Origin of the sequence: Micromonospora sp. C41 (assembly GCF_018070485.1) — a bacterium.
GTDB lineage: Bacteria > Actinomycetota > Actinomycetes > Mycobacteriales > Micromonosporaceae > Micromonospora > Micromonospora chalcea.
Genome location: NZ_JAGPXP010000022.1, coordinates 55,597 through 112,092 on the forward strand (window position 1 = coordinate 55,597; position 56,496 = coordinate 112,092).

Genomic DNA, 56,496 nt, shown 5'->3' on the forward strand with positions numbered 1-56,496 from the left:
CGGCCCCGGGCGGTCCCGGTGGTGCGCGCCGTCGCGCTGGCGTTGCTGGCCGGGACCCTCGTCGCGCTCTGGTGGCTGGCGTGGACGACGCTGCGGCGGCTCAACGACAGCCGGCAGCGGGTGGCCCGGCTGACAGTGGCCCGGCCCCGGGTGGCGCTGCTCGGCGCGGGACTGGCGCTCGCCGCCACCGTGCTGCTCGCACCGGTCTTCCACCCCTGGTACGCGATCTGGCCGCTGACGCTGCTCGCGGTCGCGGCGGTGCCGCTGGCCCGGGAGGTCTGGTTCGTGGCCCCCTGCGCGGCGGTCTCGCTGCTCACGCTGCCCGACGGCACCAACCTGGCCCGGTTCACGAAGGCGCCCGGCGCGGTGCTGATGACGGTGCTGGTGGTGGTCGTCGCGGTGGCCGGAGTCCGGGCGGCACTGCGCCGCCGAGCCGCGTGAAACGGCCGGGCCGGCGCCGCCCACGCCGGGCCCGCCCGGCCGGTGCTGACGAGCGTGCTCAGCAGTCGAAGTACATCGCGAACTCGTGCGGGGTCGGGCGCAGGCGCACCGGGTCGACCTCGTTGGCCCGCTTCCACTCGACCCAGGTCGAGATCAGGTCCGGCGTGAACACGCCGCCGTCGAGCAGGTAGTCGTGGTCGGCCTCGAGCGCGGTGAGCACCTCCGGCAGCGAGCCCGGGACCTGCTTGACGTCGCCCCACTCCTCCGGCGGGAGGTCGTAGAGGTCCTTGTCGATCGGCGCCGGCGGCTCGATCTTGTTCTTGATGCCGTCCAGGCCGGCCATCATCATCGCGGAGAACGCCAGGTACGGGTTGCTGGACGGGTCCGGCACGCGGAACTCGACGCGCTTGGCCTTCGGGTTGCTGCCGGTGACCGGGATGCGGGTGCACGCGGAGCGGTTGCGCTGCGAGTAGACCAGGTTCACCGGCGCCTCGAAGCCGGGCACCAGACGACGGTAGGAGTTCACCGTCGGGTTGGTGAAGGCCAGCAGCGAGGGGGCGTGGTGCAGGAGGCCGCCGATGTACCAGCGGGCGGTGTCGGACAGGCCGGCGTAGCCGGTCTCGTCGTAGAACAGCGGCTCGCCGCCGCGCCAGAGGCTCTGGTGGGTGTGCATGCCGGAGCCGTTGTCACCGAAGAGCGGCTTGGGCATGAACGTCGCGGTCTTGCCGGCGGCCCAGGTCTCGTTCTTGACGATGTACTTGAACAGCTGGAGCTGGTCGGCGGCGTGCAGCAGCGTGGAGAACTTGTAGTTGATCTCCGACTGGCCGGCGGTGCCGACCTCGTGGTGCGAACGCTCGACGGTGAAGCCGCCGTCGACGAGGCGCCGCACGATCCGGTCACGCAGGTCGGCGTAGTGGTCGACCGGCGGCACCGGGAAGTAGCCGCCCTTGTAGGCGGTCTTGTAGCCGCGGTTGCCGCCCTCTTCGATCCGGCCGCTGTTCCAGGCGCCCTCGATCGAGTCGATGTAGTAGAACGACTGGTGGGCGGAGGTTTCGTGGCGGATGGAGTCGAAGATGTAGAACTCGGCTTCGGCGCCGAAGTAGGCGGTGTCGGCGATGCCGCTGGCGGCGAGGTAGGCCTCGGCCTTCTTGGCGACGTTGCGGGGGTCGCGGGAGTAGGCCTCGCGGGTGAACGGGTCGTGGATGAAGAAGTTCAGCGCGAGGGTCTTCTGCGTGCGGAACGGGTCGATGAAGGCGGTGGCGACGTCCGGCAGCAGGAGCATGTCGGACTCGTGGATGGCCTGGAACCCGCGGATCGAGGAGCCGTCGAAGGCGAGGCCGTCGGTGAACACGCTGTCGTCGAACGACTCGACCGGCAGGTTGAAGTGCTGCATCACGCCGGGCAGGTCACAGAAACGTACGTCGACGAACTTCACGTCCTCGTTGGCGAGGTATCGCAGGAGTTCCTCGGAATTGGCGAACACACGTCCTCCTGGCAGGTCCACTCCGGTAGCTAACTACTGGCGACGCTATGGCCGGGGGGTTGCCCGGCCGTGTCTCGTCTGTTTCCGCCGTGTTACGTCGCTTGCGGAGCGTCACTCCGGCACGCTCTGGCGGCGAATGTCGGATTTTTCGTCAGGGGTTGCGGCGGCGCTACCCTGGCCGCTGTGACCGATACCGCCGCCACACCGGTGCCGCCCGCCGCCGACCCCGCCTTCACTCCGCCCAGCCTCGGCCGCCGCTTCGGTGCCCTGATCATCGACTGGGTGCTGTGCCTGATGGTCGCCCGGGCCTTCTCCGACCCGGTCCGCGACGGCTGGCCGCCGGTCCTGGTGCTGATCCTGGAGTACGGCTTCTTCATCGGCCTGTTCGCCCAGACCCCCGGCATGTACTTGACCCGGCTGCGCTGCGTCGCCTGGGCCGACGGCGGCCGGATCGGGCTGCTCCGCGGGCTGCTGCGCGGACTCCTGCTGGCCCTCGTCGTGCCGGCCCTGCTCATGGACGAGCACAAGCGCGGCCTGCACGACCGGCTCGCCGGCGCCGTCGTCACCGACGCGCCGCGCCGCTGACCCGCACAAGAAAGGAGCCGGCCCCGCACGGGACCGGCTCCTTCTCGCGTACGCCGAAGGTCAGCGACCCCGGGTCTGCCGGAACGCGCCACGCGGCGGCCGCATGTTCTTCGGGACCGCGCCCTTGGGCATCTGCGGCCGCGCGGTCAGCGCCTTGAGCCGCTTGTCGAGCGCGTTGACGTCCTTCGGGGACAGGGCGCGGGGCAGCCGCATCAGCGTCATCCGCAGCTTGCGGACCGGCAGCTCACCCTCGCCCTGCCCGATCACGTAGTCGTGCAGCGGCGCCGTGCCGATCACCTTCGCCAGCCGGCGCTTCTCCTGGCCGAGCAGGCCACGCACACGCTGCGGGTTCCCCTCGGCCAGCAGGATCACGCCCTGGCGGCCCACCACCAGGTGCACCATGTCCATCTGCGTGGTGGAGCTGACCGCCGGGGTGACCCGCCAGTCGCCGCGCATGCTCTCCATGATCTGCGCCGCCGCGCCCGGCTGCCCCTCGGCGGCGTTCATCATCGCCTTGTTGGAGCGCAGGTTGAGCACGATCAGCACGGCCAGCAGGGCGAGCAGGATGCCGATCGGCAGCCAGATCCAGCCCCAGGCGATCACCGCGACCACGGTGAGCGCGAGCGGGATCAGCACCGCCGCCGCCGTCAGCGGCGCGAACCACTTGTCCTGCTTGGCGGTGAACCGGAACACCATCCCGATCTGCTTCAGCCGCTGGCCGAACGAGACCTTCTCCTGGGGCTTTGCCATGCCGCAGAGTCTAGTGGTCGGCGCACGTCACGTTGATCCGTGGCCGCCTCTTCCGGAGCGGGCTGAGTACCTTACGGCCGCGCGGCCCCTCGTCGGCCCTCAGGTAAGGAGGCGGCGGGGGCAAAGATCAGGCGGCGTACCCATGTGCCGGGGGCACCTTCGCGCGAAAAGTGGATCTCGACAGCGACGACAGACCCACGACAGGGAGATCCGACATGTTCGGCAACGACGCGGAGTTCATCCTGAGCATCCACCGCAGCCACGCCTCCGAACTGCAGGCCGACGCGGCGCAGGACCGGCTGGCCCGGTCGCTGCCCCGACGGCACCCGCGCGGCTGGCTGAGCCGCCGACAGCACCACGCCCGCATCACCGACGCCCGCCGGTGACCGCGCCGGCGGTCGTCGCCGGTCCGGCCGTCACGGGGGCGGCCGGGCCGGCGGCCACCGACCGCCCGATCGGCCAGGCGAGGCCGTCGGGGGGCCGTGGCATGCTCGACGGCGTGACAGTACGCGCCGCCAGCACCGTCCTCGTCGGCCGCCGGCCCGAGCTGACAGTGCTCGGCGACGCGCTGGCCCGGGCACGCTCCGGCGACCCGACGACCGTGCTCGTGGGCGGCGAGGCCGGGGTCGGCAAGACCCGGCTGCTGGAGGAGTTCGGCACGCACGTCCACACCGCCGGGGCGCGGCTGCTGGTCGGCCAGTGCCTGGAACTGGGCGAGGCCGGCCTGCCGTTCGCCCCGTTCGCGGCCGCGCTGCGCGACGTGCTGCGCCACGACGGGCCGGCCGCCTTCGCCGGCTTCGAGGCGGAGTTCGCCCGGCTGCTGCCCGAGCTGGCCCGGATGCCCGCAGGCGTCGCCGCGCCCGCCGGGCCGGCCCTCGCCGACACCCCGCGCGGCTACCTGTTCGACCTGGTCGCCGACCTGTTCCGGCGCATCGCCGAGGAACGCCCGCTGGTGCTGGTGATCGAGGACCTGCACTGGGCCGACCGCTCCACCCGCGACCTGATCGGCTTCCTGGTGCGGGCCGCCCGCGCCACCCGCCTGCTGGTGGTCTGCACGTACCGCACCGACGAGCTGCACCGCGGGCACCCGCTGCGGCCGTTCCTCGCCGAGCTGGACCGGGTCCGCGGCGTGGACCGGATCGAGCTGGGCCGCCTCGACCGCGACGGCACCGCCGCCGTGCTCGCCGACCTGCTCGGTGTCGAGCAGTTCGCCCGGACCGTGGACGACGTGCACGAACGCACCCAGGGCAACCCGTTCTTCATCGAGGAGCTGGCCGCCGCCGGTGGCCCGGTCGGCTGCGCCACCATCCCGGAGACGCTGCGCGACCTGCTGCTGGCCCGCGTCGACCGGCTGCCCGAGCCGGCCCAGCGGGTGCTGCGGATCGCCGCCGCCGGCGGCACCCGCTTCGCCCACCAGCTGCTCGCCGAGGTGGCCGGCCTGCCCGAGGCCGAACTGGAGGACGCGCTGCGCGCCGCCGTCGCCGGGCAGCTCGTGGTGGCCGACCCGGACGGCGACTACGAGTTCCGGCACGCGCTGGTCCGCGAGGCGGTGCACGACGACCTGCTGCCCGGCGAGCACGCCCGGCTGCACGCCCGGTACGCCGCCGCGATCGAGGCCCAACCCCACCTGGTCGCCGCCGGTCGCGCCCCGGCCGAGATCGCCCACCACTGGTATGCGGCGCACGACCACCCGCGCGCGCTCACCGCCGCCCGGGTCGCCGCCGAGGCAGCCGCCGAACGGTACGCGTACGCCGAGCAGAGCCGCCTGCTGGAGCGCGTCCTCGAACTGTGGGAGCAGGTGCCCGACGCCGCGGACCGGCTCGGCATGGACCACCTGCGGGTACTGGAGGACACGCTCATCGCCGCGGTCACCGCCGGTGACCTCAGCCGGGCGCTCACGCTCACCCGGGCCGCGCTGGCCGAGGTCGACTCTGACGCCGAACCGCTGCGCGCCGCCCGCCTGCTCGACCACCGGGGCCGGCTGTTCGCGCTGCTCGGCAAGAGCGACGGCGCGGCTGAGCTGCGCGAGGCGTACCGGCTGGCGGCCGGCGCCCCCGACGGCCCGGAACGGTTCGCCGTGCTGGCCGACATCGCGTCGCACCTGATGAAGGTCGACCCGCGCGAGGCCGCCACGGTGGCCGCCGAAGCCGCGGCCGGCGCGTCCGAGGTCGGCACCGACCTGGTGCTGCTGCCCACCCGGATCGCCCTGCTGCACCGCCTCGACGGCACGCCGGAGCGCGGGCTGGCCGAGCTGCGCCGGGTCGAGGCGCGGGCCCGTGCCGCCGGTGACTCGTGGGCCCTGGTCAGCGCGCTGGTCTTCCTCTCCGACGTGCTCTACGAGCTGGGCCGCTACGACGAGTCCGAGCAGGCGGCCGCGGCCGGGGTGACCGAGGCGCGCCGGGTCGGCATCAGCCGCTCGATCGGGGCGTACCTGCTGTCGAACCGGGCCGAGGCGCTGATCGCGCTGGGCCGCTGGGACGAGGCGGACGCCACCTGCGCCGAGGCGGCCCGCATCGACCCGCCGGGCGTCTCCGGTCTGCACTGGCTGCAACTGCGCGCCGGGCTGCACCTGGCCCGCGCCCACCCCGCCGCCGACGAGGTCGTCGGGCGGGCGCTGGCGTTCCTCAGCCGCCCCTACCTGTGGCCCAACCACCGGCTGCCGCTGCACGAGCTGCGCGTGGAGGCCGCGCTCGCCGTCGACGACAAGCTGGAAGCGGTACGCGCGGCGCGCGCCGCCCTGGCCGACCCGCACTTGGCCGACCTGCCGCGTGAGGGCTGGCCGGTGCTCGGCGCGGTGGCGCGTACCGCCGCGCTGACCGGTGACGCGACGCTCGCCGCCGACGTGTCCACGAGGGCCGCCGCGCTGCCCGCCCGGCATCCGGCCGAACAGGCGTACGCGGCGCACGTCACCGCCGTCCTGGCCGGGCTCGCGCCCACCGGTCCCGCCGGGGCGCTCGCGCAGTGGCGGGCGGCGGTGGCGGCGTGGCGGACGGCCGGGCAGCCGTACCCGCTGGGCCGGGCGCTGCTCGGGCTGGCCGAGGCGGCCGCCGCGGCGGGCGAGCGGGACGACGTGGCCGCCGCGGTACGGGAGACGGTCGAGGTGGCCGCCCGGCTGGGCGCCACCCCGCTGGGCGAGCAGGCGGCGACGCTGGCCCGCCGGGTCGGGCTGCGCGGCACCGGGCGACCCGGGCCGGACCTGCTGACCAGCCGGGAACGGGAGGTGCTGCGGCTGGTGGCCGAGGGGCACAGCAACAGCCGCATCGCCGAGCGGCTGTTCATCTCGCCGAAGACGGCGAGCGTGCACGTGTCCCGGATCATCGCCAAGCTGGACGTGACCAACCGGGTGGAGGCCGCCGCGCTGGCCCACCGCCTCGGTCTGCTCGACCCGCCACCGGGCCTGCGTCAGCGGCGTGGCAGGTAGATCCGCCAGCCGGCGACCGTGGCGACGTCGAGCGCGCCCGGTTCGGGGCCGAGGCGCGCGTCCAGCCGGGCGGCCAGCGGCGAGCCGGCGAGCGCCACCCAGGCGGCCTCCGGGTCGGCGGCCACCTCCCGCCGGTACGCGGGCAGCCGGTCGAATCCGGGGCGCAGGTCGTCCTCGACCACGGCGCAGAGCACGTTCTCGCCGGTGGCGTAGGTGAGCCGGTTGCACGTCCAGTAGCCGCCGCGCACGTGCCGGACGCCGAGCGCGCCGAGCGTGTCCACGAGCGAGCGGTGCCGGTCGGCCTCGGCGTGCACGGCCGGGGCCGCCCGGATCACCTCCACTGTGGTCGCCGCGCCGGTTCCGAGCACGCCCGCGAGCACCGCCAGCGCCCCGACACCCGCCACCCGGGCCCTAGCCCCGGCCGCCCGCCCGCCGGTCGCCTTGATCGACTCCACCTCGGCGAGTGGGCGGACGGCCTGCCACAGTGGCCAGAGCAGGGCGGGCACCGCCACCGCCAGGCACGACAGGTACCGGCTGCTCTCGATCGGCGTCCGCCCGGCCGCGTTGCTGACCGCGTAGGCGGCGAGGACCCCGGCCGCGCCGCCGAGCAGCGCCAGCCGCACCCCGGCCGACACCCGCTCCACCGAGCGTGGACCGCCCCAGGTTCGTCGCAGGGTGTGCCACGCGGTGAACGCGGCGAGCAGCAACAGCAGCGGGAACGCGAGCGCCCACCAGAGCTGCCAGGTGGCGCACCGGCCGGGCGAGCAGAAGCCCATCGCCAGCGGCGGCCCGAGCACCAGCCCGCCGTACAGCCGGTCGGCCCAGTCCGCGGCAGCGCCCGTGCCACCGGCCGCCAGCACCGCGCTCACCGGGTTGCGGCCGTGCCGGAGGCTGTCCACCAGCATCGGGGCCGCGCCCAGCAGCAGCGCCCCGGCCAGCACCACGCCGGCCCGCCCGGCCAGTTCCCGCCACCGCCACGCCACCAGCAGCGCGCCGAGCGTCAGCACGTACGGCAGGATCAGTGGGTCCACCCAGAGCAGCACTCCGGCGATCAGCCCCCAGGCCGCCCAGCGGGGCAGCCGTGCGCCCGCCCCGGTCACGCAGAGCCCGACGGTGAGCAGCGCCAGCGCCGCGCCGGCCGGGTTCAGCTCCGGATAGCCGCCACCGGCGATGAGCTGGTTCTTCACCACCCGGTCCGCGCCGAGCGCCAGCACGGCGACGACCAGCAGGGCGTACCAGCGGTCACCGCCGAGCCGCCGGGTCAGCCGCCAGGACAGCAGCAGGAACAACGCGTACAGCGCCAGCGTGGGCAGCCGCAGCACGAGCACCGACGGTCCGGCCAGCGCGATCAGCGGCGCGGCCAGGTACGCCTCCAACGTGCCCATGTACGCCTGGCCGTAGAACCACACCGGGAAGCCGTCGCCGCGGGCGATGTGCAGGGCGGCCAGCCCCATCGTCGCCTCGTCGCTGTTGGTGGGCGGCACGTCGGCGAACAGCAGCGCCAGCCGGTAGCCCACAGCGGCGAACCCGACGAGCACGGCGAGCAGCGTCGGCAACGGCAGCCGCCGGGGCGTACGGGAGCGCACGGTCTCGCGTGGCTCCTCGCGTACCCCGGCGGTCATGCCTGTGATCATGGCATCCGGCGGGCGGCCGGCGGCGGGTGACGCGGTCGACGGCCGGCCTCAGCCGGCGGCGACGACCTCCCGGCGGGCGTCGAGCGCCTGCTGGTAGAGGCGGCCCGCGCGGTACGACGAACGGACCAGCGGGCCGCTCATCACGCCCGCGAAGCCGATCTCCTCGGCCTCCTCGCGCAGCTCGACGAACTCCTCCGGCTTGACCCAGCGGGTGACCGGGTGGTGCCGGGGGGAGGGGCGCAGGTACTGCGTGATGGTGATCAGCTCGCAGCCCGCCTCGTGCAGGTCGCGCAGCGCCTGGGACACCTCGGCGCGCTCCTCGCCCATGCCCAGGATGAGGTTGCTCTTGGTGACCAGGCCGTCGGCGCGGGCCTGGCGGATCACGTCGAGCGAACGCTCGTAGCGGAACGCCGGGCGGATCCGCTTGAAGATGCGCGGCACTGTCTCCACGTTGTGGGCCAGCACCTCGGGCCGCGAGCCGAACACCTCGGCGAGCTGCTCGGGCACGGCGTTGAAGTCGGGGATCAGCAGCTCGACACCGCAGCCGGACTGCAGCGCGTGGATCTGCCGGACCGTCTCGGCGTAGAGCCAGGCGCCACCGTCGGGCAGGTCGTCGCGGGCGACACCGGTGATGGTCGCGTAACGCAGACCCATCGCGGCGACCGACTCGGCGACGCGCCGCGGCTCGTCGGCGTCGAACTCGGCCGGCTTTCCGGTGTCGATCTGACAGAAGTCGCAGCGCCGGGTGCACTGGTCACCACCGATGAGGAAGGTGGCCTCCCGGTCCTCCCAGCACTCGTAGATGTTGGGGCAGCCGGCCTCCTGGCACACGGTGTGCAGCCCCTCGCGCGAGACGAGCCCGCGCAACTGGGTGTACTCCGGGCCCATCTTGGCCTTGACCTTGATCCACGGCGGCTTGCGCTCGATCGGCGTCTCGGCGTTGCGTGCCTCGATCCGCAGCATGCGCCGCCCCTCCGGGGCGACCGTCGCGGGGCGCGCGGGCTGCTCAGTCGTCGGCGCGGATTGCTCGATCGTCACAAAACCGAGCGTACGCCGGTCGGCGCCGGTCGATGAACGGCGGGCGACCGCCGTCACCCCGGAATCGCTGTGACACCGGACACGAAGGGCCAAAAATCCCGGTCACACCGCGAGGCGCCCGGTGCTAGCGTGCCGGGCAGAGCTGTGACGGAGCCGAGTAACGGACCGATCCGCCAGTCGAGAGAGCCGCCGGTTGCTGCGAGGCGGTCTGGCGCCGGGCCGTGAAGACCCTCCCGAGCTGCGGGAAGAACAGCGCCTGTGCGCCCAGTAGAGCCCGCCCGGCCGGCCCCGGTGAAAAGGCGACGAACGAGGCTCCCGCCCCGGCGGGGGCGAAGGTGTGGTGGCACCGCGAGGTTCCCGCTCGCCCACACCTCCCTGGGGATCGCGTTGCGATTGGTCAAGGAGGTAGTCGTCGTGCAACGCATCCTGTCCTCCCAACTCCCCGCCCATGTGGGCGCCACCGTGCGGCTCGCCGGCTGGGTCCACCGCCGCCGGCTGCTCAAGTCGGTGGCCTTCCTGGTCCTCCGCGACGGCGGCGGGCTCGCCCAGGTGGTGGTCACCGCGCCCGCCGTGCGCGCGCAGGTCGAGGCGCTCACCGAGGAGACGGTCGTCGAGGTGGTCGGCACGGTGGTCGCGAACCCGGCCGCGCCCGCCGGGGTCGAGGTCGTCGAGCCGACGGTACGTCCGCTCGGGCCGCCCGCCGTCCCGCCCCCGTTCGACCTGTACCGGCCGGTGCTGACGGCCGGCCTGTCCACCCAGCTCGACCACGCGCCGGTCGCGCTGCGGCACCCGAGCCGATCCGCCGCGCTGCGGATCTCGGCGGCGGCCGTGTCCGGCTTCCGGGCCACGCTCGACGGGCAGGGCTTCGTCGAGGTGCACACGCCGAAGGTGGTCGCCTCGTCCACCGAGAGCGGGGCGAACGTGTTCGCGCTGGACTGGTTCGGGCGTCCCGCCTACCTGGCCCAGTCGCCGCAGTTCTACAAGCAGCTCATGGTGGGCGTCTTCGAGCGGGTGTACGAGGTCGGGCCGGTGTTCCGCGCCGAGCCGCACGACACCGCACGGCATCTGGCCCAGTACACGTCGCTCGACGTCGAGCTGGGGTTCGTGGCCGACCACCGGGACGTGATGGCGGTGCTGCGGGACACGCTGGCCGGGATGGTGGCGACAGTCGCCGACCGGGCGGACGGCGCGCTGGCCACGCTCGGCGTGACGGCGCAGCAGGTGCCGGCCGAGATCCCGGCGGTGCACTTCACCGAGGCGTTGACGATCGCCGGCGCGCCGCCTTCCGAACCCGATCTGGCCCCGGCGCACGAGCGGGCGTTGGGGGAGTGGGCGCTCCGCGAGCACGGCAGCGACTTTCTCTTCGTCACCGGCTATCCGATGGCGAAACGCCCCTTCTACACCCACCCGGACCCGGCGCGGCCCGCGTACTCGAACGGTTTCGACCTGCTGTTCCGCGGCGTGGAGCTGGTCACCGGCGGGCAGCGGCTGCACCGGCACGCCGACTACCTGGCCGCGCTGGCGGCGCGGGGCGAGCCGGTCGAGCCGTACGCCGGGTACGTGGACGCGTTCCGGCACGGCATGCCGCCGCACGGCGGGTTCGCGATCGGGCTGGAGCGGTTCGTCGCGCGGCTGACGGGCGCGGCGAACGTCCGGGAGGTGACCGCCTTCCCGCGCGACCTGCACCGCCTCGCGCCCTGACGGCTGCGCCCTCGCGCGGCTTGCTCCGTGCCGGTCCGCGGCGGCGGGCTCGCTCCTAGCCGGTCCCGGTTCCGACCCCGATGGCGGGCGCGGGCTCGGCATCGGGCCGGCGGTCTCGCCGCCGACCTCCGGAATCGGTTCGGATCTGCCACTGAGCGTGACGAGAGATCGCTCGGCCTAGTGGTCACTCTCGGTGAGGGTTGTTGCGGGGCGGTCGAGAGGCCCTCGGCGTCGGCGGATTGCGCTGAGCTGGGGTTATGGCGGACTGCCGTCCGGAGGGAGGGAAGGGTGTCTGCGCCCTTTGCTCTGCAGCCACGAGCGCAACGGTCGACCGGGCGTGATCGTTGCGGATCTGGCTGCAGAGCAAAGTCGGCGAGAGGTCACATGCCGCGGACGCGGCGTTGTCACTCACCGTGACCGATGGCGGGGTGGGGGCTGGGCGAGCGGCGGTTCTGGGCGGACGGCGATCCGGACCGGTCGGCCACCGCGCCGCCGAGCGGTCGGGCCGGGCCGATCGGCCGGACCGGGCGGTCAGGCCGGGCCGAGCAGGTCCCAGGGGTTGCCGGCGATGTCGCGGAAGACCGCGACCCGGCCGTACGGCTCGGTGCGGGGCGGCCGGACGAACTCGACCCCCGCGTCGGCCATCCGGCGGTACACCGCCTCGAAGTCGTCGACCTGGAGGAAGAAACCCACCCGGCCGTGGGTCTGGTCGCCCACCGCACCGGCCTGGTGCTCACCGTCGGCGCGGGCCAGCAGCAGGCCGGTCCCACCGCCCGGCGGGCGTACGACCACCCAGCGCTTGGGCCGGCCGTCGTTCGTCAGCGAGGGCTTGTCCTCGGCCAGCTCGAAGCCGAGCACCTCGGTGAAGAAGGCGATCGCGGGGTCGTACTCGGTCACGACGAGCGTGACCAGGTCGAGCCGCACGGGTTCAGACCTGCGTCAGCGTCGGCAGGTGCCGCTCGACCACCGGCAGCACGTCGGCGACGGTGATCGGCCGGCCCAGCTCGGCGGTCAGCGAGGTGACCCCGGCGTCGCGGATGCCGCAGGGCACGATCCGGTCGAAGAAGCCCAGGTCGCAGTCGCAGTTGACGGAGAAGCCGTGCAGCGTGACGCCGCGGGCCACCCGGATGCCGATGGCGGCCACCTTGCGGGCCGGGCCCCTGTCGTCCTCCGGCACCCACACGCCGGAGCGCCCCTCGACCCGGCCGGCGGCCAGCCCGAACTCGGCGCACACGTCGATCAGCAGCTGCTCGGTGCGGCGGACGTACGCGACCACGTCGACCGGGTCGGGCAGCCGGACGATCGGGTAGCCGACGAGCTGCCCCGGACCGTGCCAGGTGATCTTCCCGCCGCGGTCCACGTCCACCACCGGGGTGCCGTCCATCGGGCGGTCCCACGGCTCGGTGCGCTTGCCGGCGGTGTAGACGCTGGGGTGCTCCAGCAGCAGCACCGTGTCGCCCTGCTCGCCGGCCACCACCGCCTCGTGCAGCCGGCGCTGCTCGTCCCAGGCGGCCTGGTAGTCGAGCAGGCCGGCGCGGACGGCGGTCAGCCCGGAAGTCGTCACGCTCACCCGTCCAGCCTAGTCCCGCCCCCCGGGAACCGGACCCGTGAGCCTCGTCGCCATCGGGCCGAGGTGGCGGTCAGTCCGGCACCCGCCACAGCCAGACGTCCTCCACCCGCTCCGGCTCGCCGAGCAGCGCGGTGGCGGTACGCCGCAGCGCGTCCTCGTCGACGTCGTACTTCGCGCCGTGCACCCGGTCGGGAAGCACCACCGCCCGCACGCCCCAGTGGCGCAGGTCCGCCCGGGACTCGCGGATGCTGCCGTCGGTGATGATCGGCACCAGCCCGGTCCGGCCGGCCTGGTCCATCAGTGAGTCGAAGGTGCGCGGCACCGGCCCGATCCGGCCCCGGCCCTCCGGCCCGCCCGGCCCGAGGAAGAACCCGGCCGGGATGCGGAACTCACCCTGCCGGTGGGCCAGCGCGTATGCCTGCCAGCGCTGCCCGTCCGGATACACGTCGACGGTCAGCGGCAGCGGGGTCAGCACCCCGTCGGGCGGGACGTAGCGCTGCCAGGCGCCACTGGTGATGAACGCCGGGATCGGTTCGCGGACGCTGGTCAGCAGTGGCGTCGGCACCAGCGGCAGCAGCGCGGCGACGAACCCGAGCGCCCAGGCCACGCCGACGGCGCGGCGCCGGGGCGGCCGGGCGCGCAGCGCGTCGATCGCGTACGCCAGCAGCAGGCCGATCACCGGCGCGACGACAAGGGCCAGCCGGGACGGCAGCGCCGCGTTGATCACCGGCAGGTTGTCCAGCACCCCGAACGGCAGCGTCTGCTCGAAGCGGCGGCCGTTCCACTTCACCGTCGGCCCCCACGACAGCACCGCGAAGACCACCGCGGTCACCCCGAGCGCCGCGAGGGTGGCCCGGAACGCCCGGTCCGCGCGCCACCACAGCAGCGCGAAGCAGGCCAGGCCGAGCACGAGCAGCGGTACGCCGAAGAACGAGTTCTCCTCCGTCGGGTTGGGCGCCAGCGAGGTGTCCCACCCGGCCCAGCCGGCCAGCGACCGGCGCGGGTACGACCCGTACGCGGCGATGTCCTCGGAGTGGATCAGCGGATCGAAGCCGGTGCCGTGGAACCGCTGCGGCCCGAGGAAGTGCAGCCAGAGCGGGTACGCCAGCAGCGCTCCGGCGACGAGCGCGGTGACTCCGAGCCCGGCCGCCATCCGGGGCAGCGCGGCGCGTACCTCCGGCCACCGGGCCGGGTGCAGCGCCCAGACGGCGAGGAACACGCCGAGCGCCAGCGCGGTGAAGAACAGCCCTTCGGCGGCGATCGAGAACGCGGCCGCCACCAGCAGCCCGAGCACGATCCCGCCGGTGACCGCGCGGCCGGGGCGGCGCAGCCGGAACACGCCCCAGATCAGCAGCGGCACCAGCCAGCCGGCGGTCCAGTTCAGGTGCGCGTTGGCGTGCGACACCATCGCCGGGCAGAAGGCGATGAACAGCGCCCCCACACCGGCGGCCAGCCGGCTGCGCACCAGGTACCGGCTCAGCAGCCAGTACCAGGCCACCGCGGTGGCGGCGAGGTTGAGCGTGAGGATCACCAGGAACGTCGCGGGCGGCCCGATCAGGTACGTCAGCGGCGCGAAGACCGCCGCGTACACGGTGATCGAGGTGTTCACCGCGAGGTTCACCCCGTCCGGGACGTTGATCAGCGTGGTGTAGAGCGGGTTCTCCCCGTGGGTGAGCGCGTGCCCGCCGAACGCCAGCAGCCACTCGAACAGCGCCTGGTCGCTGGAGTTGACCGTGATGGCACGGCTGTTCGGATCACGCCACATGCCGCTGGCGACCCAGAAGGCCAGAGCCAGGGCGGCGAGCGTCACCAGCAGGTCGGCCCGCCGGTCACGGACGCGGGTCATCGACGGCCCGGTGGCCAGGAACGGGGAGGACGGCACGCAGCGGACGTTACCAACCGGACCTGGGCAGACCGCCCGGACACGAAACTCACCCGCACACTTCGGCGGTCGTGAATGTGTGAGCGGCGGCCATTCCGGTGTGACGAAACGCAGCCGTAACGTCGCGGCAACCCGGAGGTGACTCAGTTCACATTCCACGATCGGGAGGTTCCCGTGCCCCGCTCCTCATCCCTCATCGCCCGCGTCGCCGGGGCGGCGGCCGGGGTCGTGCTGGCCGCGGCCACCGCGCTGGTCGCCGCCCTCCCCGCCCAGGCCGCCACGCTCACCCAGGTCACCGGCTTCGGCTCCAACCCCGGAAACCTGACCATGTACGCGTACCGCCCGGACGGCCTGCCGGCCGGCGCGCCCGCCGTGGTGCTGCTGCACGGGTGCGTGCAGAACGCCTCGACCTACGTCGCCAACTCCGGCTGGCAGAAGTACGCCGACCAGTGGAAGTTCACGCTCATCGCGCCGCAGCAGCCCAGCGGCAACAACGCCAACTCCTGCTTCAACTGGTTCGAGGCCGGTGACACCGCCCGCGGTCAGGGCGAGGCGCTGTCGATCAAACAGATGGTCGACTACGCCAGGACCACCTACGGCACCGACGGCGCCCGCGTGTACGTCAGCGGCCTCTCCGCCGGCGGCGCGATGAGCGCGGCCATGCTCGCCGCCTACCCCGACGTCTTCGCCGGCGGCTCGATCATCGCCGGCATCCCGTACCGCTGCGCGACCAGCACCGTCACCGCGTTCAGCTGCATGAACCCGGGTGTGGACAAGACCCCGGCCCAGTGGGGCGACCTGGTCCGCGGCGCGTACGCCGGCCACACCGGCAAGCGGCCCCGGGTGGCGATCTGGCACGGCACCAGCGACACCACTGTGGCGACCGCGAACGCCGCCGAGTCGCGGGACCAGTGGACGAACGTGCTGGGCCTGTCGACCACCCCGACCAGCACGTCCACGCTGCCGTCCGGCACGAGCCTGGAGGTCTACGGCAACGACCAGGTCCGCCTCTACCGGGTCTCCGGCATGGGCCACGGCACCCCCGTCGACCCGGGTACCGGCACGGACCAGTGCGGCACCGCCGGGGCGTACTTCCTGGACACCATCTGTTCGACGTACCGGGACGCGCTCTTCTTCGGCCTCGGTGGTGGCGGCGCCTCGCCGAGCCCGACCCCGACGGCGACCGCGTCGCCCACCCCCACCGCGTCGCCCTCGCCCACGCCCTCGCCGACGGCGGCGCCGGTCTGCGTCACCGCCAGCAACTACGCGCACGTGGTGGCCGGGCGGGCCTACCAGTCCGGCGGGTACGCCTACGCGCTGGGCAGCGGGCAGCGGATGGGCCTCTACAACACGTTCTACACGAGCACGCTCAAGCAGACCGGGCCCGCGTACTGGGTGATCGGCTGCTGAACCGCAACGCCGCGCCGCCCTCGCGGGCTCACTCCGTGAGGGCGGCGTGCAGCGCGCCCGGCAGGTCCGGATGGGTCCAGGGGAAGCCGGACTTGTCGAGCACGCCCGGCAGCACCCGGGTGCTGGTGAGCGCCTCCTGCGAGAAGCCGCCGAGCACCACCTTCAGCGCCACCGCCGGGATCGGCATGATCGCGGGGCGGTGCAGCTGACGGGCGAGTTCCCGGGTGAACTCGGCGTTGGTGACCGGCGCCGGGCCGACCACGTTGACCGGCCCCGCCACGTCGTCGCGGTCGAGCAGGAACTTCGCCGCGTTCAGCCAGTCCCGCATCGAGATCCACGGCAGCCACTGCCGCCCGTTGCCCAGCTTGCCGCCGACGCCGAGCCGGAACGGCAGGAGTTGCGGCTTGAGCAGGCCGCCGTCGCGGTGCAGCGGCAGCCCGGTACGCAGCCGCACCACCCGTACGCCCGCGTCCTCGGCCGGCCGGGTCGCGGCCTCCCACACCCGGCAGACGTCGGCGAGGAACCCCTCACCGGCCGGCGCCTCCTCGGTGACCGCGCGGTCACCGGTGTCGCCGTACCAGCCGACCGCCGAGGAGTTCAGCAGCACCGCGGGCCGGTCCGCGGTGGGCAGACCGGCGATCGTGATGGCGAGCGTGGTGGTGCTGTCCACGCGGCTGGTCCGGATCAGCTTCCGGTACTCGTCGTTCCAGCGCTTGTCGCCCACCCCGGCCCCGGCCAGGTTCACCACCGCGTCCGCCTCGGCGACGCACTGCGGGTCCAGTTGCGCGGCGGACGGGTTCCACTGGCGCTCGGCGGGTGTGCGTGGTGGGCGGCGGACCAGGCGGGTGACCTGGTGGCCGTCCGCGGTGAGGCAGTCGACCAGTCGGGTGCCGAGGAAACCGGACGCGCCGGCCATGAGGATCCGCATGCTCACATCTTCGAGTACGCGGCGCTATTCGGATGCGTGGAGCGAAATCACTCACTCGTCACGCCCACCCGTCACGCGCGCTGAACGCGTTGCGTTTTTTTCGAATAGCGATACCCTTGTGGTCATGAGCAGCGCGCTGCGTGAACGTACCGTCCTTCCTCCGGACGACCCGGCTGAGCTGGCCCGGTTCGTGCACGAACTGCGGAGCGCCAGCGGTCGTGCGCGGGCCAGGCTGGTCGGGCCGGACGGGTCCGAGATCGAGATCCCCGACGAGTTGTACGGAGTGCTGCGGGACGTGGTGACGGCACTGTCCGAAGGGCTTGCGATCTCCATCGCACCGCACAACACGATGCTGACGACCCAGGAGGCGGCAGACCTGCTCAACATCTCCCGGCCCACGCTGGTCCGGTTGCTGTCCGAGGGCGAGATGCCGCACACGATGCGCGGCCGTCACCGGCGAGTCATGCTCCGGGACGTTCTCGACTACCAGGAGCGGACCCGGCAGGCACGCCGCCGGACGCTCGACCGAATGACCGCCGAAGCCGAGGAAGACGGCCTGTACGACGCGACGGCCACACCGCGCAGGACGAGATGAGCGTGACCTGAGTGGCGTTCCCGGCTTTTCTCGACACCTGCGTCCTCTCCCCGGCGCATCTCTGCGACACCCTGCTGCGGCTGGCCGAGGTCGCCGCCTACCGGCCCCTCTGGTCCAGGGACGTCCTTGACGAGCTGCGACGCAACCTGATCGCACGAGGCATCGCGGAGGAGCGGGTCGACCGCCGGATCGGCCAGATGTCCGAGGCGTTCCCGGACGCCATGGTCAGCGGGTACGAGTCGCTCATCGACGGCATGTCCAACGATCCCAAGGACCGGCACGTGCTGGCTGCCGCCGTCCGGGCGAACGCGGAAGTGCTGGTCACGTTCAACGTCGGTGATTTTCCCGAGGCGTCGCTCAAGTCCTTCGACATCGTGGCGATGCACCCGGACGACTTCCTGCTCGACCAGCTGGACCTCTACCCGGGGCAGACACTGGACGTCCTGCACCGCCAGGCGGCCGCCTACCGCAGGGAGCCGACGACCGTACCGGTCTGCTCGTACTGCTGGGACGCACCGGCCTGCCCCGGTTCGCCGCGGAGGTCCGCCGGCACCTCTGAGGCGGCCCCCCCGCGGCGGGACAGAGCGGTCAGGCGTCGGCCGGGGCGGTGCGCAGGTCGGCGAGCAGGCGTTCCACCTCGGCGAAGGCCGCCTCCGGCAGCGGCCCGTACGCCAGCGCTCCCAGGTTCTCCTCGGCCTGCGCGACGGTCCGGCAGCCGGGAATCGGCAGCGTGTGCGGGCTGCGGGCGAGCAGCCAGCCCAGCGCGCCCTGGGCGAGCGTGCGGCCGTCGGCGGTCAGCGCCGCACGGACCCGGGCCACCCGCTGCGCCCACTCGGCGCGCGGTACGCCGCCGGTGAACCAGTCCAGCCACTCCGGTGCCACACCACGCACGTCGTCGCCGCCCCGGGCGGTCGGCGCGTCCTGGTACTTCGCGGTGAGCAGGCCCATCGCCAGCGGCCCTCGATTGAGGCTCGCCAGGTCGAACTCCGCGCACACCGCGAGCATGGCGGCGTTGTCCCGCAGCACCGACTGGTCGTGCTGGATCGCCGCGCAGTGCGGTCCCGCCTCGGCGAAGGCGCGCGCCGAGGCGGGGTCGTCGGTGCTCCAGCCGTACGCGCGAATCTTCCCCTCCGCGACCAGGTCCTCCAGCGTGCCGACGAGGTCCAGCGCCCGTGGCACCGGCAGACCGCCCAGGTGGAGCTGGTAGAGGTCGACGTGGTCGGTGCCGAGCCGACGCAGCGAACCCTCCAGGCTGCGCCGCGCGTACTCGGGACTGGCGTCCTCGCCGAGCGCCTGGCGGGTCTCCTCGTCGGTGGGATAGCCGAACTTGGTCGCGATGACCGCGCGGTCCCGGCGGCCCGCCAGCGCGCGCCCGAGTACCCGCTCGCTGTGCCCGGCGCCGTAGTTGCTGGAGGTGTCGAACAGCGTCGCGCCCAGGTCGAGAGCCCGGTGGACGGTACGCACCGACTCGTCGTCGTCCACCTCGCCCCAGCCCAGCGGCTGCGTGCCGTCCCAGAGCGGGCCGCCGATCGCCCAGCAGCCCATGCCGATCGCGCTGACCTCGATGCCGCTGCGGCCCAGCCGTCGTGTCGTCGTCATGCGCCCAGTGTTCACTTTCGAGTGTGCTCGAAGTCCAGCGCTTTTCCGGCCAGCCGGGGCAGCAGCGCGTCGAGCGCGTCGACGGCTCCTGCCCGCCAGACCGTAAGGAAGGGCCCCTTCTTAACGCCTGGCGAGGTGAAAGGGCCCCTTCTTAACACGTGTCACACGGCGTCGAGGCGGGCCAGGTCGGCGGGGGAGAGGCGCAGCGCGGCGGCGGCGACGTTCTGCTCCAGGTGCGCCGGGTCGCCGGTCCCGGGGATGGCCAGCACGTTCGGGCCGCGGGCCAGCGTCCACGCCAGCCGGACCTGGGCCGCCGTCACGCCGTGCTCCCGGGCCACCGCGAGCACGTCCGGGTGCTCCTCGCCGGTCGCGCCGGCCTCCCGACCGCTGGTGACGAGGGAGAAGAACGGCACGAACGCGGTGCCGTGCGCGGCGCAGTCGCGGATCAGCTCGTCGTGCTGACGGCGGTAGCCCAGGCCGTACGAGTTCTGCACACACACCACCGGTGCGATGGCGCGCGCCTCGGTGACCTGGTGGGGGCGTACGGCGGAGACGCCGAGGTGCCGGATCAGCCCGGCGTCGCGCAGCTCGGCGAGCGCGCCGAAGTGCTCGGACAGCGGCTCCGGGCCGTGCACCCGCAGGTTCACCACGTCCAGGTGGTCGCGGCCGAGCTGGCGCAGGTTCTCCTCCACCTGGCCGCGCAGCTGGTCCGGGCGGGCCGCCGGCAGCCACTGCCCGGACGGGTCCTTGCCCGGCCCGACCTTGGTCACGATGACCAGATCCTCCGGGTACGGCCACAGCGCCCGGTTGATCAGCTCGTTGGCCGAGCGCAGCGGCGAGAAGTAGAACGCGGCCGTGTCGATGTGGTTGACGCCCAGCTCGACGGCGCGGCGCAGCACGGCGACGGCCCGGTCGCGGTCGCTCGGGCTGCCGTCGGCGTTCGCGGTCAGCCGCATCGCGCCCAGGCCCATCCGGTTGACGGTCAGGTCGCCGAGCTGCCAGGCGCCGGCCGCGCCGGCGTGGACGGTGTCGATGGTCATGTGGCCCCCGTATCCCTCAGGTGTGGCCCCGCGGCGGGGCCGACAGGTTTCACGGAGGCGGCGGGCCGGTGGTTCACTCGCCTTCGTCGCGGTCGTCGGGCCGTTCGTGCCAGCGGGCCCGCCAGGCCGCCTCGTGCGCCTCGTGGCTGGCGCGTTCCTCGAAGACCAGCTTCCGCAGGGCCCGCCGGCCCTCGTCGAAGACGATCACTTCGACGGCCACCATACCCACCGTGATGGCGGTGAGCATGCCCAGCGCGGCCAGCCCCGGCACCCGTTCCGCGACCGGGATGCTCAGGCCGAGCAGCAACGCCGTCGCGACCCGCGTCCAGCTCAGCGTGCGCAGGGTACGGAGCTGGAACAGCATGTTGCCGCAGAGATAGCAGATCACGCCGCCGAACAGCAGCGGCACGCTCGGCCCGTGCCCCGGCTCGCTGGGCGGCACGTTCGGGTCGGCGATGCCGTGCACTATCGTCTCGGCGCCGAGCGCGAACAGGATGATGCCCGCGATCATCGGCAGGAACAGGTAGGCGTACGCGTCCCGGGCCATCGCCACCCGGGGGCCGTCCTGCGCGACGTGCAACGCGATCCGGGCGGCCGGCCCGATCATGTCGTAGTGCGCCCACCAGAGCGCGGCGGTGAAGAAGATGCCGAGCACGGCCGCGGTCACGGCCGGCCAGGTGGGCGGCTGGCCGAGCAGGTTGCTGCCGACGCCGACCGAGATCACGGACTCGCCCAGCGCGATGATCAGGATCAGGTCGTACCGCTCGGTCCAGTGTTCGGCCGATGCGACGCCCCAGCCCCAGGTGCCGGCGAGGATGCCGGTGCCGTACTGGAGCAGGACGACCACCGCCCACAGCACGTCGCGGAGCACCGCCGCGGAGAACAGGTCGTCGATCCTCGGCGGCAGCAGCGCGGCGACCAGCAGCAGCGCGGTGCTGCCGATCAACTCCGGGGCGAACCGGAGGAGTTGCCGGCGCTCGTTCGGGCTGTCCCGGACCGCGTGCCGGTACAGCAGCAGGTGGATCAACCGCAGGACGGTGTAGCTGAGCGCCGCGACCATCGGCCCGGCCGCGTTGCCGGTCGGGTCCCGGAACGCCTGTGGCAGCGACAGCGCGAACGTGAACAGCGCGGCCATGCCGACTGTCATGAGCACCGGGACGAAGCCTTCGCCGAGGCGTACCCGGGTGGCGACCACGCTGTGCACCACCCACGACCACCAGAGCACGGCGAGGACCAGCAGCGCGTGCAGCAGCGCCCCGCCGGTCACCTGCAGGGCGGTGGCCCGGGTGATGATGAAGAACGAGAAGACGAAGACCAGGTCGAAGAAGATCTCGAACCGGTCGACGCGGGCGCCCGGGGCCACCGGCACCGCCGGCCCCAGGCGTCCCCGCCACCGGTTCGAGCCCACCGGCCGAGTCTGTCAGCGCAGGTCGGGCCGGGTGGCCGATTCGGTCAGCCCGTCCGGTGGCGCAGGCCGTCCATCAGCAGGTCGAGCAGGCGTCCGGCCTGGGCGCGCTGGTCCGGCTCGCCGGCCACCAGGGACACTCCGCTGAGGCTGGCGAGCACGTCGGCGGCGGCCACGTCGGCGCGTACGGCACCGGCCGCCGCGCCGGCGGCGAGGAGTTCGCCGAGCGCGGCCAGCAGCAGGTCGCGGCTCTGCGCGTACGGGTTGGCGCCTGCGGCGATGACCAGCCGCAGCGCGTCGGCCATGCCCCGCTTGGTGGCGAGGTAGTCGACGAACCGGTCCATCCACGTGCGCAGCGCCACGTCGGCGGGCCGGGTGGCGAGCAGCGCCGGCGCGGCGTCGCAGAGCTTCTCCAGCTCGTTGCGGTACGCCGCCTCGATGAGCGCTTCCCGGCTGGGGAAGTGGCGGTAGAGCGTGCCGATCCCGACCCCGGCCTCCTTGGCGACGCGGTCGAGCGTTACCTCCGCGCCCGCCTGGGAAAACGCCTGCACCGCGGCGTCCAGCAGGCGCTGCCGGTTGCGCAGCGCGTCGGCGCGCAGCGGTCGGTCGGGCACGGTTCCTCCTCGGCTCGACCGGGTCGCGGGCCCGGGTCGGTGGTAACCGGAGTCTCCTCCGGTTATGCTGAGCAAGTAACGGAGGATCCTCCGCTTCTCATCGTAGCGGGCGGACATCGGTCCGCGTCGCCGTCGACAAGGATGGACCATGACAACCCCGACACCAGTCACGACCCCGTTCGACTCCGAGACCACCGCCCTGGAAGTGGTCCGCGACCTGGACCTGACCGGCCGGCGGGCCGTCGTCACCGGCGGCGCCTCCGGGATCGGTGTGGAGACCGCCCGCGCGCTCGCCTCCGCCGGAGCGGACGTCACCCTCGCCGTCCGCAACACCGAGGCCGGTCAGCGCGCCGCCGCCGAGCTCACCGGCGCCACCGGCAACGACCGGATCCTGGTCGCCCCGCTCGACCTGGACGATCTCGCGTCGGTGGCCGCGTTCGTCCGGAACTGGGACGGGCCGCTGCACATGCTCGTCAACAACGCCGGGATCATGGCCTCCCCGGAGATGCGTACCGAGCAGGGCTGGGAGATGCAGTTCGCCACGAACCACCTCGGGCACTTCGCGCTCGCCACCGGACTGCGCCCGGCGCTCGCCGCGGCCGGCGGCGCGCGGATCGTCTCGGTCAGCTCGGCCGCCCACCTGAGGTCGCCGGTGGAGTTCTCCGACATCCACTTCCGGCAGCGGCCGTACGACCCGTGGCTGGCGTACGGGCAGTCCAAGACCGCGAACGTGCTCTTCGCGGTGGAGGCGACCCGGCGCTGGGCCGACGACGGCATCTGGACCAACGCGCTGATGCCCGGCGCGATCCGGACCAACCTGCAGCGCTACATCACCGAGGAGGAGTTGGCCCGGATGCGCGCGCAGAGCGGTGGCGGCGCGGCCTCGTTCAAGACCCCGGAGCAGGGCGCGGCGACCTCGGTGCTGGTCGCCACCTCACCGCTGCTCGACGGCGTCGGCGGCCGGTACTTCGAGGACTGCCAGGAGGCCGGGCCGAACCAGCCGGGCACGCGGACCGGCTGGGCGCCGTACGCCCGGGACCCGGAGGCCGCCGAGCAGCTCTGGACGGTATCCGAGGAGCACCTGAAGGGCTGAGGCCGCTGACGACGAAGGGGGCGCGCGGCATGTCGCCGCGCGCCCCCTCGCCGTCTCGGATCTACAGACCCAGCTCGGCCTCGAAGTTGCCGGCCTCCAGCCGCTCCTTCACCGCGGTGAGGAAACGGGCCGCGTCGGCGCCGTCGATCAGCCGGTGGTCGTACGACATGGCCAGGTAGACCATCGACCGGATCGCCACGACCTCGCCCAGCTCCGGGTCGTTCACCACGACCGGGCGCTTCACCACAGCGCCCGTGCCGAGCATCGCCGACTGCGGCGACGGCACGATCGGGGTGTCGAACAGGGCGCCCCGGCTGCCGGTGTTGGTGAGCGTGAACGTCGCCCCGGCCATCTCGTCCGGGGTGATCTTGTTGGCCCGGGTGCGCTCGGCCAGGTCGGCGATCCGCTTGGCGATGCCGCCCATGTTCAGGTCACCGGCGTTGTGGATGACCGGCACGAGCAGGCCGCGCTCGGTGTCCACGGCGATGCCCAGGTGCTCCGCGGCCGGGTAGGTGATCGTCCCGCCCTCCAGGTCCATGCTGGCCTGGACGATCGGGTACGTCTGGAGCGCCTCGACGGCGGCGAGCGCGAAGAACGGCAGGAACGACAGCTTCACGCCGTGCTTGGCCTGGAACGACTCCTTCGCCCGCGCCCGCAGCTTCGCGACCCGGGTGACGTCCACCTCGACCACGGTGGTCAGCTGGGCCGTCTCGTGCAGCGACTGCTGCATCCGCTTGGCGATGGTGGCCCGGATACGCGGCAGCTTCTCCGTCGTACCCCGCTTGGCGCTCGGCTGCGGCTTGGCGGCCGGCTGGGCCGGCGCCTCCGCCTTCGCGGCCGGAGCGGCGGCGGTCGGCGCGGGCTTGGCGGCCTTCGCCTTCTCCGCCGCCTCCAGCACGTCCTGCTTGCGGATGCGGCCACCCACGCCGGTGCCCTTGACCGAGCCCAGGTCCACGCCGTGCTCGGCGGCGAGCTTGCGCACCAGCGGCGTCACGTACCCGGCGGCGTCCTCGCCGTGCTCGGCCGGAACGCTCCGGCGCTGCGTGGCGGCCGGCGCGGCCGGCTGGGCCGCCGCCTCGGCCTTGGCCGGCTGCGCGGCCTGCTCCGCCTCGGCGGCCGGCTCGTTGTAGGCCGCGCCCGGCGTCGGCTCCTCGACCTTCGGCTCCGGCTTGGGCTCCGGCTTGGGCTCGGGCTTCGCCTCGGCCTTGGGCTCCGGCTTGGGCTCGGGCTTCGGCTCCGCCTTCGCGGGCGCGGCGCCGGCCACCCCGACGATCGCCAGCACGGCGCCGACGTCGGCGGTCTCGTCCTCGGCGACCTTGATCTCCTGCAGCGTGCCGGCGACCGGCGACGGGATCTCGGTGTCGACCTTGTCGGTGGAGACCTCCAGCAGCGGCTCGTCGACCTCGACGGTGTCACCGTCCTGCTTGAGCCAGCGGGTGACGGTGCCCTCGGTGACGCTCTCGCCCAGGGCCGGCATGGTCACCGGCGTACCCTCGCCCGACGACGCCGCCGGCTGGGCCGGCTCCTCGACGGCCGGCTGCTCGGCCTCGGCGCCCGGCTCGGCGGCGGCCTCCTCGGCCTGCTGCTCCGGCTCGGGGCCGGTGCCCTCGGCGGCGGCGGTCGGCTCGGTGGCCGGCTCGGCCTCCTGCTTCGGGGCCGCGCCCGCGTCCTCGCCCTCACCGGCGATGACCGCCAGCTCGCTGCCGACCTCGGCGGTCTCGTCCTCGCCGACCACGATCCGGCTCAGCACGCCCGCCGCGGGGGACGGGATCTCGGTGTCGACCTTGTCGGTCGACACCTCCAGCAGCGGCTCGTCCACCTCGACGGTGTCACCGTCCTGCTTGAGCCAGCGCGTGACGGTGCCCTCGGTGACGCTCTCGCCGAGCCGGGGCATGGTGACCGATACCGGCATGTTCTCCAGACTCCTTCATTCCCTGGTGGGATTCTCGCCCGTCGCCGGACGCCGCGGTTGTCGTGTCAGGCGTGCGCGTGCAGCGGCTTGCCGGCCAGGGCCAGGTGCGCCTCGCCCAGAGCCTCGTTCTGCGTCGGGTGGGCGTGCACGAGCTGCGCCACCTCGGCCGGGTACGCCTCCCAGTTGTAGATGAGCTGCGCCTCGCCGATCAGCTCACCGACCCGGGCGCCGACCATGTGCACGCCGACCACCGGGCCGTCGTCCACCCGGACCAGCTTCACGTGGCCGGCGGTCTTGAGGATCTGGCTCTTGCCGTTGCCGCCCAGGTTGTAGTTGTACGTCTTGATCTTGTCGGCGCCGTACTGCTCCTTGGCCTTCGCCTCGGTCAGGCCGACCGACGCCAGCTCCGGGTCGCAGTACGTCACGCGCGGGATGCCGGCCTCGTCGATCACGGCCGGGCTCTTCCCGGCGATCTCCTCGGCGACGAAGATGCCCTGCTGGAAGCCACGGTGGGCGAGCTGCAGGCCGGGCACGATGTCGCCGACCGCGTAGACGTTCGGCACGCTGGTGCGCAGCCGCTCGTCGGTCAGCACGTAACCGCGGTCCATCTTGACGCCCTGCTCCTCGTAGCCGAGGCCGGCGGTGTTCGGGCCGCGGCCCACGGCGACCAGCAGCAGCTCGGCCTCGACCGTGTCACCGCCCTGAATCGTCAGCTTCACGCCCTTGTCGGTCTTCTCGACCTTCTCGAACGGCTTGCCGACCTTGAAGTTGATCTTCCGCTTGCGGAACGCCCGCTCCAGCGCCTTCGACGACTCCTCGTCCTCGGCGGCGACCAGGCGGGGCAGCGCCTCGACGATGGTCACGTCCACGCCGAAGGACTTCCAGACGCTGGCGAACTCGACGCCGATCACGCCGCCGCCGAGCACGATCGCCGAGGACGGCACGCGGTCCAGGGTCAGGGCGTGGTCGCTGGTGATGATCCGCTCGCCGTCGACGTCCAGGCCGGGCAGGCTCTTCGCGTACGAGCCGGAGGCCAGCACGACGTTACGGCCGGTGTAGCGCTTGCCGTCCACCTCGACGACGTTCTTGCCGACCAGCTTGCCGGCGCCCGCCACGAAGGTGATCTTCTTGCTGCTGCCCACCAGGCCCTGCAGGCCCTTGTACAGGCGCGAGATCACGCCGTCCTTGTACGAGTTGACCGCCTTCATGTCGATGCCCACCAGCTCGGCCTTCACGCCGAACTGCTCGGACTCGCGGGTCTGGTCGGCGATCTCGGCGGCGTGCAGCAGCGCCTTGGTCGGGATGCACCCGTTGTGCAGGCACGTCCCGCCGAGCTTGCTCTTCTCGATGAGGGCGACGGAGAGGTCCAGCTGGGCGGCACGCAGCGCCGCCGCGTAGCCGCCGCTACCACCTCCGAGGATGACGATGTCGAAGGTCGTGTCGTTCGGCTCGCTCACATCCAACTCCCAGGTCGCGTCACTGCATCGGGGGTTACGGCGGAGTAACAGGCACACCCCACCTCGGTCATCTTGTCACCACCACGGACCGGGCGCGTACCGAGGTGCCCAACGACACGTCGGTGACACGTACCCTTGGCACCGTCCTCGATGACGGCTTGGGGGAGGAGTGGATTCGGTGGGGTTGTTCCGACGACGAAAGCGGGCCGCCCCGGCGAGCCGCGACCGTGCCGCCGACCGCGCCGATCTGGACCACTTGGAGAACTTCGTCCGGACCCGTAAGGGCGTCGAGGCGTACATCGAACCCCGTACGACGGTCACCGAGACCACGATCATGCTGATCGCCGACGACGGCGAGTGGACCCGGCGGCGCGTGGGCGGGCCGGACGAGGCCCGCCGCTGGGCGCACCGGATCGCCATCCCGATCTACGACGTGCGGCTGATGGGCTATCCGCAGCGCATGCGCGACTACAACGAACGCCGCAAGCGTCGTCCCGAGTTGTTCTGAGCGGGCGCGGGCGCGGGTGTTAAAAAGGGCCCCTTCTACAACGCGAGGCGTTAAGAAGGGGCCCTTCCTTGCACGTCAGCCGTTGGTGGCGACGTCCTCGACCAGGTGCACGAGCGTACGCACCGGCACGCCGGTGCCGCCCTTGGTCCAGTAGCCGGTCGCCTCGCCCGAGTGGTAACCCGGACCGGCGATGTCGATGTGCGCCCACGCCACGTCGTCGGTGACGAATTCGCGCAGGAACACGCCGCCCTGCAGCATGTGCCCGGCCCGGTCCATCCCGGCGTTGACCTGCGAGATGTCCGCGACGTCCGACTCCATGCCCTTGCGCACGTCGTCCGGCAGCGGCATCGGCCAGGCCGGCTCACCGGTCGCGTCACCGGCCACCCGCACCCGCTCGCACAGCTCCGGGGTGCCCATCACACCGGCGATCCGCTTGCCCAGCGCGATCACCTGCCCGCCGGTCAGCGTGGAGGTCTCGAACAGGTAGTCCGCGCCGTCCGCGCAGGCCCGCGCCATCGCGTCGGCCAGCACCATCCGGCCCTCGGCGTCGGTGTTCAGCACCTCCACCTTCTTGCCGTTGAACATGCTGATCACGTCGCCCGGCCGGTAGCTGGCGCCCGACGGCATGTTCTCCGCCATCGGCAGGTAGCCGGTGACGGTGACCGACGGCTTGAGCGCCGCGATCGCCAGCATGGCCGCGCCGACCGCCGCCGCGCCGGCCATGTCCGACTTCATCTCCCACATGCCCTGCGCCGGCTTGATCGAGATGCCGCCGGTGTCGAACGTGATGCCCTTGCCGACCAGCGCGACCCGCTTGCCGTTGCCGCCGCCCTCCGGCGTCCAGGTGAGCTTCACCAGCCGCGGCGGGGCCTCGGAGCCCTGGCCGACGGCGAGGATGCCGCCGTAGCCACCGGCCTTGAGCGCCGCCTCGTCCAGCACCTCGACCTCCAGCCCCGCCTCGCGGGCGGCGGCGGAGACGGCGTCGGCGAACGCCGGGGGACGCAGCTCGTTCGGCGCGGTGTTCACCCAGTCCCGGCTGGTCCGCACCGCGCCGGCCACCGCCTGCGCCCGCGCGACCTCGGCCTGGGCGGTCGCGTCGGCCGCGTCCGGCACCGCCACCAGCACCTCGGCCACCGGCTCACGGCGGGCCGGCTGCGGCTTGGTCTTGTAGCCGGCGAACCGGTAGCCGCCCAGCAGCGCGCCCTCGGCGACCGCGCGCAGCGCGGCCGGGGCGTCGGCGTCGTCGGGCAGGGGCAGGGCCAGGGCGACGCGCGCCGCGCCGGCCAGCGCCCGTACGGCGGCGCCGGCGGCCCGGCGCAGCGACTCCGGGGCCGGAGCGGCGCCCGAGGGCTCCGGGCCGAGGCCGACGGCCACGACCAGCGGGGCGGTCACGGTGCCCAGCGTGGCCAACTTGATCACCTCGCCCGGGCCACCTGTCGCGCCGAGCAGGGCCAGCGTCTCGGTCAGCTTTCCGTCGAACGCGGCGGCGATGCTCTCCCCGCCGGTGGCCAGCAGCAGGGCGTGGGCGGGTGCGCCGCTGCCCGGCTCGGTGGTCTGGCTGTGCACGCCGATCACGATCGCGTCGACGGCGAGTTCGGCGGGGTCGGTGTCGACCAGGCTGAGGGTGGTGCGGGGCGATGTCACGAAAGCTACTCCGGGCGGGCCGGGCCGGCCGCGTCGTCGCGTACCGGCGGTGAAGGTGTCTCCGGCGGCAACCTACCCGCCGGAAGGCGTGGGTGTCCCGCCGATGCGCGCCGACGGGATCCCGCCGATGCTAACCACAGTCGTCGCGGCCGGTAAGTTGCCACCCATGACCGAGGTGACCTCCGACGCCGCCGAGACCCGGCTGCGCCGCTCCCCGCTGCACGAGCGGCACACCGCGCTCGGCGCGAAGTTCGCCCCCTTCGGGGGCTGGCAGATGCCGCTGGAGTACGCCGGTGGCGGCGTGCTCAAGGAGCACACCGCCGTCCGCGAGGGCGTCGGCGTGTTCGACGTCTCGCACCTGGGCAAGATCCGGGTCACCGGGCCGGGCGCGGCGGACTTCGTCAACGCCTGCCTCACCAACGACCTCGGCCGGATCGCCCCCGGTCAGGCGCAGTACACGCTCTGCTGCGACGACGCCACCGGCGGCGTGGTGGACGACATCATCGCCTACCTGCACGCCGACGACCACGTCTTCCTGATCCCCAACGCGGCGAACACCGCCGAGGTGGCCCGCCGGCTGCGCGCCGCCGCGCCCGCCGGGGTCACCGTCACCGACGAGCACGAGGCGTACGCGGTGCTCGCCGTCCAGGGCCCGCGCTCGGCGGACCTGCTGGGCGCGCTCGGCCTGCCCACCGGGCACGACTACATGAGTTTCTCCACCGCCACGCTCGACGGGGTGGAGCTGACCGTGTGCCGCACCGGCTACACCGGCGAGCTGGGCTACGAGCTGGTCGTGGCGTCCGAGCACGCGGTCGCCGTCTGGGACGCGCTCTTCGCCGCAGCCGGCGACGTCCGCGCCTGCGGCCTGGCCGCCCGGGACACGCTGCGCACCGAGATGGGCTACCCGCTGCACGGGCAGGACCTGTCCCCGGAGATCACCCCGGTGCAGGGCCGCTCCGGCTGGGCGGTGGGCTGGGACAAGCCGGCGTTCTGGGGCCGCGACGCGCTGCGCGCCGAGAAGGCCGCCGGACCCGCCCGTACGCTGCGCGGCCTGACCGCTGTCGACCGGGCCATCCCGCGCCCCGGCATGGCCGTGTACTCGGGCGACCGGCAGGTCGGCACCGTCACCAGCGGCACGTTCAGCCCGACGCTCAAGCACGGCGTCGCGCTGGCGCTCGTCGACACCGACCCGAAGCTGGCCGACGGCGAGGAGCTGGAGGTGGACATCCGGGGCCGCCGTGCCCGGATGCGCCTGACCCGGCCGCCGTTCGTCAAGCCCTCGGTGCGCTGAGGCCGGAGGCGGATCGGCGCTCGGCGCGCTGAGCCGCGCGGGTCAGTCCTCGCCGCGCTCCCCGGCGTCGAGGACTGCCTGCGTCCAGCCGCCCTCCAGCACGCCGGTGCCGTCCAGCACCGCCCAGTCGACCACGTCCGACGCCTCCACCACCACGGGGGAGCCGATCCGTACGTTCGGGTCGGTGTTGGCGTCGCTGGCGCTCGCGCCGACGATCCGTTCCGGGCTCTCCCACGAGGTCACCCCGGCCCAGACGTACTCGGGGCCGTCGTCGCCGGGCAGCCCGTACTTGACCACGAGCTGGCTCTCCTCGGGCAGCCGCCCGGCCAGGAACCGGGCCCGGATGTCGCCGAGCGCCTCCCGGGCGGTCTCCACCGCGCGGCTCATCGCGTCCCCGGTGCGGGTGTAGCGCACGTCCGGCTGGATGCCGTTGAACAGCGTCGCGCAGGCGGCGGCGAAGTAGCGGCCGGGCGGACCCGGATGCCCGGGCGGCGGGTTGAGGCTCAGGAACGAGTCGGCGTCCGGGTCGGTGGCCGGGTCCAGCTCCAGCCGCAGCAGCACCGGCGCGGTCGCGCCGTGCTGCTCCGGATTGCCGTACGCCACGGCGATGTCGTGCCCGGTCACCGTGGCCAGCACCGGAAGCTGCACGAACGCCGGCACCTCCTCGCCGGCCAGCCCGTCGGTCCAGTCCCGCAGCAGCCGCCGGGCCGCGCCGGTCATCACCGCGCCCCACGCCCGGGTCAGGTGGTCCGGCACGCCCTGGGCCTGCAACTCCAGCAGCCCGAACCGGCGCAGCCCCTTCGTGGTGAACCACAGCCCGTCGGAGTCCGAGGAGTAGGGCACCAGCACCCAGTCGACGAGCCGGATCCGGCCCTGCTCGTCGGGCAGTGAGCGCAGCGCCGCCGCCGGGTCGAGGAACTGGAGCCCGAAGACGTCCACCACGTCCCCGCCGACCGTCTCGGCGACCGCCGCGGCCACCGCGCGGGCGGCCCACTCGTGCGCGGGCGGCCAGCCCGGCCGGTACTCGGCCTGCACCACCACCAGGTGGGTGGCGGCGGCCAGCCGGGCCAGTTGCTCCTCGGTGGCGCCGAACGCGGTGAGCAGGTCCGGCGGCAGCTCGGGGAACTCGTCGACGGTACGGGTGTCGACGGTCATCAGCGGGCTGTCGAGCATCTGCTTGGCCAGCCCGTGCACCGGCTCGGCGAGCCGCCCGGCCAGCCCTTCCACTGCGGTCTTCGGGCTCACCTTGGGCAGCCCGGTGATCGGCACCAGATAGGTCGCGTCGAGCGACTCGGGCACCGGTACCGGCAGGAAGTCGTCCGTGATGAGCATGCCGTCCCCCTCGACCGCGCCGGTGCACTCGCCCCGAACGCTACCCGCCCGGACCGGTGACCCTCAGCCGGTCAGCACCAGTCCCAGGTAGGACAGCGTGGTGACGATCTCCACGAGCGCCCCGAGCACGTCGCCGGTGATGCCGCCGAAGCGGCGTACCAGGTGCCGGAGCAGCCCGGCCGCGACGGCGAGCGCGCCGAGCACGGCGATCGGCCCCTGCCACGGACGGTCCGGCACCGCGGGCACGGCCGCCAGCGCGACGGCGACCGCGCCGAGCGCCAGCGCGCCCCACCCGACGGTGCCGGCCACGAGCGCGCCCAGGCCCTCCGGCCGCGCGGCCGGCACGCCGCGCCGGCAGGCCAGGCCGACGGCGAGCCGCCCGGCCGCGGTCGCGGCGACCACGGCGGCGAACGCGGCGAGCGCGTCCCGGCCGGCCAGCTCCGCGAGCACCGCGCTCTGGAGCAGGAGTACGACCACCAGCGCGACCACCCCGAACGGGCCGACGTCCGGCTGCTTCATGATCTTCAGCGCGGCCGGACCACGCCGGTACGAGCCGAGCGCGTCCACGGTGTCGGCCAGCCCGTCCAGGTGCAGGCCCCGGGTGAGCAGCGCGCCCAGCCCCACCGTGACCACGGCGGCGACGAGCGGTGGCGCGAGCGCGCCGGTGAGCAGCAGCGCCCCGCCGAGTACGGCGCCGAGCAGCGCGCCGACCAGCGGGGCGAGCGCCATCGCGGTGCCGGCGGCGGCCCGGTCGACCCGGCCGGCGCGTACCGGTGCGGTGGTGAACGTGGTGAGCGCCAGCCGGATGCCGTCGGCGAGCCGCGCCTCAGTCGGCACGTCGGCCGGGGGAGACCGGCTCGTCGGACCCGATCGTGGTCGGTCCCGGCCCGGCCGGCTCCGGCTCGGCGAAGTCCGGTTCGTCGCCGGTCCGGCCGGCGTCGCTGTCGTAGCTGTCGTCGCCGCCGAGTGACGGGTGCGCCGGCAGCGTGGCGGCGAGCGTCAGCGCGGAGCGCAGCAGCGGCAGCGCGGCCAGCGCGGTCGCCCCCTCGCCCAGGTCGAGCCGCAGGTCCACCAGCGGCGTCAGGCCGAGCACGTCGGCGGCCAGCCGCACACCCGGACGGCCGCCGTGGTCGGGCAGCAGGCACCAGTGCCGCGCCTGCCCGGCCAGGTCGCGGCTGACCATCGCGGCGGCGGTGCCGACCGGGCCGTCCAGCAGCACCGGCACCTTACGGGCGGTGGCGCCCAGCAGGACGCCGGTGGCCAGCGCGATGTCGCCGCCACCCAGCTCGGCCAGGATGTCCTTGGCCTCGCGGGACGAGCGGCGGGTGCGGTGCAGCGCGTCGCGTACCGCCGCGCAGCGGACCATCCAGGCGGTGTCGTCGATCTCGCCCTGCTCGGTGATCACGCGGCCGAGCACGGTGGGCGGCTCCGCGCCCGCGGTGGCCGCGAGCACCGCCGCGGCGGCGGCCTCGGCGCCCGCACCGCACGCGGCGAGCACCAGCAACTGCACCCCCGCGTCGGCGGCCTGCTCGGCGAGCCGCCAGCCGTAACGCAGCGCCGCCTCCACCTCGTCGCCGGGCAGGGCCGGGCGGTCCTCGATCGGCGCCGACGTGGGCGCCTCGACGATCTGCAGGTCGGCGCGGTTCTCGGCGGCCAGCCGGGCCCGCGCGCCCCGGCCGGCGCGGGCCGGCCGGGCCCGGCGGGCCGACTCACCGGCCGGCGCGCCGGCCGACACGCCGCCTTCGTGGTCGCCCTGGATCAGCAGTACGCGCACCGAGTCCCACGGCCGCGGCATCGAGGTGCCCTGGGTGGCGGCCGCGAAGCCGACCACCTGCTCCAGCACGCCCAGACCGGCGCCGGGAAGGTCGAGCGTGGCGAGCCGGTCGACCGCCTGCGGACCGGTGTAGTCGTCAGGCATCGGCAGTTCCATGCCCGGCTGGATCACCAGGCCGGTGGCGATCATCGGCAGCGCCATGGTGGGGGCGGCCCAGTCGCCCGTGCCGGGCTCGTCGGACGCGGCCGGGGCGGGCAGCGGGGCGGCGGCCGGGGTGAGTACCTCGGGCAGCGTCACGTCCCCGGCGCCGAGGTCGGCCGGTACGGCCTGAGCCGGTGCGGTCCGGTTCGCGGCGGCTCCGGTCGGCGCGGCCTGGTCCGGCGCGGGCCGGGGTGCCGTGGCCCAGGATGTCGCGACCTGGGGCGCCGCGTCGCGGCTCGGCCCGGCCTCGGGCGACGTGCCGGCGGGCGGCACGGCGTGGGCCGGAGCGGCCGGCTTGAGCCAGGTGGTCTGACCGGCGACCACCAGCGCGACCGCGTCGCAGGCGTCGGCGACCGCGCGGTTGGCGGCGCCGAGCGCGTCAGTGAACGCCCGGCCGAGCGGCGTGGTGGGCACCAGGGACAGGCCCACCTCGGGGCTGACCAGCACCAGCCGGGCGGTGCTGGAGCGCACCGCCGCGGCCAGCTCGGCGATCGTGGCGGTGTCGTCGGCCGGCTGGTGGGCCGGGTCGAGCAGCACCGTCACCCAGCCGCCCAGGTCGTCCACGAGCAGCGTCTCGTTCGGCCCGGCGGCGGCGATCACCTCGACCAGTCGGCCCGGGTTCGCGGCCGTCTCCTCGGTGGTCCAGCTCCCCGGCCGGCGGGCGCGGTGCGTCGCGAGGCGGGCCGCCCACTCGGTGTCCTCGGGATCCCCGGCCGGGGCGGTCGCCACGTACCGGACCGTGGGCGCGTCGGCGACCAGCGACTCGGCGATCTCGGACTTGCCGGAGCGGATACCGCCGAGCACCAGGAGGGTGTGCCACCCGTCAACGGACATGCCCCGTACCTTAGATGCCGCCGCCCCGGCGGGGCAGTGAGAGGTGGCTCATCGCGGTCGGCGCTCGGGGGCCTCGAAGCGATAGTCGTTGGGATTCACGTCAACCGGCTTCGGATCCTCCTGCCAGGCTCCCTCGCCGGGGCGGGCGAGAAGCGCGTCGAGCAGCTCCTCCCGGTCCATCTCGTGGGCCGCCTCGATGCCGCCGCGTACCGCCATCGCCCGTATCTCCTCGGTGTCCATCTCCCGCAACGGCCGCATGGTGTCCTCCCTCGCTGACGACGTCCGGCGTGGATACCCCGCTGGTGACGGCCGAACCTTGCGGGCACCCGCGCGTCGGCCCGCGCCGGTCGAGGGGTGAAGCGTCGTGGGCGGGCGACTAGGCTTGCGGAGGTTTGGCGTCCTGCGGGACGACGGCGGCGAGGGGAGACGCGGCATGGCGTGGAGCTGGCGGTACGAGGGCACGAACGGCGACGCGGTCGACGGGCCGGATGAGTCGTTCACGAGCCAGGCGGACGCCGAGTCGTGGATCGGCCAGACCTGGCGGGAGCTCGCGGCATCCGGCGTCACCACCGTCGTGCTGGTCGAGGACGACCGGGTGGACTACCGGATGAGCCTGCAACCCCCGGCCGAATGACCGGCTACGACCGCCCCGGCGAGCCGCTGGTCCTCGGCGTGCCCCGGGCGGCTTTCCGGCCGAGCCCGATCTTCCTGGCCCTGGTCGCGCTCTTCGTGGCCAGCGGGGTGATGGCCTGGAACAGGTACGGCAACGTCCGGTTCGACGTGTTCCTCTTCGTGGTCTCCGGCTGGCTGGTCTCACTGTGCCTGCACGAGTACGCCCACGCCGTGGTCGCGTACCGGGCCGGTGACCGGGACATCGCCCACCGGGGCTACCTGACGCTCAACCCGCTGAAGTACACCAGCCCGCTGCTGTCGATCGTGCTGCCGGTGGTCGTGGTGCTGCTCGGCGGCATCGGCCTGCCCGGCGGCGCGGTCTGGGTGGACCGGCACGCCATCCCGGGCCGGCTGCGGCACACGCTGGTCAGCCTGGCCGGGCCGGCCACAAACGTGCTGTTCACGCTGGTGCTGGTGGCCGCGGTGGCGTGGGGCCCCGAGCTGGGCGGGCCGCTGGAGTTCTGGGCCGGTGTCGGGCTGCTCGCGTTCCTCCAGCTCACCGCCAGCGTGCTCAACCTGCTGCCGGTACCGGGCCTGGACGGCGGCAACATGCTCCAGCCCTGGCTCAGCCCCGCCTACCGGCGGATGTACGACCTGTTCGCCCCGTACGGCTTCATCCTGCTGTTCGCGCTGCTGTGGAGCCCGCAGATCAACCGGGCGTTCTTCGGCGCGGTGTTCGCCGTCGGCGACGCGCTCGGGCTGCCGCGGGAGCTGTACCAGATCGGCTACGCCCTGATCCGCTTCTGGCAGTAGCCGACCGGCCGTTCCCGGGCCGGAGCGAGCCGGCCCGGGAACGACGCGACGTCACGGACGCTGCGCCGGGCTCTCGGTCTTCGCCGGGTCCCGCTCGGTGACCGGCTCGACGATCTCGTCGATCGCCTTCAGCAGGTCGGCGTCGAGCTTCACGCCCGCCGCCTTCACGTTGTCGTGCACCTGCTCGGGCCGGGACGCGCCGACGATCGCCGAGGCGACGTTCGGGTTCTGCAGCACCCACGCGACGGCGAGCTGCGCCATCGTCAGCCCGGCCTGCTCGGCCAGCGGCTTGAGCCGCTGCACCCGGGTGAGCACGTCGTCGTTGAGGAACCGCGCGATGAAGTTCGCGCCGGACTTCTCGTCGGTGGCGCGGGAGCCGGCGGGCGGCGGCTGGCCCGGCAGGTACTTGCCGGACAGCACACCCTGCGCCATCGGCGACCAGACGATCTGACCGATGCCCAGCTCCTCGCTGGCCGGGATCACCTCGGTCTCGATGACCCGCCACAGCATCGAGTACTGCGGCTGGTTGGAGATCAGCGGGATGCGCAGCTCACGGGCGAGCGCGTGCGCCTCGCGCAGCTGCGACGCCTTCCACTCGGAGACGCCGATGTAGTGCGCCTTGCCGGAGCGTACGACGTCGGCGAAGGCCTCCATCGTCTCCTCCAGCGGCGTGCTGTAGTCGTACCGGTGGGCCTGGTAGAGGTCGACGTGGTCGGTCTGCAGGCGGCGCAGCGAGCCGTCGATCGACTCCATGATGTGCTTGCGGGACAGGCCCCTGTCGTTGCGGCCCGGCCCGGTCGGCCAGTAGACCTTGGTGAAGATCTCCAGCCCTTCCCGGCGCTCACCCTTGAGCGCGCGGCCGAGCACCGACTCGGCCCGGGTGCCGGCGTACACGTCGGCGGTGTCGAACGTGGTGATGCCGCTGTCGAGAGCGGCGCGGACGCACGCGAGCGCGGCGTCCTCCTCGACCTGTGAGCCGTGGGTGATCCAGTTGCCGTACGAGATCTCGCTGACCATCAGGCCGGAGCGGCCCAGGTGACGGAATTCCATGCTCCCGACCCTAGTCCTGCCCGGTGGCGACCGCCGTCCGGCGCTCCCCGCCGGGCGCGGGTCAGAGCACCGGGCTGGCGTCGGCGAGCAGACGGTCGATCTCCGCGACCACCGCCGCGCGGCCGGGATGCACCGGGTCGATGAGCGGGTCGCCGCGCCGGTCCAGCGCGCCCCACCGGCCCGACTCCGTGGCGACCATGAACGCCACCGGATGCACCACCACAGTCGGGTACGCCGGCGTGACCACCACCCGCCCGGCGCGGTCCACCACGCCCCGGCGGCCGGCCAGCTCGACCACGGCCAGGCCGTCGGCGGTGAACCCGTCCACCTTCCGTCCGTCGGCCAGCGGCGTGCCGAGACCGTGGTACCGGGTCGGCACCACCACCTCGCCGGTGAGGTCCACCGCGCCCCAGCCGCCGTTCTGCCGTACCGCCGCCAGTCCGTTGCGGAACGACCTGACCTCCTCGTACCCGGGCGGAATCCGGACGATGTTCATCCGGTCCACGGCCATCCAGCGGCCCTTGCCGTCCATCGACACCCAGGACAGCCCCTCGGAGAAGGCGCCCACCGCCCGGTAGCCGTTGTTCGCCTCGATCAGCGCCGCGCCGGACGTGTCGATCAGCGCCCAGCGGGACGCCTCCGGACGGCGTACCCAGGCCAGCCCTTCGTGGAACGGCTGCACCTCGGCGTACCGGTGCGCGATCACCATCTCGCCGTCGGCGTTCGCGTACCCCCAGAGCTGCTGCTCCTCGTCGAACGTCGCCACCGGGAGACGCGGCGCGCCGAGCACCTCCTCGGGCCGGCGCGGGGCCGGACCGAAACCGTCGGCGGCGGCCCGCTCCGCGATCGCGTCCAGCGCCACCTCGACGCGCGCGTTCATCGCCGCGTCCTCGCCGTGGCGCAGGTCCAGCGCCCGCTCGAAGTGCAGGCACGCCTCGGTCAGCCGTCCCTGGTCGTAGCAGCTCCGCCCGGCGTGCTCGTGCAGCAACGCGCGCAGCGGGTCCGGCAGCTCCGGCGAGTTCGTCTCGGCGAAGAGCCGGTCGGCCTCCGCGTGGTCACCCCGCCACCGCAGCGCCTCCGCGAGACGGGCCCGGGCCAACGCGGTACGCCGCAGCTCACCCGTCGTCTCCGCGTACGTGACTGCCAGCCGCGCGTCCCCGAGCGCGTCGTCCAGGTCGCCGAGGATCCGCGACGCCACCGCGCGCAGGCTCAGCAGCCGGGCCCGGCCACGGTTGTCCAGTGTGGTGTCGAGCTTGCCGGTCAGGCCGTCCCGGATCAGCCGCAGCTGCGCCGGATCGGGCGCCTCCTCGCGCAGCGTACGCGGATCCAGCCGCCAGCCGACCGCGGCGAGGGCCTGCTCCGGGTCCGCCGGGGGCGGCGGCGGTCCGGCCGGTTCGGCGTCCGCTTCGGTGTCCGGTTCTTGGGCACGGGGAGTCGGCGCGTCGTCGGTCTGAGCGGTCGGCTCGTCGGCGGGCTCGGGTGGTGCGGGCTCGCGGTCGTGCTCCGGGTCGACGGTTGTGGTGTCGGTGTCGGGTGCGGGCTTGCCGCCGGCCGCGGGCTCGGCGGGGGCGCGGTCCGGGTCACCGGTCGGTGCGGTCTCGCCGTTGGAGTCCTCGCCGGGCGCGGTGGCCGGGGTGTCGGCGGCCTGCGGCTGCGGGATCGTGATGCCGGAGGGCTCGGTGCCGGCGGGTGCCGATTGCGGGGTCGCGATGCTCGTGAGGTCGGCTTCGGCTCGGCTGCCCGGAGACTCCAGTGGCGAGGCGGTGATGTCGGCGCGGTCGGCGTCGGCCCGGATGCTGCCGGTCGGCTCCGGTGTGGCGGCCGGTTCCTCGACGTGACCGGCCCCGCCCGGCTCGCCGGCTGTCTGGCTCCCGCCGCCAGCCTCTGAATCCGTGGCGTCCTGCCCGGCATCCACAGTGACCGGCGGCTCGGCGTCGGTGACCGGCCGGCCGCTTCCGGTGTCGGCGGACGTGCCGGTGGCGGGCATGCGGTTGCCCGCGTTCTCCCCGCCGGAAGCGGTCCCGTCCGGTGTGTCCAGGTGTCCGGCCGCCGGGTCCGCGGTGCTCGTGGATTCGTCGGTGTCGGTGTTTGCGTTGGTGCTGATGTCGGTGGCGGCAGGGGCGCTCGGTGTGGCGTCGCTGGTTGCGGCGTCGGATGGTGTGGTGACGCCGGTAGCGGGCGGCGTCGAGCCGGTACCGGACCCGGCCTCGGCCACCTCGGGGGTACGAATCGTCGCCGGCTGGGCTCGGTCTGCCGGAGATCTTGGTACGAAATGGCCCCCAGGGGGGCCGAAATCTTCCAAGATCTCCGGCGGTTCCGGTGTCTGGGCGGGGGCGGCGGGCTGGCTGGGACGGAACCATGCCTCGGCGCCGGAGTCCGTGGCCGGGGAGGGCGGAGCGGTTGTCGCCCCCGGGCGGGGGTGCTCGGCTCGCTCCGATGGCTCGCCGGTCCGGCCGACAGCCGGGCCGGGTTCCGTCCGTCCTGTGCCGGGCGCGGGACGGGCACTGGCGTCGGCGTAGGGCCGGTCGGTGTCAGGGGCCGACGTGGACGGAGCCTGCACCTCGGACTCGCGCTGTCGACCGGCATCCACATCCGACGGCTTGGCCTCGGCGTCCGGTCCGGCCTCTGGCTCGCCGATGGCGCCGCTCTCCACGACTGGCCGGGGCGCGATCGGGGCCGGGTGCTCCACCGAGTCGGCGGGCCTGACGTCGGGTAGCTGCTCGGCCGGTGTGGGTACGGGCGGCCTGCCCGCGGTCTGCTGTGCGGGCACGGAACCGGAGTAGGCAGGCGGTGCCGGGCGAGCCCTCGCGGGTTGCGCCGTGTTCACCGGGTCGGAAGAAGGCGGGCCGTGACGCTCGGCGGTCCCGTCCTGCGACGGCGTGGGCCGAGCCGCGCCCTCGCTCCGGTCCGTCGGTGCCGCGCCACCCGGACGCTGCGCTCCAGAAGTGGGCGCTCCGGACGTGGGCGCACGGGAGACGTGCGCGTCGGAAGGAGGCGGAACGGGGGTGACCGCGCCGGAAGCGGGGCTGCCCGCGCCAGGCATGTCGGCCTGCGGCGCGGCGGGGGCGAGCGCTCCGGAAACGGGAGCGTCCGCGACGGGCACGCCGGCCTGCGGCGCAGGAGGTGCCGGACGCGGGGTGTCGCCGGTCCGAGGCGCGGCCGAGCCCTCTTCGGAACGCCCGGGCGTGGCCGGCGGCGGCACCGGATCGGGCCGTACCGGGGCGACCCGGGGACGGTCGTCGGGACGGGTGTGTGCGGCCGGCTCGACAGGTGCCGTCTCCCGGCCGTCGGCCACCCGGGGCGGCGGGTGACCGGCCGGCCGCACCGGCCACTGCACCGGCGGCGCCGACCTGCGCTCGTCCGGCCGCACCGGCCACTGCGGGGCACGGGTCTCGGGGCGGGCGGCGGCATCCGGCTGTGGCCGACTGGGCTCGGGACGGGGCATCACGGTGGGCGGGCGGGTGGCGTCGGACGGCGGCATCGGGTACCGCTGCGGCGCCGGCCGCTCCACGGGTGGGCGCTGCCGTTCGTCCGGCCGGCGCGTGTCCGTCTCGGGACGGGGCCGCGGCTCGATGATGGGCCACTCGCCCTGGTGCGGGCGGGACCGGTCGACCGGCGGGCGCTGACCCTGCCACCGCTGGTCGGTGCCGGGACGCGGTGCGCCGTACCGGTCGGGCTCGGTCTGCGGAGGCCCGTTCTCGGGCGCCCGGCGCTGGGTCTCCGGGTACGCGGCGGCCTCCCGGCCCGGCGCACGTCCGTCTGCCAAGGGCCGGCCGTCCACCGGCTCACGCCGCTCCGCCGGGGGACGCCGGCTCGGGTCACGCCAGCCGTCACCGTCGGTGCCGCGCCAACCGTCCCGGCCCGGCTGGCCCCACCCGGCCGCGCCCCGCTCCAGCGGCGGCACGGCGTCGTCGCGCCGATCGGCCGGGCGCCCGGCGCCGTGGTCACGCCGCCCGTCGGACGGCGGCTCCCGGCGCTCGTCCGGGAAGCGGTCGCGGCGTCCGTCGGGCATGGACTCGCGGCGCCCGGCGGGGGAGTGGTCCCGCCGCGCGTCGGACGCCGAGCCCCACCGCTGTTCCGACACGGCAGGCGGGCCCTCGACCGGGGCGCGGCGTCCGTCGGCCTGGTGCGGGCGGTCGGCCCGGCGCTCGCCATGGTGCGGGAACTCGTTCGGCTCCGGCATCCAGCCGGGCTGGGACGGCCGGCGCGGTGCGGCCTCGGGGCGTACCCAGCGTTGGTCGAGCCGCTGCTCGGGCGGCGTGGGCGGGCCGGTGCGGCGCCGATCCTCCGGCCAGGGCCGCCGTCCGTCCGCGGGGTGCCCGCGGCGGTCGTCCGGAGGGCTGCCGGCGGGGCGCTGGCCGCCGTGATCCGTGGGCCCGGCCGGGTACGCCCCGCGGGACGTGGCCGGACCGGCCGGGCCGCCACCGCGTGGACCGCCGGGCCCCGGCTGCTCGGCCCCGCGCGGACCGGCGGGACTGGTCGGGTACGTGCCATGTGGGGCGGCTGGACTGGTCGGGTACGTGCCATGTGGGCCGGCTGGACTGGTCGGGTACGTGCCGCGTGGGCCGGCTGGACTGGTCGGGTACGTGCCGCGTGGGCCGGCCGGACTGACGGGGTACGCGTCGCGCGGACCCGCGGGACCCACCGGGCCGGCGGGGTGCGGGCCGTGCGGACCCGCCGGGCTGACCGGGTGGAATCCGGCGGGACTGACCGGGTTCGCGCCGGCCGGGCTGACCGGATACGGATCGGTGTCGGGCGCGGGACTGACGGGGTGGAACCCCGCCGGGCTGACCGGGTGCGCGCCTGCTGGGCTGACCGGGTACGGGTCGGCGTCGGGCGCGGGGCTGACCGGGCGTACCTCGGCGCGGCCGACCACGGTACGGCGGCGCGGCGTCAGGTTCTCGATGCCGATGTCACCCGGGTAGCGCTGCCCCGGGAACTGCGGCTGCCACTCGTGGGTGGGCTCGGCGGCCCAGGCCGGTTCGGCCGGCTCGCGCCAGCTCCCCCAGCCACTCATCGGCAACCCCTCCGGCCGCTCGCGCGGGACGGCCCCGGGGCCGGCTCGCGTCGCTCGCTCACGGCGGTGTCACCTCATTGGAAATTCGCGCGCTGGGGCGCCGGACGTGCCGGTACAGTCGCCCGGTCCAGCACGTCGTGGCTGCGGAAGGAGGGTAACGGCGTGGGCTCGGTCACCGCCACTGTGGCACCACCCACCGGCGCACACGTTACCCCATGGTTTCGGACATTCGGCGCGATCGCGGCGGCCGGGTTCCGGCGGCACGCGACCTACCGTCAGGCCGCCGTGGCGGGGCTGTTCACCAACACCGTGTTCGGCTTCCTGCGCTGCTACATCTTCCTCGCCGCGACCGGCGCGGCCGGCACCGTGGCCGGCTACGACAGGGCGCAGCTCGCCACGTTCGTCTGGGCCGGCCAGGGGCTGCTGGCGGTGATCGCCATCTGGGGCTGGACCGACCTGGCGGACCGGATCCGTACCGGTGAGGTGGCTGCCGACCTGCTGCGACCGGTGCACCCGGTGACCAGCTACCTCGCCACCGACCTGGGCCGGGCCGGGTTCGCGGCGCTGGCCCGGCTGGTGCCGCCGCTGGTGATCGGCCCGTTCTTCTTCGCGGTGTACGTGCCCCGGCACTGGGCAACGGTGCCGCTGTTCCTGCTCTCCGTGCTGCTCGCGGTGGTGGTCTGCTTCGGCTGCCGCTACCTGGTGAACGCCACCGCGTACTGGCTGCAGGACGTCCGAGGGCCGATGATCCTGTGGACGCTCGGCTCGGGCGTGCTGGCCGGGCTCTACTTCCCGCTCGGGTTCCTGCCCGGCCCGCTGGAGGCGGTCCTGCGGTACGCGACCCCGTTCCCCAGCATCCTTCAGGTGCCGCTGGACGTGCTGGTGGAGCGGGAGCCGATGTCCACCGGTCTCGCCCTGGTCGGGGTGCAGGCCGCCTGGGTGGTGGCGCTGCTGGCGCTGTGCCGGCTGGTGCAGCGCCGCGCCGAGCGCCGCCTGGTGGTCCAGGGTGGCTGAGCGCGACAGCGCGCCCAGGGTGGCTGAGCGCGACAGCGCGTCCAGGGTGGCTGAGCGCGACAGCGCGCCCGGGGTGGCTGAACTGCGGGCGTACCGGGCGCTGCTCGGCGCGCAGGCGCGTTCGCAGGCGGCGTACCGCACGTCGTTCGTGGTGGACCTGGTCGGCAACGTGGGCGCGACGGTGTTCGACGTGGTCACGGTCCTGGTGATCTTCGGTGTGACGCGGGAGCTGGGCGGCTTCACGCTGCGCGAGACGCTCGTCGTGGTCGGGCTGTCGGCGTGCGGCTTCGCCACCGCCGACCTGCTGGTCGGCAACATCGAACGGCTTCCCCGGTACGTGCGCACCGGCCTGTTCGACGCGGTGCTGGTCCGTCCGCTCGGCGCGCTGCCGCAGCTGCTGCTGATGGACCTGCCGCTGCGTAAGCTGTCCCGGGCCGTGTTCGGGCTCGCCGTGCTGCTGTTCGCGCTGGTCTCGGCGGGGATCGACTGGACACCGGGCCGGGTGGCGCTGGCGGTCGTCGCGCCGCTGGCCGCCGTGGTCTTCTTCGCCTCGGTCTTCGTGCTGACCGCGACGGTGTCGTTCTACTGGGTCGACTCGGGCGAGCTGGCCAACTCGGTCACCTACGGCGGGCGTGACTTCACCTCGTACCCGGTCACCGTGTACGGCGGCTGGTTCCGCGCGTTGTTCGCGTACGGGATGGGGTTCGCCTTTGTCAGCTACCACCCGGCGCTGGCGTTGCTGGGCCGCGCCGACCCGCTCGGCCTGCCGCCCTGGGCGGGCTGGGCCGCGCCGGGCGTCGCGGTGGTCGCGGCGGCGCTGGCCGCCCTGGCCTGGCGCGTCGGGGTCCGTCACTACCGGAGTACGGGGTCATGAGCGTCATCGAGATGGACGGGCTGCGCAAGGAGTTCACGGTCCGGGTCCGGGCCGGGCGGTTGCGCCGCGAGAAGCGGACGGTGACCGCCGTCGACGGGGTCGACCTGCGGGTGGAGCGCGGCGAGATGCTCGGCTACATCGGCCCGAACGGCGCCGGGAAGTCGACCACGTTGAAGATGCTCACCGGCGTGCTGACGCCGTCGGCGGGGCGGGCCCGGGTGTGCGGGCTGCGCCCGGTGGCCGACCGGACCCGGCTGGCGCTGCGTATCGGCGTGGTGTTCGGGCAGCGTTCGCAGCTGTGGTGGGACCTGCCGCTGCGGGACTCGTTCGACCTGCTGCGGCACGTCTACCGGGTGCCGGCCGGCGAGCACGCGGCCCGGCTGGCCCGCTGCCGGGAGCTGCTCGACCTGGACGGGTTCCTGGACACGCCGGTCCGGCAGCTCTCGCTGGGTCAGCGGATGCGCGGTGAGCTGACCGCGGCGCTGCTGCACGGCCCGGAGGTGCTGTTCCTGGACGAGCCGACGATCGGCCTGGACGTGGTCAGCAAGCAGGCGGTGCGTGGTTTCCTGGCCGAGCTGGGCCGGGACGGGGACACCACGCTGGTGCTCACCACGCACGACCTGGCCGACATCGAGCGGCTGTGCCGGCGGCTCGTGGTGATCGACCACGGGCGGGTGGTGCACGACGGGTCGATCGCGGAGCTGCACCGCCGGTACGGCTCGCGCCGGATGGTGGTCGCCGAGCTGGACGCGGCGCTGCCCGAGCCGCCGGTGCTGCCCGGCGCGCCGGTGCAGCGGGTGGAGGCGGACGGGCGGCGGCTGGTCTTCGCGCTGGAACGGGCGAGCGTCGCCGAGGTGGTGGCCGGGCTGGCCGGCCTGGCCACGCTGCGGGACATCTCGATCGTGGAGCCGGACATCGAGGAGGTCGTGGCGCGGCTCTACCGGGCGCCGGCCGCGGTCACGGGTGCTCCATGACGAGTACGGCGAACGTGCCGGGGACCAGCGCCTCGTACCGGTGCGGGGTGTCGCCGGGGAAGGTGACGTAGTCGCCGGGTCCCAGCTCGACCGGGTCGGTCTCCGGGCCGACGCGCATCCGTCCGGCGGCGACCACGACGTGCTCGACGCTGCGCGGGGTGTGCGCCTCGGCGATCCGTACCGCGCCGGGTTCCAGCTCCATCACGTAGACGTCCCGCCGGGCGTGCGGCGCTCCGGCGGCGAGCAGGGTGGCGGAGAAGTCGGCGTGCTCGGAGCGGATCCGGGGGCCCTCGCCGGCCCGGACCACCCGCACGGCGGCGGCGGGTGGTTCGACCAGGCGGCTGAACGGTACGTCCAGCGCCACGCCGAGCGCCCAGAGCGTCTCCACGCTGGGGTTGCCGGAACCGGACTCCAGCTGGGACAGGGTGGACTTGGCGATGCCGGCGCGGCGGGCCAGCTCGGTGAGCGACAGGCCGGCCCGTTCGCGCTCGCGGCGTAGCGCGGCGGCGATGGTCGCGAGTGGGGGAGCGGGGTCGATCGCCATGTGTTCGCTCCAACGGTCGGTTTGTTCGGTTTGACGAACAAGCGTTCTCGCGTTCAGGATAATGGACATGCGTACGGCATACCGAACGGGCGACGCCCGGGTGCTCCGCGACGTCGCCGCCATCGGCGCGGCGATGCTCGCCGTGGGCGCGTCGTTCGGCGCCGTGGCGGTAGCCGCCGGCCTGCCCGCCTGGGCCACGCTCGCCATGTCCGCGGTCGTCTACGCCGGTGGTGCCCAGTTCATGGCGGTGGGGCTCGTCGTGGCCGGCAGTCCGCTCGCGGCGGTCCTCGCCGGCCTGCTCCTCAACGCCCGCCACCTGCCGTTCGGCCTGGCCCTCGGCGGCGCGCTCGGCTCCCGGCGCTGGCAGCGGCTGCTGGGCAGCCACCTGATGACCGACGAGGCGACCGCGTTCGCGCTGTCCCGCCCGGCCGGTCCGGGGCGACGCCGGGCGTTCTGGCTCGCCGGGGTGCTGCTCTTCCTGGCCTGGAACACCGGCACCGCGCTCGGCGTGCTCGCCGGCGGCGCGGCCGGCGACCCGGCCGCGCTGGGACTCGACGCCGCGTTCCCGGCCGGGCTGGCCGCGCTGCTGCTGCCCAGCCTGCGCGACCGGGAGACCCGCCGGGTGGCGCTGACCGGCGCCGGCCTGGCCGTGCTGGCCACGCCGCTGCTGCCGGCCGGGTTGCCGGTGCTGCTCGCGCTCGCCGCGCTGGCCCTGCCGCTGCTGGCCCGCCGCCGCCCGCCCGCCGCGCCACCCCGGACCGCTGACGAGGCGGCTGATGATCGGAGCGTGCGGGCCGGGGAGGTCTCGTGCTGATCGCCGTGATCCTCGCGCTGGCCGCCGGCACCTACGGCTTCCGCGTCGCCGGGGTGCTGCTGCGGGACCGGCTGGACCTGCCCGAATGGGCCCGCCACCTGCTGCCGGTCGGCGCCGCCACGCTGCTGGCCGCGCTCGCCGCCACCGCGGCGCTGACCGAGGCCGGTGGCTTCGCCGGGTACGCCCGCCCCGCCGGGGTGCTGATCGGCCTGGTGCTGGCCTGGCGCCGGGCGCCGTTCGTGCTGGTCGTGGTCGCGGCGGCGGCCACCACAGCGGTGCTGCGCCTGCTCGGCGTGGACTGACGCCGGCCCTCGCACGAGAACGGCCCCGCACCGCCGGAGCGGGAAGGGGCCGATTTCGGAGCGGGGCCGGTCAGACCTTGTCGCCGATGTTCACCCGGGGCGCGGGAGCGCGCATCCGGCGGAACGTGATCGACCGCATGATCGCGTAGAAGTAGAGCGAGCCGAGCTTCTCGGTGCTCTTCGGGAAGCGCTCGCGCACCAGCCGCTTGATCTTCCGGGAGATCAGCACCGAGTCGATCAGCACGCCGAGCGCCAGCGCGCCCCACAGCAGGTTGGACAGCAGCCGCACGATCGGCGGCATGGCCTGGTTGGAACCGACCAGCACGATCAGCGCGCCGCCGAAGAACCAGGTGCCGACCGTACGCCGGGAGTCGACCACGTTGCGGGCCAGCAGCCGCTCGGGCCCCCGGTCACGCGGGCCGCCCTCGCGCCGGAACTCGGCGGCGGCCTCGGCGCGGGCGGCGCGGCGCTGCGCGCGGGCCTCCTCCTTGGTCAGCGGCTTGGCCGGCGCGGTCGGCCGGCGGCCGGCGACCGGGCGCTTCGGCGTGACCTGCCCGAGTTCCTTCTTGCTGGGCGTGTAGCCCCGGGGACGGGCGGCGGCGGACTCCTCGTCGGTCGTCACAGTGGTGACGGACTCCTCGACGAGGTCGGCGGACTTGCGGCGAAACAGCGACGGCACGCGGCAAGGGTAGCCAACCGGCCGCGCCCGGTGCACATCACGGGTGCACCGGGCGCGGCCGGTCGAGTGAACGGGACGCCTCAGGGACGCTCGACGTGCGCGCCGAGGTCGGCCAGCTTGGCCTCGAAGTCCTCGTAGCCGCGGTTGATCAGGTCCACGCCGTACACCCGGGAGGTGCCCTCGGCGGCGAGCGCCGCGATGAGGTGGCTGAACCCGGCCCGCAGGTCCGGGATGACCAGGTCGGCGGCGTGCAGCTTGCTCGGCCCGGCGATCACCGCGGAGTGCTTGAAGTTGCGCCGGCCGAAGCGGCACGGGGTGCCGCCGAGGCAGTCCCGGTAGACCTGGATGTTGGCGCCCATCGTGTTCAGCGCCTCGGTGTAGCCGAGCCGCTGCTCGTAGACCGTCTCGTGGACGATCGACAGGCCGCGGGCCTGGGTGAGCGCGACCACCAGCGGCTGCTGCCAGTCGGTCATGAAACCCGGGTGTACGTCGGTCTCCAGCGCCACCGCGTTCAGCTCGCCGCCCGGGTGCCAGAAGCGGATGCCGCCCTCCTGGCCGGGGCTGCCGCCGCGCGGCGGGCGCAGGTCGGTGACCTCGTACTCGCCGCCGACCGAGCGGAAGATGTTCAGGAAGGTCATCATGTCGGCCTGCTGGGCGCCCAGCACCTCGACGTGACCGCGGGTCGCCAGCGCCGCCGCCGCCCAGCTGGCCGCCTCGATCCGGTCCGGGATCGGCCGGTGGGTGTAGCCGTGCAGCTTCTTGACGCCCTGGATCTCGATCACCCGGTCGGTGTGCACCTTGATGATCGCGCCCATCTTCTGCAGCACGCAGATGAGGTCGATGATCTCCGGCTCGACCGCCGCGTTGCGCAGCTCGGTGACGCCCTCGGCCATCACCGCGGTGAGCAGCACCTGCTCGGTGGCGCCCACGCTCGGGTACGGCAGCGCGAACTTCGTGCCGTGCAGCCCGTTGGGCGCGGACAGGTGCAGGCCCTCCGGCGTCTTGTCGACGGTGGCGCCGAACTCGCGCAGCGCCTGGAGGTGGAAGTCGATCGGACGCGGGCCGATGTGGCAGCCGCCCAGGTCGGGGATGAAGGCGTGGCCGAGCCGGTGCAGCAGCGGGCCGCAGAACAGGATCGGGATCCGGCTGGAACCGGCGTGCACGTTGATCTGGTCGGTGCTGGCGCTCTCGACGTTCGAGGGGTCGAAGACCAGCTCGCCCTCCTCGTCGCCGTCGCTGACCTTGACGCCGTGCAGGCCGAGCAGACCGCGGACCACCTCGACGTCACGGATACGCGGCACGTCGAACAGCCGGCTGGGTGTGTCGCCGAGCAGGGCGGCGACCATCGCCTTGGACACCAGGTTCTTCGCGCCGCGGACGCGGATCCGCCCTTCCAGCGGAGTGCCTCCGTGTACGACCAGGACGTCGTCGGTCAACGCAACCTCCAGCGCGTTGGGTGCTGCCGTGTCTAGTGATGGGTGCACGAAGTTCATCGCTACCCGGAACGCGGTCATGGGAAAACGGGCCGCGTGTGTCGTCGCCCCGGCAGCATAGCCCTCCGTGACGAAAATGGAATCGGTCACATCACCAGCGAGGGCACGAACCGGGGTGTCCGGTGCGTTTACGTGCCAGTGGGGTGACCGAGGGTGATCACGCTCCCGGAAGCGCGAGCATCTGGTCCAGCGCCGACCGGGCGTGTCGGGCGGTCTCCGGATCGACGGTGATCTGGTTCACCACGCGGCCGGCGACCAGCTCCTCCAGCGCCCACACCAGGTGCGGCAGGTCGATCCGGTTCATCGTCGAGCAGTAGCAGACCGCCCGGTCGAGGAACATGATCTGCTTGTCCGGGTGGGCCAGCGCGAGCCGGCGGACCAGGTTCAGCTCGGTGCCCACCGCCCACGCCGAGCCGGCCGGGGCCGCCTCGATCGTCCTGATGATGAACTCGGTCGAGCCGACCAGGTCGGCGGCGTTCACCACCTCGTGCCGGCACTCCGGGTGCACCAGCACGTTCACGCCCGGCACCCGCTCGCGTACGTCGTTGACGCTGTCGAGCGTGAACCGGCCGTGCACCGAGCAGTGGCCGCGCCACAGGATCATCTTCGCGTCCCGCAGCTGCTCGGCGGTCAGCCCGCCGCCCGGCTTGTGCGGGTCGTAGAGCACGCAGTCGTCGAGCGAGAAGCCCATCTCCAGCACCGCGGTGTTGCGGCCCAGGTGCTGGTCGGGCAGGAACAGCACCTTGCGGCCCTGCTCGAACGCCCAGTCCAGGGCCCGCTTGGCGTTCGACGAGGTGCAGACCACGCCGCCGTTGCGGCCGACGAAGCCCTTGATGTCGGCCGAGGAGTTCATGTACGTCACCGGGACGGTCTCCGCCGCGATGCCCAGGTCGGTGAGCGTGTCCCAGGCGGCCTCGACCTGCGACAGCACCGCCATGTCGGCCATCGAGCAGCCGGCCGCCAGGTCGGGCAGGATCACCTTCTGCGCGTCCGAGGTGAGGATGTCCGCGCTCTCGGCCATGAAGTGCACGCCGCAGAAGACGATGTACTCCGCATCAGGGCGCGCCGCCGCCTCCCGGGCCAGCTTGAACGAGTCGCCCGTCACGTCGGCGAACTGGATCACCTCGTCGCGCTGGTAGTGGTGGCCCAGCACGAACACCTTCGTGCCGAGCGCGGCCTTCGCGGCGGCGGCGCGGGCCACCAGGTCGGGGTCGCTCGGCGCGGGGAGATCACCCGGACACTCCACGCCACGTTCGGTGGCGGGGTCGCTGCCGCGGCCGAGGAGCAGCAGCGCCGTGGCGGTGTTGGACGGCTCAACCCAGGTCGAAGTCACGCCCCCATGGTCCCACAGCGCCGCCGCGCCGCAGCCGCCTCGGATGTGGCCTGCCACACTGCTGCGCATGCGCGTGCTGCTCTGCCCGGACAAGTTCGCCGGCACGTTGTCCGCCCCCGAGGTGGCCGCCGCGGTGGCCGAGGGCTGGCGGGACGTCGCCCCCGGCGACGAACTGCTGGTCCGGCCGCTGGCCGATGGCGGACCGGGGTTCGTCGAGGTGCTCGCCGACGCGCTCGGCGGACGTCGGCTGCCGGTGCCCACGGTCGACCCGCTGGGCCGCCCGGCCACCGGTGAGATCCTGCTCACCGACGACGGCACGGCGTACCTGGAGAGCGCCCAGGCGTGCGGCCTGCACCTGCTCTCCGACGCCGAACGGGACCCGAAGGCCACCACCTCGTACGGGCTGGGGCTGCTGGTCACCGCCGCGGTCGAGGCGGGCGCGCGCACAGTGGTGGTGGGGCTGGGCGGCTCGGCCACCAACGACGGCGGCGCCGGGATGCTCGTACCGCTGGGTGTCACGCCGCTCGACGACGCCGGCCGGGCGCTGCCGTACGGCGGCGCGGCGCTCACCGCGGTGGCCGCGCTCGACGGCGAGCCGCGGCTGCGCGGCGCGACGCTCGTCGCCGCCACCGACGTGGACAACCCGCTGCTCGGGCTGCACGGCGCGAGCAGCGTCTTCGGCCCGCAGAAGGGCGCCGACCGGGCCGACGTGCTGCTGCTCGACGCCGCGCTGACCCGCTGGGCGGACGTGCTGACGCAGCGCCTGCCGGGCTGCCCGCCCGGGCTGGGCGCGCTGCCCGGCGGCGGCGCCGCGGGCGGCCTCGGCGCGGCCGTGCTGGCGCTGGGCGGCGGGTGCGAGTCGGGCATCGGGCTGGTCACCCGCGCGGTGAAGCTGGACGCCGCGCTCGACGCCGCCGACCTGGTGATCACCGGCGAGGGCTCGTTCGACCACCAGTCGCTGCGCGGCAAGGTGGTCGCCGGCGTGGCCGGCGCCGCCCGGGACCGGGGCGTGCCCTGCGTGGTGCTGGCGGGACGGGTGAGCACCGGGCGGCGGGAGGCCGCGGCGGCCGGCGTGACCGACGCGTACAGCCTGGTCGACCACTTCGGCGGCGAGGAGCGCGGGGGAGTGGACGCGGCGATGACCCGCCCGGCCGAGGGGCTGCGCGCGCTCGGCGCGCGGCTGGCCGGGCAGTGGAGCCGCTGACCGGTTCCGCTGGTCACGCCGCCGGGTGGTGACGCCGACGGCGGCGTACGATCGAAACGGACCACACCGGGAATCACTGGCGGACGTGCGGCGTTGGCCAGGACGTCCGGACCTATACCGCGCAGGGAGACTTCCACGTGACCACGCCAGCGCAGACCGAGTCGACCGAGGCCAAGGCCCCCAGCACCGTCGTCCTCACCGACGTCGCGGCGCAGAAGGTCAAGGCCCTGATCGAGCAGGAGGGCCGCGACGACCTGCGGCTCCGGGTCGCCGTGCAGCCGGGTGGCTGCTCCGGCCTGCGGTACCAGCTGTTCTTCGACGAGCGCTCGCTCGACGGTGACATCGTCACCGACTTCGACGGTGTCGAGGTCGTCGTCGACCGGATGAGCGCCCCCTACCTGACCGGCGCCACCATCGACTTCGCCGACCGGATCGACGCCCAGGGCTTCACCATCGACAACCCCAACGCGGGCAACTCCTGCGCCTGCGGCGACTCCTTCAGCTGAGTCGACGCACCGACCGCAAGCGGCGGGCCGTCCCGGTGGGGCGGCCCGCCGCTTCGTCGTACCCCCTGGGGGTGACGTCCGGATGTGCGCTGATCGACCGGTTGGTGACCGACCGCCGTCCGTCCGGTCCGGGGGCCGGTAGGCTGACCGCGCCGTGCTCCCGACCCCGAGGGTTGACATGAAGATCGCCGTGACCGGCTCGATCGCGACCGACCACCTGATGAGCTTCCCCGGCCGCTTCGCCGACCAGCTCATCGCCGACCAGCTCGACAAGGTCTCGCTCTCCTTCCTCGTCGACGAGCTGGTCCTGCGGCGCGGCGGCACCGCCGCCAACATCGCGTTCGGCATGGCCCAGCTCGGGCTGCGCCCGGTGCTGCTCGGCGCGGTCGGCGCCGACTTCGCCGACTACCGCTCCTGGCTGGAGCGCCACGGCGTCGACTGCGACTCGGTGCACGTCAGCGAGGTGGCGCACACCGCCCGCTTCGTCTGCACCACCGACACCGACATGTGCCAGATCGCCTCCTTCTACGCCGGGGCGATGAGCGAGGCCCGCAACATCGAGCTGCACCCGGTCGCGCAGCGCCTCGGCGGCCTCGACCTGGTGCTGGTCAGCGCCAACGACCCGGCCGCGATGATCCGCCACTCCGGCGAGTGCCGGGACCGGGGCTACGCCTTCGTCGCCGACCCGTCCCAGCAGCTCGCCCGGATGGACGGCGCGGACGTGCTCGGCCTGGTCGAGGGCGCCGACTACCTGATGACCAACGAGTACGAGAAGTCGCTGCTGCAGAGCAAGGCCGGGCTGACCGACGAGCAGCTGCTCGACCGGGTCAAGGTGCGGGTCACCACGCTGGGCAAGCAGGGCGTGGAGATCGCCGGCCGGGAGGTCGGCACGATCCGGGTGCCGATCGCGCGGGAGATCCAGGCGGTCGACCCGACCGGCGTCGGCGACGGCTTCCGGGCCGGGTTCTTCGCCGCGCTCGACTGGGGCGTCGGCCTGGAGCGGGCGGCCCAGGTCGGCTGCCTGCTGGCCACGCTGGTGCTGGAGAACTTCGGCGGCCAGGAGTACGAGGTCCGCCGCGACCTGTTCGTGAAGCGACTCGCCGAGTCGTACGGTGACGCGGCCGCCGAGGACGTCCGGCCGCACCTGCTGTGACCGGCGCGGCCGTCCCGTCGGGCGGGGTGGACCCGGAGGCGGTCCGCCCCGGCTCCGGCGGCCCGGTTCTGGTCGCCTTCGCCGGGCTGCCCGGCGTGGGCAAGACCACCCTCGCCGCCCGGGTCGGCGTCGCGCTGCGCGCCCCGGTCCTGCCGGTCGATCCGGTCGAGCGGGCCCTGCACCGCTACGGCCTCACCGGCGACGTGCCGGGCATGGCCGCGTACGGCGCGGTCGCCGGGCTGGCCGAGGTGCAGCTCGGTCTGGGGCTCAGCGTGGTGGTCGACGCGGTGAACCCGGTCGCCAGCGCCCGGGGGCTCTGGCACGACGTGGCCGAACGAGCCGGCGTGCCGCTTCGGGTGATCGAGGTGCACTGCGGCGACGAGGAGGAGCACCGGCGCCGGGTCGAGGCCCGCCCGCCCGAGGACGGCACCTGGGAGCTGACGCTGCGCCGCCGGGCCGAGTACGAGCCGCTGATCGGCCCCCGCCTGGTGGTCGACACCGCCGTGGCGGCCGACCCGCTGCCCGGCATCCTCGCGTACCTGAGCTGAGCGTCGGGCGTTAAGAAGGGTCCCTTCCTCTACCCGAGGCGTTAACAAGGGGCCCTTCCTTACACCCGGACGTCGTAGGCGGGCCCGTCGTGCGCGGCGAGGAACTCGTGGCCGCGCATCCGGCACCACGCCGGGATGTCCACCGCCGCCGCCGGGTCGTCGGCCAGCACCCGCACCACCGCGCCGGCCGGCAGCCCGGGCACCAGGCGGGCGAGATTGATCACCGGCAGGGGGCAGCGCTGCCCCCGGCAGTCCAGCACCTGATCCGGCTCGCTCACAGGTCGGTCACCCCCGCCTGCGCCCGCAGGTCCGCCACGATCCCCGGCAACTCGGCCAGGAACCGCTCCACGTCCGCCTCGGTGGTCTCCCGGTGCAGCGACACCCGCACGTTGCCGTGCGACAGCACCCCCATCGCCTCCAGCACGTGCGACGGGCGCACCGTCGACGACGTGCACGACGAGCCGGAGGACACCGCGAACCCGCGCCGGTCCAGCGCGTGCAGCAGCGCCTCGCCGTCCACGTACAGGCAGGAGAACGTCACCAGGTGCGGCAACCGGTCGACCGGGTCGCCGACCACCTCCACGTCCGGCACCTCGGCCGCCACCCGCGCCCGGATCCGGTCCACCAGCGGGCCCAGCCGCGCCGCCTCGGCCGCCGCGTCGGCCGCCGCCGCGCGCAGGCTCGCCGCCGCCGCGACCACCGCCGGCAGGTTCACCACCCCCGGGGTACGCCCCGACTCCCGCTCGTCGGCCGGGTACGGCGACTCCCACCGGGCGCCCTTGCGCACCACGAGCAGCCCGACGCCGGGCGGCCCGCCCCACTTGTGCGCGCTGGCGCTCAGCACCGACCAGCCCGCCGGCAGTGGCGCCCGGCCGGCGAGCTGCGCCGCGTCCACGTACAGCGGCACGCCCGCCTCGGCGCACAGCTCCGCCGCGGCGGGCACCGGCTGCACCGTGCCCACCTCGTGACTGGCAGCGATCAGCGCCGCGAGGGCCACGCCGGGCGCGGCCACCGCCGACGCCCAGGCGTCCAGGTCCACCCGGCCCAGCCGGTTCACCGGTACGGACACCGCCGCGCCGCCACCGGCCGTGTGCCGCTGCGCGGCGTGCAGCACCGCCGAGTGCTCGACCGCCGAGTGCACAAGCGTCGCCCCGGCCCGCCGCCGCCCGGCCAGGCCACCGAGTACGGCGGCGTGCGCTGCGGCCGTACCGCTGGGGGTGAAGGACAGCTCGTCGGCGCGGACGCCGAGCGTCTGCGCGGCGGCCTCGCGCGCGGCGTCGAGGAGCTGGCGGGCCCGGCGGGCCGCCGAGTAGAGCCGGGCCGGGTCGGCCCAGCCGTCGTCCAGGGCGGCCAGCATCGCCTGCCGCGCGACCGGATGCAGCGGGGCCGCGGTGGCGGCGTCCAGGTAGACCGGGGAGGCGCTCATGACGTTCCACGCTATCGCCCGGTTACGCCCAAGATCCCCCCGATGGGGGTGGACAGCGACCCCAAGACGGCCTGGCCGGTCATGGTCGAGTAATCTGCGACCGTCGGTGACGCCTTTGCCGTCGGTGTCAAGGAGAACAACCGCCGCGGCGCGCTAGGGAGGCAGGACCAGGTGGTCGCAAGGAGTTCGGAGGTACGGCGCTCGGCCGTACGGGACAGCGCTTCCCCGGGGGCCGGTGGACGCCGGCGGCGTGGTGCTGGTCGAATCGCCGGGCTCGGTCTCGGCGCGGCGGCGCTGCTGGTCTCGCTCACCGGCTGTGACGTCGGCAAGGCGTTCGGCGGGTTCGGCTGGCCGCAGGGCGGCATCACGCCCGAGTCGCAGCGCATGTACGACCTGTGGATCGCGTCCTGCATCGCGGCGCTGGCCGTCGGTGTGTTCGTCTGGGGCCTGATCTTCTGGTGCGTGGTCCGCTACCGCAAGCGCGGCAACGAGCTGCCGGTGCAGACCCGCTACAACCTGCCGATGGAGTTCCTCTACACCATCGCGCCGATCCTCGTGGTCTCCGTGCTCTTCTACTACACCGCGGTCGTGCAGACCGACGTGATCAAGGAGTCGAAGAACCCGGACGTCACCGTCGAGGTCGTGGCGTTCAAGTGGAACTGGCAGTTCAACTACCGCGACGGCCAGGGCCGCGACGCCAACACCGTCGCCTCGGTGCTGGGCACCAGCGAGGTCATCCCGGTCCTGGTGCTGCCCAGCGGCCGCTCGATCCGGTTCGAGGAGACCAGCCGCGACGTCATCCACTCGTTCTGGGTGCCGGAGCTGCTGTTCAAGCGCGACGTCATGCCGGGCAACGTGCGCAACACGTTCGAGGTCTCCCGCATCGACCAGGAGGGCGCGTTCGTCGGCCGCTGCGCCGAGCTGTGCGGCAGCTACCACGCCTTCATGAACTTCGAGCTGCGGGTCGTCTCGCCGGAGAAGTACGACCAGTTCCTCGCGGCCAAGAAGGCCGGCAAGTCGACCCAGGAGGCGCTCGGCGCGATCGGTGAGCCCGAGTACGCCACCGAGACGAAGCCGTTCGACACCCGGCGCGACGTGAACAACTTCAACCCGTCCGACGCCCAGGCCGGCGCGGGAAGCTGAGAGGTCCGGCATGAAGACCGAGTGGAAGATCTTCCTCACCATCGCCACGTTCCTCCTCGGCGCGACCATCCTCTACGGCGCCTGGACGTACGCGGACAGCGACGGCCGCATCGAGTGGATCGGCACCGTGGCGCTGCTGCTCTCCTTCCTGCTCTGCGCCATGTGCGGCGGCTTCTTCTGGTTCGTCTCCCGCCGGATCGACCTGCGCCCCGAGGATCGGCCGGACGGCGAGATCGCCGACGGCGCCGGTGAGGTCGGCTTCTTCAGCCCGGGCAGCTACTGGCCGTTCGCGTTGGCGCTGGCCGCCGCGATCGCCGGCCTGGGCCTGGTGTTCTGGCAGTTCTGGCTGCTGGGACTGGGCCTGGTGACGGTCGTCTTCGCCACCTGCGGGCTGCTCTTCGAGTACTACTCCGGCACCCGCCGCACCGCCGAGCACTGACCCAAAGCGCCACGGCAGGCCCGCACCCCCTCCGGGGGAGCGGGCCTGCCGCGTTCCGCGTCCCCCGTCCCCCTCCGCCGTCCCCGTTGATCATGAAGTTGACGGCACCGGCGGTCCTTTTTGTCCCCGCCAACCTCATGATCACCGCCCGTACGGCGGCGCTCTGGCGCTCTCCCGTTCCGCCTCCGGTGCGCACCACCGGCTCACGCCGGACTGCTCCATCAGCCGAGAGCGCCGTTCCGGTTGGCAGGACCACGAGAGATCTTGGAAGGAAACGGTCTCCATGACAGCTGTCATGTCCCGGGACATGTGTCAACGGGAAGTCCCGATAGATGTGTCAGGGGTTGTGGATCGTGGGGGTGGGGGTGAGGGGGATGTAGTTCTTGTCGGGGTTGAGGTGGAGGTAGCCGATGGGT

The 56,496-nt window shown here is 73.8% G+C and carries 50 protein-coding genes and 1 pseudogene (1 of these 51 only partly in view); 24 read left to right on the forward strand and 27 right to left on the reverse strand.

All coding sequences use genetic code 11. The features are described 5' to 3' along the window. Positions 1–441, forward strand: the 3' portion of a protein-coding gene (gene mptB / locus KBX43_RS22250) for a polyprenol phosphomannose-dependent alpha 1,6 mannosyltransferase MptB (RefSeq protein WP_210886979.1). The gene continues 1,047 nt to the left of window position 1, outside the view; 441 of the gene's 1,488 nt are visible here — the last part of the coding sequence; its start codon lies beyond the left edge, outside the window; its stop codon occupies positions 439–441. A gap of 58 nt (positions 442–499) precedes the next feature. Here mptB and glnA read toward each other — a convergent pair whose 3' ends face one another. Beyond that, complete coding sequence (gene glnA / locus KBX43_RS22255; protein WP_043329312.1) at positions 500–1,924, reverse strand: type I glutamate--ammonia ligase; 1,425 nt, start codon at positions 1,922–1,924, stop codon at positions 500–502. A 183-nt stretch (positions 1,925–2,107) separates the two neighbouring features. On the opposite strand from glnA, the gene KBX43_RS22260 reads away from it, so the two are divergent. Continuing rightward, complete coding sequence (locus KBX43_RS22260) at positions 2,108–2,509, forward strand: RDD family protein (protein WP_043329315.1); 402 nt, start codon at positions 2,108–2,110, stop codon at positions 2,507–2,509. Between the two features lie 60 nt (positions 2,510–2,569). Here the strand turns inward: KBX43_RS22260 and KBX43_RS22265 are convergent, their stop codons facing one another. Beyond that, a complete protein-coding gene (locus KBX43_RS22265) occupies positions 2,570–3,259 on the reverse strand; it encodes a DUF4191 domain-containing protein (RefSeq protein ID WP_043329318.1) in 690 nt (229 codons plus the stop codon). 215 nt (positions 3,260–3,474) lie between these two features. Between KBX43_RS22265 and KBX43_RS22270 the strand changes: the two genes are divergently transcribed. Both KBX43_RS22270 and KBX43_RS22275 read left to right on the forward strand, forming a co-directional pair. Beyond that, positions 3,475–3,645, forward strand: a complete 171-nt coding sequence (locus KBX43_RS22270) for a hypothetical protein (protein WP_166456627.1) — start codon at positions 3,475–3,477, stop codon at positions 3,643–3,645. Between the two features lie 113 nt (positions 3,646–3,758). Beyond that, positions 3,759–6,680 carry an AAA family ATPase gene (locus KBX43_RS22275; protein WP_307851567.1) on the forward strand — a complete coding sequence of 974 codons (2,922 nt, stop codon included), beginning with the start codon at positions 3,759–3,761 and terminating at the stop codon, positions 6,678–6,680. Here KBX43_RS22275 and KBX43_RS22280 read toward each other — a convergent pair. Both KBX43_RS22280 and lipA read right to left on the reverse strand, forming a co-directional pair. Further along, positions 6,662–8,302, reverse strand: a complete 1,641-nt coding sequence (locus KBX43_RS22280; protein WP_247677622.1) for a DUF423 domain-containing protein — start codon at positions 8,300–8,302, stop codon at positions 6,662–6,664. The genes KBX43_RS22275 and KBX43_RS22280 overlap by 19 nt on opposite strands. Before the next feature lie 60 nt (positions 8,303–8,362). After that, positions 8,363–9,409: a lipoyl synthase gene (lipA, locus tag KBX43_RS22285; protein WP_166456624.1), complete on the reverse strand. Its 1,047-nt coding sequence runs from the start codon at positions 9,407–9,409 to the stop codon at positions 8,363–8,365. Positions 9,410–9,766: 357 nt separating this feature from the next. On the opposite strand from lipA, the gene aspS reads away from it, so the two are divergent. Continuing rightward, positions 9,767–11,053, forward strand: a complete 1,287-nt coding sequence (gene aspS / locus KBX43_RS22290; RefSeq protein WP_210886987.1) for an aspartate--tRNA(Asn) ligase — start codon at positions 9,767–9,769, stop codon at positions 11,051–11,053. A 531-nt stretch (positions 11,054–11,584) separates the two neighbouring features. Here the strand turns inward: aspS and KBX43_RS22295 are convergent. The 3 genes from KBX43_RS22295 to KBX43_RS22305 form a co-directional block, all read right to left on the reverse strand. Continuing rightward, positions 11,585–11,977 (reverse strand): VOC family protein, encoded by a 393-nt coding sequence (locus tag KBX43_RS22295; RefSeq protein WP_210886990.1) that lies wholly within the window; start codon positions 11,975–11,977, stop codon positions 11,585–11,587. 4 nt (positions 11,978–11,981) lie between these two features. Beyond that, positions 11,982–12,623 carry a lipoyl(octanoyl) transferase LipB gene (gene lipB / locus KBX43_RS22300; RefSeq protein ID WP_043329324.1) on the reverse strand — a complete coding sequence of 214 codons (642 nt, stop codon included), beginning with the start codon at positions 12,621–12,623 and terminating at the stop codon, positions 11,982–11,984. 70 nt (positions 12,624–12,693) lie between these two features. After that, positions 12,694–14,469 (reverse strand): DUF2079 domain-containing protein, encoded by a 1,776-nt coding sequence (locus tag KBX43_RS22305; protein WP_247677641.1) that lies wholly within the window; start codon positions 14,467–14,469, stop codon positions 12,694–12,696. Between the two features lie 210 nt (positions 14,470–14,679). On the opposite strand from KBX43_RS22305, the gene KBX43_RS22310 reads away from it, so the two are divergent. Further along, positions 14,680–15,915, forward strand: coding sequence for a PHB depolymerase family esterase (locus KBX43_RS22310; protein ID WP_210886996.1), 1,236 nt, complete (start codon positions 14,680–14,682; stop codon positions 15,913–15,915). Between the two features lie 28 nt (positions 15,916–15,943). On the opposite strand, the gene KBX43_RS22315 is transcribed toward KBX43_RS22310, so the two are convergent. Beyond that, on the reverse strand, positions 15,944–16,843 hold the full coding sequence (locus tag KBX43_RS22315; RefSeq protein ID WP_210886999.1) for a TIGR01777 family oxidoreductase: 900 nt from the start codon (positions 16,841–16,843) through the stop codon (positions 15,944–15,946). A 124-nt stretch (positions 16,844–16,967) separates the two neighbouring features. Between KBX43_RS22315 and KBX43_RS22320 the strand changes: the two genes are divergently transcribed. Both KBX43_RS22320 and KBX43_RS31640 read left to right on the forward strand, forming a co-directional pair. Further along, positions 16,968–17,438: a helix-turn-helix domain-containing protein gene (locus KBX43_RS22320; RefSeq protein ID WP_043331068.1), complete on the forward strand. Its 471-nt coding sequence runs from the start codon at positions 16,968–16,970 to the stop codon at positions 17,436–17,438. Positions 17,439–17,449: 11 nt separating this feature from the next. Beyond that, positions 17,450–17,713 (forward strand): annotated as a pseudogene (locus KBX43_RS31640) (PIN domain-containing protein); the annotation flags it as partial. A gap of 313 nt (positions 17,714–18,026) precedes the next feature. Here KBX43_RS31640 and KBX43_RS22330 read toward each other — a convergent pair. The 4 genes from KBX43_RS22330 to KBX43_RS22345 all read right to left on the reverse strand — a co-directional run bounded on the left by KBX43_RS22330 (position 18,027) and on the right by KBX43_RS22345 (position 22,096). Further along, complete coding sequence (locus KBX43_RS22330) at positions 18,027–19,037, reverse strand: aldo/keto reductase (protein ID WP_064448294.1); 1,011 nt, start codon at positions 19,035–19,037, stop codon at positions 18,027–18,029. 161 nt (positions 19,038–19,198) lie between these two features. Beyond that, complete coding sequence (locus KBX43_RS22335; protein ID WP_210887003.1) at positions 19,199–20,077, reverse strand: oxidoreductase; 879 nt, start codon at positions 20,075–20,077, stop codon at positions 19,199–19,201. Between the two features lie 73 nt (positions 20,078–20,150). Further along, positions 20,151–21,485, reverse strand: a complete 1,335-nt coding sequence (locus KBX43_RS22340; protein WP_043329334.1) for a low temperature requirement protein A — start codon at positions 21,483–21,485, stop codon at positions 20,151–20,153. Positions 21,486–21,529: 44 nt separating this feature from the next. Beyond that, entirely contained in the window at positions 21,530–22,096 is a 567-nt protein-coding gene (locus tag KBX43_RS22345) for a TetR/AcrR family transcriptional regulator (RefSeq protein ID WP_166456616.1), read from the reverse strand. A gap of 148 nt (positions 22,097–22,244) precedes the next feature. On the opposite strand from KBX43_RS22345, the gene KBX43_RS22350 reads away from it, so the two are divergent. Beyond that, on the forward strand, positions 22,245–23,189 hold the full coding sequence (locus KBX43_RS22350; RefSeq protein ID WP_043329336.1) for an SDR family NAD(P)-dependent oxidoreductase: 945 nt from the start codon (positions 22,245–22,247) through the stop codon (positions 23,187–23,189). Between the two features lie 61 nt (positions 23,190–23,250). Here KBX43_RS22350 and sucB read toward each other — a convergent pair whose 3' ends face one another. Both sucB and lpdA read right to left on the reverse strand, forming a co-directional pair. After that, positions 23,251–25,101, reverse strand: coding sequence for a 2-oxoglutarate dehydrogenase, E2 component, dihydrolipoamide succinyltransferase (sucB, locus tag KBX43_RS22355; protein WP_210887008.1), 1,851 nt, complete (start codon positions 25,099–25,101; stop codon positions 23,251–23,253). Positions 25,102–25,166: 65 nt separating this feature from the next. Next, on the reverse strand, positions 25,167–26,558 hold the full coding sequence (gene lpdA, locus KBX43_RS22360; protein ID WP_043329337.1) for a dihydrolipoyl dehydrogenase: 1,392 nt from the start codon (positions 26,556–26,558) through the stop codon (positions 25,167–25,169). A gap of 178 nt (positions 26,559–26,736) precedes the next feature. Here lpdA and KBX43_RS22365 point away from each other — a divergent pair, with 178 nt between their 5' ends. Beyond that, positions 26,737–27,066, forward strand: a complete 330-nt coding sequence (locus KBX43_RS22365) for a hypothetical protein (protein WP_013287729.1) — start codon at positions 26,737–26,739, stop codon at positions 27,064–27,066. A 75-nt stretch (positions 27,067–27,141) separates the two neighbouring features. Here KBX43_RS22365 and KBX43_RS22370 read toward each other — a convergent pair whose 3' ends face one another. Next, positions 27,142–28,710: a leucyl aminopeptidase gene (locus KBX43_RS22370; protein ID WP_064448300.1), complete on the reverse strand. Its 1,569-nt coding sequence runs from the start codon at positions 28,708–28,710 to the stop codon at positions 27,142–27,144. A 166-nt stretch (positions 28,711–28,876) separates the two neighbouring features. On the opposite strand from KBX43_RS22370, the gene gcvT reads away from it, so the two are divergent. Beyond that, positions 28,877–30,001, forward strand: a complete 1,125-nt coding sequence (gcvT, locus tag KBX43_RS22375) for a glycine cleavage system aminomethyltransferase GcvT (RefSeq protein WP_064448301.1) — start codon at positions 28,877–28,879, stop codon at positions 29,999–30,001. Positions 30,002–30,043: 42 nt separating this feature from the next. On the opposite strand, the gene KBX43_RS22380 is transcribed toward gcvT, so the two are convergent. From KBX43_RS22380 to KBX43_RS22395, 4 genes are all read right to left on the reverse strand, one after another. Next, entirely contained in the window at positions 30,044–31,333 is a 1,290-nt protein-coding gene (locus KBX43_RS22380) for a DUF2314 domain-containing protein (RefSeq protein ID WP_064448302.1), read from the reverse strand. Between the two features lie 63 nt (positions 31,334–31,396). Beyond that, positions 31,397–32,170 (reverse strand): adenosylcobinamide-GDP ribazoletransferase, encoded by a 774-nt coding sequence (cobS, locus tag KBX43_RS22385; RefSeq protein ID WP_187693324.1) that lies wholly within the window; start codon positions 32,168–32,170, stop codon positions 31,397–31,399. Further along, on the reverse strand, positions 32,160–34,142 hold the full coding sequence (locus KBX43_RS22390) for a bifunctional adenosylcobinamide kinase/adenosylcobinamide-phosphate guanylyltransferase (protein WP_210887011.1): 1,983 nt from the start codon (positions 34,140–34,142) through the stop codon (positions 32,160–32,162). The genes cobS and KBX43_RS22390 overlap by 11 nt, the downstream gene beginning before the upstream one ends. 48 nt (positions 34,143–34,190) lie before the next feature. After that, positions 34,191–34,400 (reverse strand): hypothetical protein, encoded by a 210-nt coding sequence (locus KBX43_RS22395; protein WP_018785377.1) that lies wholly within the window; start codon positions 34,398–34,400, stop codon positions 34,191–34,193. Between the two features lie 175 nt (positions 34,401–34,575). Between KBX43_RS22395 and KBX43_RS22400 the strand changes: the two genes are divergently transcribed. Continuing rightward, positions 34,576–34,776: a hypothetical protein gene (locus KBX43_RS22400; protein ID WP_043329344.1), complete on the forward strand. Its 201-nt coding sequence runs from the start codon at positions 34,576–34,578 to the stop codon at positions 34,774–34,776. Further along, complete coding sequence (locus tag KBX43_RS22405) at positions 34,773–35,567, forward strand: site-2 protease family protein (RefSeq protein WP_043329346.1); 795 nt, start codon at positions 34,773–34,775, stop codon at positions 35,565–35,567. The genes KBX43_RS22400 and KBX43_RS22405 overlap by 4 nt, the downstream gene beginning before the upstream one ends. 51 nt (positions 35,568–35,618) lie before the next feature. On the opposite strand, the gene KBX43_RS22410 is transcribed toward KBX43_RS22405, so the two are convergent. Together KBX43_RS22410 and KBX43_RS31645 are read right to left on the reverse strand one after the other, a co-directional pair. Then, positions 35,619–36,617 carry an aldo/keto reductase family protein gene (locus tag KBX43_RS22410; protein ID WP_030500117.1) on the reverse strand — a complete coding sequence of 333 codons (999 nt, stop codon included), beginning with the start codon at positions 36,615–36,617 and terminating at the stop codon, positions 35,619–35,621. A 61-nt stretch (positions 36,618–36,678) separates the two neighbouring features. After that, on the reverse strand, positions 36,679–41,634 hold the full coding sequence (locus KBX43_RS31645; protein ID WP_247677623.1) for a WG repeat-containing protein: 4,956 nt from the start codon (positions 41,632–41,634) through the stop codon (positions 36,679–36,681). 162 nt (positions 41,635–41,796) lie between these two features. Between KBX43_RS31645 and KBX43_RS22420 the strand changes: the two genes are divergently transcribed. From KBX43_RS22420 to KBX43_RS22430, 3 genes are all read left to right on the forward strand, one after another. Next, entirely contained in the window at positions 41,797–42,648 is an 852-nt protein-coding gene (locus tag KBX43_RS22420; RefSeq protein WP_209962727.1) for an ABC-2 family transporter protein, read from the forward strand. A 73-nt stretch (positions 42,649–42,721) separates the two neighbouring features. Further along, the gene (locus tag KBX43_RS22425; RefSeq protein WP_140946529.1) at positions 42,722–43,522 is read left to right on the forward strand and encodes an ABC transporter permease; all 801 of its coding nucleotides are present in this window, start codon (positions 42,722–42,724) and stop codon (positions 43,520–43,522) included. After that, positions 43,519–44,496, forward strand: a complete 978-nt coding sequence (locus KBX43_RS22430; RefSeq protein WP_210887014.1) for an ATP-binding cassette domain-containing protein — start codon at positions 43,519–43,521, stop codon at positions 44,494–44,496. Before KBX43_RS22425 ends, KBX43_RS22430 begins: the two co-directional genes overlap by 4 nt. Here the strand turns inward: KBX43_RS22430 and KBX43_RS22435 are convergent. After that, positions 44,480–45,040: a helix-turn-helix domain-containing protein gene (locus KBX43_RS22435; protein WP_210887017.1), complete on the reverse strand. Its 561-nt coding sequence runs from the start codon at positions 45,038–45,040 to the stop codon at positions 44,480–44,482. The two genes, KBX43_RS22430 and KBX43_RS22435, sit on opposite strands and share 17 nt — an antisense overlap. Positions 45,041–45,107: 67 nt before the next feature. Between KBX43_RS22435 and KBX43_RS22440 the strand changes: the two genes are divergently transcribed. Then, positions 45,108–45,854, forward strand: coding sequence for an AzlC family ABC transporter permease (locus KBX43_RS22440; protein WP_210887019.1), 747 nt, complete (start codon positions 45,108–45,110; stop codon positions 45,852–45,854). Then, positions 45,848–46,156, forward strand: coding sequence for an AzlD domain-containing protein (locus KBX43_RS22445; protein ID WP_069088991.1), 309 nt, complete (start codon positions 45,848–45,850; stop codon positions 46,154–46,156). The genes KBX43_RS22440 and KBX43_RS22445 overlap by 7 nt, the downstream gene beginning before the upstream one ends. Positions 46,157–46,226: 70 nt before the next feature. Here the strand turns inward: KBX43_RS22445 and KBX43_RS22450 are convergent, their stop codons facing one another. The 3 genes from KBX43_RS22450 to nadA form a co-directional block, all read right to left on the reverse strand. Then, a complete protein-coding gene (locus KBX43_RS22450) occupies positions 46,227–46,835 on the reverse strand; it encodes a DUF3043 domain-containing protein (protein WP_043329355.1) in 609 nt (202 codons plus the stop codon). 80 nt (positions 46,836–46,915) lie between these two features. Continuing rightward, complete coding sequence (gene murA, locus KBX43_RS22455; protein ID WP_030500128.1) at positions 46,916–48,271, reverse strand: UDP-N-acetylglucosamine 1-carboxyvinyltransferase; 1,356 nt, start codon at positions 48,269–48,271, stop codon at positions 46,916–46,918. A gap of 214 nt (positions 48,272–48,485) precedes the next feature. Further along, positions 48,486–49,661 carry a quinolinate synthase NadA gene (nadA, locus tag KBX43_RS22460; protein ID WP_187693530.1) on the reverse strand — a complete coding sequence of 392 codons (1,176 nt, stop codon included), beginning with the start codon at positions 49,659–49,661 and terminating at the stop codon, positions 48,486–48,488. Positions 49,662–49,704: 43 nt separating this feature from the next. Between nadA and KBX43_RS22465 the strand changes: the two genes are divergently transcribed. The 4 genes from KBX43_RS22465 to KBX43_RS22480 all read left to right on the forward strand — a co-directional run bounded on the left by KBX43_RS22465 (position 49,705) and on the right by KBX43_RS22480 (position 53,072). Continuing rightward, positions 49,705–50,865 (forward strand): glycerate kinase, encoded by a 1,161-nt coding sequence (locus KBX43_RS22465; RefSeq protein WP_210887022.1) that lies wholly within the window; start codon positions 49,705–49,707, stop codon positions 50,863–50,865. 137 nt (positions 50,866–51,002) lie between these two features. Further along, positions 51,003–51,371: an iron-sulfur cluster insertion protein ErpA gene (gene erpA / locus KBX43_RS22470; protein WP_043329360.1), complete on the forward strand. Its 369-nt coding sequence runs from the start codon at positions 51,003–51,005 to the stop codon at positions 51,369–51,371. Between the two features lie 178 nt (positions 51,372–51,549). Beyond that, the gene (locus KBX43_RS22475) at positions 51,550–52,524 is read left to right on the forward strand and encodes a carbohydrate kinase family protein (protein ID WP_064448311.1); all 975 of its coding nucleotides are present in this window, start codon (positions 51,550–51,552) and stop codon (positions 52,522–52,524) included. Continuing rightward, positions 52,521–53,072, forward strand: a complete 552-nt coding sequence (locus KBX43_RS22480) for an ATP-binding protein (RefSeq protein ID WP_043329365.1) — start codon at positions 52,521–52,523, stop codon at positions 53,070–53,072. Before KBX43_RS22475 ends, KBX43_RS22480 begins: the two co-directional genes overlap by 4 nt. Positions 53,073–53,131: 59 nt before the next feature. On the opposite strand, the gene KBX43_RS22485 is transcribed toward KBX43_RS22480, so the two are convergent. Next, a complete protein-coding gene (locus KBX43_RS22485) occupies positions 53,132–53,350 on the reverse strand; it encodes a sulfurtransferase TusA family protein (protein ID WP_043329366.1) in 219 nt (72 codons plus the stop codon). After that, positions 53,347–54,498 carry a cysteine desulfurase family protein gene (locus KBX43_RS22490; protein ID WP_064445178.1) on the reverse strand — a complete coding sequence of 384 codons (1,152 nt, stop codon included), beginning with the start codon at positions 54,496–54,498 and terminating at the stop codon, positions 53,347–53,349. The genes KBX43_RS22485 and KBX43_RS22490 overlap by 4 nt, the downstream gene beginning before the upstream one ends. Positions 54,499–54,669: 171 nt before the next feature. Between KBX43_RS22490 and coxB the strand changes: the two genes are divergently transcribed. Beyond that, on the forward strand, positions 54,670–55,641 hold the full coding sequence (coxB, locus tag KBX43_RS22495) for a cytochrome c oxidase subunit II (RefSeq protein ID WP_064445179.1): 972 nt from the start codon (positions 54,670–54,672) through the stop codon (positions 55,639–55,641). Between the two features lie 10 nt (positions 55,642–55,651). Next, on the forward strand, positions 55,652–56,080 hold the full coding sequence (locus tag KBX43_RS22500; RefSeq protein WP_064445180.1) for a cytochrome c oxidase subunit 4: 429 nt from the start codon (positions 55,652–55,654) through the stop codon (positions 56,078–56,080). Positions 56,081–56,496 lie beyond the last annotated feature (416 nt).

Coding starts and splice junctions, on each gene's coding strand:
- KBX43_RS22405 (WP_043329346.1), top strand. CDS start 34,773: ATGACCGGCTACGACCGCCCCGGCGAGCCGCTGGTCCTCGGCGTGCCC.
- KBX43_RS22430 (WP_210887014.1), top strand. CDS start 43,519: ATGAGCGTCATCGAGATGGACGGGCTGCGCAAGGAGTTCACGGTCCGG.
- KBX43_RS22410 (WP_030500117.1), bottom strand. CDS start 36,617: ATGGAATTCCGTCACCTGGGCCGCTCCGGCCTGATGGTCAGCGAGATC.
- KBX43_RS22320 (WP_043331068.1), top strand. CDS start 16,968: ATGAGCAGCGCGCTGCGTGAACGTACCGTCCTTCCTCCGGACGACCCG.
- sucB (WP_210887008.1), bottom strand. CDS start 25,101: ATGCCGGTATCGGTCACCATGCCCCGGCTCGGCGAGAGCGTCACCGAG.
- KBX43_RS22330 (WP_064448294.1), bottom strand. CDS start 19,037: ATGACGACGACACGACGGCTGGGCCGCAGCGGCATCGAGGTCAGCGCG.
- KBX43_RS22500 (WP_064445180.1), top strand. CDS start 55,652: ATGAAGACCGAGTGGAAGATCTTCCTCACCATCGCCACGTTCCTCCTC.
- KBX43_RS22465 (WP_210887022.1), top strand. CDS start 49,705: ATGTGGCCTGCCACACTGCTGCGCATGCGCGTGCTGCTCTGCCCGGAC.
- KBX43_RS22390 (WP_210887011.1), bottom strand. CDS start 34,142: ATGTCCGTTGACGGGTGGCACACCCTCCTGGTGCTCGGCGGTATCCGC.
- KBX43_RS31645 (WP_247677623.1), bottom strand. CDS start 41,634: ATGAGTGGCTGGGGGAGCTGGCGCGAGCCGGCCGAACCGGCCTGGGCC.
- KBX43_RS22265 (WP_043329318.1), bottom strand. CDS start 3,259: ATGGCAAAGCCCCAGGAGAAGGTCTCGTTCGGCCAGCGGCTGAAGCAG.
- KBX43_RS22335 (WP_210887003.1), bottom strand. CDS start 20,077: ATGACCATCGACACCGTCCACGCCGGCGCGGCCGGCGCCTGGCAGCTC.
- KBX43_RS22315 (WP_210886999.1), bottom strand. CDS start 16,843: ATGCGGATCCTCATGGCCGGCGCGTCCGGTTTCCTCGGCACCCGACTG.
- KBX43_RS22305 (WP_247677641.1), bottom strand. CDS start 14,469: ATGACCCGCGTCCGTGACCGGCGGGCCGACCTGCTGGTGACGCTCGCC.
- KBX43_RS22280 (WP_247677622.1), bottom strand. CDS start 8,302: ATGACCGCCGGGGTACGCGAGGAGCCACGCGAGACCGTGCGCTCCCGT.
- KBX43_RS22475 (WP_064448311.1), top strand. CDS start 51,550: ATGAAGATCGCCGTGACCGGCTCGATCGCGACCGACCACCTGATGAGC.
- KBX43_RS22395 (WP_018785377.1), bottom strand. CDS start 34,400: ATGCGGCCGTTGCGGGAGATGGACACCGAGGAGATACGGGCGATGGCG.
- KBX43_RS22380 (WP_064448302.1), bottom strand. CDS start 31,333: ATGCTCATCACGGACGACTTCCTGCCGGTACCGGTGCCCGAGTCGCTC.
- KBX43_RS22490 (WP_064445178.1), bottom strand. CDS start 54,498: ATGAGCGCCTCCCCGGTCTACCTGGACGCCGCCACCGCGGCCCCGCTG.
- KBX43_RS22440 (WP_210887019.1), top strand. CDS start 45,108: ATGCGTACGGCATACCGAACGGGCGACGCCCGGGTGCTCCGCGACGTC.
- KBX43_RS22400 (WP_043329344.1), top strand. CDS start 34,576: ATGGCGTGGAGCTGGCGGTACGAGGGCACGAACGGCGACGCGGTCGAC.
- gcvT (WP_064448301.1), top strand. CDS start 28,877: ATGACCGAGGTGACCTCCGACGCCGCCGAGACCCGGCTGCGCCGCTCC.
- KBX43_RS22270 (WP_166456627.1), top strand. CDS start 3,475: ATGTTCGGCAACGACGCGGAGTTCATCCTGAGCATCCACCGCAGCCAC.
- KBX43_RS22435 (WP_210887017.1), bottom strand. CDS start 45,040: ATGGCGATCGACCCCGCTCCCCCACTCGCGACCATCGCCGCCGCGCTA.
- KBX43_RS22350 (WP_043329336.1), top strand. CDS start 22,245: ATGACAACCCCGACACCAGTCACGACCCCGTTCGACTCCGAGACCACC.